General features: G+C 58.0%; 46 protein-coding genes, 1 tRNA gene and 2 pseudogenes (2 of these 49 only partly in view). 34 read left to right on the top strand and 15 right to left on the bottom strand.

Annotation, left to right across the window (positions count from 1 at the left end; translation table 11 throughout):
* From carB to glpK, 9 genes are all read left to right on the top strand, one after another.
* A protein-coding gene (gene carB / locus ADH66_RS13245) for a carbamoyl-phosphate synthase large subunit (RefSeq protein ID WP_084384475.1) crosses the window boundary here: on the top strand, nucleotides 1-729 show its final stretch. 3,354 nt of this gene lie to the left of the window's left edge; only the last 729 of its 4,083 coding nucleotides appear in the window; its start codon lies off the left edge, out of view; it ends in the stop codon at nucleotides 727-729.
* A 68-nt stretch (nucleotides 730-797) separates the two neighbouring features.
* The gene (locus tag ADH66_RS13240; RefSeq protein WP_066539762.1) at nucleotides 798-2,177 is read left to right on the top strand and encodes a hypothetical protein; all 1,380 of its coding nucleotides are present in this window, start codon (nucleotides 798-800) and stop codon (nucleotides 2,175-2,177) included.
* A 13-nt stretch (nucleotides 2,178-2,190) separates the two neighbouring features.
* Nucleotides 2,191-2,661 carry an LURP-one-related/scramblase family protein gene (locus tag ADH66_RS13235; RefSeq protein ID WP_066539765.1) on the top strand — a complete coding sequence of 157 codons (471 nt, stop codon included), beginning with the start codon at nucleotides 2,191-2,193 and terminating at the stop codon, nucleotides 2,659-2,661.
* Between the two features lie 52 nt (nucleotides 2,662-2,713).
* Nucleotides 2,714-3,556 (top strand): diaminopimelate epimerase, encoded by an 843-nt coding sequence (gene dapF / locus ADH66_RS13230; protein ID WP_066539767.1) that lies wholly within the window; start codon nucleotides 2,714-2,716, stop codon nucleotides 3,554-3,556.
* Nucleotides 3,557-3,666: 110 nt separating this feature from the next.
* Complete coding sequence (locus ADH66_RS13225; RefSeq protein ID WP_066539768.1) at nucleotides 3,667-5,280, top strand: CTP synthase; 1,614 nt, start codon at nucleotides 3,667-3,669, stop codon at nucleotides 5,278-5,280.
* A gap of 64 nt (nucleotides 5,281-5,344) precedes the next feature.
* On the top strand, nucleotides 5,345-5,881 hold the full coding sequence (locus tag ADH66_RS13220) for a GrpB family protein (RefSeq protein ID WP_066539770.1): 537 nt from the start codon (nucleotides 5,345-5,347) through the stop codon (nucleotides 5,879-5,881).
* 30 nt (nucleotides 5,882-5,911) lie between these two features.
* Nucleotides 5,912-7,087, top strand: a complete 1,176-nt coding sequence (locus ADH66_RS13215; protein WP_066539773.1) for an LL-diaminopimelate aminotransferase — start codon at nucleotides 5,912-5,914, stop codon at nucleotides 7,085-7,087.
* A 5-nt stretch (nucleotides 7,088-7,092) separates the two neighbouring features.
* Entirely contained in the window at nucleotides 7,093-7,482 is a 390-nt protein-coding gene (locus ADH66_RS13210) for a cytidine deaminase family protein (RefSeq protein ID WP_066539776.1), read from the top strand.
* A 137-nt stretch (nucleotides 7,483-7,619) separates the two neighbouring features.
* On the top strand, nucleotides 7,620-9,116 hold the full coding sequence (gene glpK / locus ADH66_RS13205) for a glycerol kinase GlpK (protein ID WP_066539779.1): 1,497 nt from the start codon (nucleotides 7,620-7,622) through the stop codon (nucleotides 9,114-9,116).
* A gap of 52 nt (nucleotides 9,117-9,168) precedes the next feature.
* Here the strand turns inward: glpK and ADH66_RS13200 are convergent, their stop codons facing one another.
* From ADH66_RS13200 to ADH66_RS13185, 4 genes are all read right to left on the bottom strand, one after another.
* A complete protein-coding gene (locus ADH66_RS13200; RefSeq protein ID WP_066539782.1) occupies nucleotides 9,169-10,449 on the bottom strand; it encodes a metallopeptidase TldD-related protein in 1,281 nt (426 codons plus the stop codon).
* A 14-nt stretch (nucleotides 10,450-10,463) separates the two neighbouring features.
* The gene (locus ADH66_RS13195) at nucleotides 10,464-11,876 is read right to left on the bottom strand and encodes a TldD/PmbA family protein (RefSeq protein WP_066539785.1); all 1,413 of its coding nucleotides are present in this window, start codon (nucleotides 11,874-11,876) and stop codon (nucleotides 10,464-10,466) included.
* Nucleotides 11,877-11,937: 61 nt separating this feature from the next.
* The gene (locus tag ADH66_RS13190) at nucleotides 11,938-13,041 is read right to left on the bottom strand and encodes a Gfo/Idh/MocA family protein (RefSeq protein ID WP_066539787.1); all 1,104 of its coding nucleotides are present in this window, start codon (nucleotides 13,039-13,041) and stop codon (nucleotides 11,938-11,940) included.
* A 44-nt stretch (nucleotides 13,042-13,085) separates the two neighbouring features.
* Entirely contained in the window at nucleotides 13,086-15,098 is a 2,013-nt protein-coding gene (locus ADH66_RS13185; RefSeq protein ID WP_066539793.1) for a methyl-accepting chemotaxis protein, read from the bottom strand.
* A gap of 417 nt (nucleotides 15,099-15,515) precedes the next feature.
* Between ADH66_RS13185 and ADH66_RS13180 the strand changes: the two genes are divergently transcribed.
* Both ADH66_RS13180 and ADH66_RS13175 read left to right on the top strand, forming a co-directional pair.
* On the top strand, nucleotides 15,516-17,159 hold the full coding sequence (locus ADH66_RS13180; protein ID WP_066539796.1) for a SpaA isopeptide-forming pilin-related protein: 1,644 nt from the start codon (nucleotides 15,516-15,518) through the stop codon (nucleotides 17,157-17,159).
* Nucleotides 17,160-17,285: 126 nt separating this feature from the next.
* Nucleotides 17,286-18,512 (top strand): helix-turn-helix transcriptional regulator, encoded by a 1,227-nt coding sequence (locus ADH66_RS13175; RefSeq protein ID WP_066539805.1) that lies wholly within the window; start codon nucleotides 17,286-17,288, stop codon nucleotides 18,510-18,512.
* Between the two features lie 57 nt (nucleotides 18,513-18,569).
* Here the strand turns inward: ADH66_RS13175 and ADH66_RS13170 are convergent, their stop codons facing one another.
* The 4 genes from ADH66_RS13170 to ADH66_RS13155 form a co-directional block, all read right to left on the bottom strand.
* The gene (locus tag ADH66_RS13170; protein WP_066539808.1) at nucleotides 18,570-20,720 is read right to left on the bottom strand and encodes a hypothetical protein; all 2,151 of its coding nucleotides are present in this window, start codon (nucleotides 20,718-20,720) and stop codon (nucleotides 18,570-18,572) included.
* The gene (locus ADH66_RS13165) at nucleotides 20,717-22,828 is read right to left on the bottom strand and encodes an efflux RND transporter permease subunit (RefSeq protein ID WP_066541951.1); all 2,112 of its coding nucleotides are present in this window, start codon (nucleotides 22,826-22,828) and stop codon (nucleotides 20,717-20,719) included. Before ADH66_RS13165 ends, ADH66_RS13170 begins: the two co-directional genes overlap by 4 nt.
* Before the next feature lie 40 nt (nucleotides 22,829-22,868).
* Entirely contained in the window at nucleotides 22,869-24,269 is a 1,401-nt protein-coding gene (locus ADH66_RS13160) for a radical SAM protein (protein ID WP_066539811.1), read from the bottom strand.
* 153 nt (nucleotides 24,270-24,422) lie between these two features.
* A complete protein-coding gene (locus ADH66_RS13155) occupies nucleotides 24,423-24,986 on the bottom strand; it encodes a TetR/AcrR family transcriptional regulator C-terminal domain-containing protein (protein WP_066539819.1) in 564 nt (187 codons plus the stop codon).
* Between the two features lie 457 nt (nucleotides 24,987-25,443).
* Here ADH66_RS13155 and ADH66_RS13150 point away from each other — a divergent pair, with 457 nt between their 5' ends.
* Entirely contained in the window at nucleotides 25,444-26,709 is a 1,266-nt protein-coding gene (locus ADH66_RS13150; RefSeq protein WP_236757041.1) for an L-cysteine desulfidase family protein, read from the top strand.
* Nucleotides 26,710-26,742: 33 nt separating this feature from the next.
* Here the strand turns inward: ADH66_RS13150 and ADH66_RS13145 are convergent, their stop codons facing one another.
* The 5 genes from ADH66_RS13145 to ADH66_RS13125 are packed head-to-tail and all read right to left on the bottom strand — an operon-like array spanning nucleotide 26,743 to nucleotide 31,882.
* Nucleotides 26,743-27,321 carry an ANTAR domain-containing response regulator gene (locus tag ADH66_RS13145; RefSeq protein WP_066539827.1) on the bottom strand — a complete coding sequence of 193 codons (579 nt, stop codon included), beginning with the start codon at nucleotides 27,319-27,321 and terminating at the stop codon, nucleotides 26,743-26,745.
* Between the two features lie 27 nt (nucleotides 27,322-27,348).
* On the bottom strand, nucleotides 27,349-28,554 hold the full coding sequence (locus tag ADH66_RS13140; protein ID WP_066539830.1) for a glutamine synthetase family protein: 1,206 nt from the start codon (nucleotides 28,552-28,554) through the stop codon (nucleotides 27,349-27,351).
* A 13-nt stretch (nucleotides 28,555-28,567) separates the two neighbouring features.
* Entirely contained in the window at nucleotides 28,568-29,281 is a 714-nt protein-coding gene (locus ADH66_RS13135) for a GltB/FmdC/FwdC-like GXGXG domain-containing protein (RefSeq protein ID WP_066539833.1), read from the bottom strand.
* A gap of 1 nt (nucleotide 29,282) precedes the next feature.
* Nucleotides 29,283-30,788: a glutamate synthase-related protein gene (locus tag ADH66_RS13130; RefSeq protein ID WP_066539837.1), complete on the bottom strand. Its 1,506-nt coding sequence runs from the start codon at nucleotides 30,786-30,788 to the stop codon at nucleotides 29,283-29,285.
* Nucleotides 30,788-31,882 carry a class II glutamine amidotransferase gene (locus tag ADH66_RS13125; RefSeq protein WP_066539844.1) on the bottom strand — a complete coding sequence of 365 codons (1,095 nt, stop codon included), beginning with the start codon at nucleotides 31,880-31,882 and terminating at the stop codon, nucleotides 30,788-30,790. Before ADH66_RS13125 ends, ADH66_RS13130 begins: the two co-directional genes overlap by 1 nt.
* Before the next feature lie 320 nt (nucleotides 31,883-32,202).
* Here ADH66_RS13125 and ADH66_RS13120 point away from each other — a divergent pair, with 320 nt between their 5' ends.
* The 4 genes from ADH66_RS13120 to purF all read left to right on the top strand — a co-directional run bounded on the left by ADH66_RS13120 (nucleotide 32,203) and on the right by purF (nucleotide 39,257).
* Complete coding sequence (locus ADH66_RS13120; protein ID WP_066539846.1) at nucleotides 32,203-34,293, top strand: glutamine synthetase III family protein; 2,091 nt, start codon at nucleotides 32,203-32,205, stop codon at nucleotides 34,291-34,293.
* 130 nt (nucleotides 34,294-34,423) lie between these two features.
* Nucleotides 34,424-36,178 (top strand): ammonium transporter, encoded by a 1,755-nt coding sequence (locus ADH66_RS13115; protein WP_066539849.1) that lies wholly within the window; start codon nucleotides 34,424-34,426, stop codon nucleotides 36,176-36,178.
* Nucleotides 36,179-36,241: 63 nt separating this feature from the next.
* Nucleotides 36,242-37,822, top strand: coding sequence for an asparagine synthase B (gene asnB, locus ADH66_RS13110; protein WP_066539851.1), 1,581 nt, complete (start codon nucleotides 36,242-36,244; stop codon nucleotides 37,820-37,822).
* A 10-nt stretch (nucleotides 37,823-37,832) separates the two neighbouring features.
* Entirely contained in the window at nucleotides 37,833-39,257 is a 1,425-nt protein-coding gene (purF, locus tag ADH66_RS13105; protein WP_066539853.1) for an amidophosphoribosyltransferase, read from the top strand.
* A gap of 99 nt (nucleotides 39,258-39,356) precedes the next feature.
* Here the strand turns inward: purF and ADH66_RS13100 are convergent, their stop codons facing one another.
* A complete protein-coding gene (locus ADH66_RS13100) occupies nucleotides 39,357-40,310 on the bottom strand; it encodes a CehA/McbA family metallohydrolase (protein ID WP_066539861.1) in 954 nt (317 codons plus the stop codon).
* A gap of 212 nt (nucleotides 40,311-40,522) precedes the next feature.
* Between ADH66_RS13100 and ADH66_RS13095 the strand changes: the two genes are divergently transcribed.
* The 3 genes from ADH66_RS13095 (at nucleotide 40,523) to ADH66_RS13085 (ending at nucleotide 44,213) form a co-directional block, all read left to right on the top strand.
* A complete protein-coding gene (locus ADH66_RS13095) occupies nucleotides 40,523-41,578 on the top strand; it encodes an ABC transporter substrate-binding protein (RefSeq protein WP_066539864.1) in 1,056 nt (351 codons plus the stop codon).
* 80 nt (nucleotides 41,579-41,658) lie between these two features.
* On the top strand, nucleotides 41,659-43,137 hold the full coding sequence (locus ADH66_RS13090) for a sugar ABC transporter ATP-binding protein (RefSeq protein ID WP_066539867.1): 1,479 nt from the start codon (nucleotides 41,659-41,661) through the stop codon (nucleotides 43,135-43,137).
* A 26-nt stretch (nucleotides 43,138-43,163) separates the two neighbouring features.
* Nucleotides 43,164-44,213 (top strand): ABC transporter permease, encoded by a 1,050-nt coding sequence (locus tag ADH66_RS13085; protein WP_066539870.1) that lies wholly within the window; start codon nucleotides 43,164-43,166, stop codon nucleotides 44,211-44,213.
* 50 nt (nucleotides 44,214-44,263) lie between these two features.
* Here ADH66_RS13085 and ADH66_RS22005 read toward each other — a convergent pair.
* Nucleotides 44,264-44,386, bottom strand: a pseudogene (locus tag ADH66_RS22005) (IS30 family transposase); the annotation flags it as partial.
* Nucleotides 44,387-44,412: 26 nt separating this feature from the next.
* Between ADH66_RS22005 and ADH66_RS21830 the strand changes: the two are divergent.
* The 15 genes and pseudogenes from ADH66_RS21830 to ADH66_RS13020 all read left to right on the top strand — a co-directional run.
* Nucleotides 44,413-44,712, top strand: a complete 300-nt coding sequence (locus ADH66_RS21830; RefSeq protein ID WP_456236492.1) for a DUF6544 family protein — start codon at nucleotides 44,413-44,415, stop codon at nucleotides 44,710-44,712.
* A gap of 65 nt (nucleotides 44,713-44,777) precedes the next feature.
* A tRNA-Pro gene (locus ADH66_RS13075) sits at nucleotides 44,778-44,853 on the top strand.
* A gap of 249 nt (nucleotides 44,854-45,102) precedes the next feature.
* A complete protein-coding gene (locus ADH66_RS20125; protein ID WP_157130681.1) occupies nucleotides 45,103-45,264 on the top strand; it encodes a hypothetical protein in 162 nt (53 codons plus the stop codon).
* Complete coding sequence (locus ADH66_RS13070; RefSeq protein WP_066539874.1) at nucleotides 45,248-45,940, top strand: DUF4240 domain-containing protein; 693 nt, start codon at nucleotides 45,248-45,250, stop codon at nucleotides 45,938-45,940. Before ADH66_RS20125 ends, ADH66_RS13070 begins: the two co-directional genes overlap by 17 nt.
* Before the next feature lie 97 nt (nucleotides 45,941-46,037).
* Complete coding sequence (locus tag ADH66_RS13065; RefSeq protein WP_207652994.1) at nucleotides 46,038-46,343, top strand: hypothetical protein; 306 nt, start codon at nucleotides 46,038-46,040, stop codon at nucleotides 46,341-46,343.
* On the top strand, nucleotides 46,324-46,587 hold the full coding sequence (locus ADH66_RS13060) for a DUF4314 domain-containing protein (RefSeq protein WP_066539882.1): 264 nt from the start codon (nucleotides 46,324-46,326) through the stop codon (nucleotides 46,585-46,587). Before ADH66_RS13065 ends, ADH66_RS13060 begins: the two co-directional genes overlap by 20 nt.
* 26 nt (nucleotides 46,588-46,613) lie before the next feature.
* Nucleotides 46,614-46,748, top strand: a pseudogene (gene nrdD / locus ADH66_RS20120) (anaerobic ribonucleoside-triphosphate reductase); the annotation flags it as partial.
* Between the two features lie 74 nt (nucleotides 46,749-46,822).
* Complete coding sequence (locus tag ADH66_RS13055; protein WP_236757039.1) at nucleotides 46,823-47,653, top strand: DNA adenine methylase; 831 nt, start codon at nucleotides 46,823-46,825, stop codon at nucleotides 47,651-47,653.
* On the top strand, nucleotides 47,644-47,985 hold the full coding sequence (locus ADH66_RS13050; protein ID WP_066539885.1) for an AbrB/MazE/SpoVT family DNA-binding domain-containing protein: 342 nt from the start codon (nucleotides 47,644-47,646) through the stop codon (nucleotides 47,983-47,985). Before ADH66_RS13055 ends, ADH66_RS13050 begins: the two co-directional genes overlap by 10 nt.
* Nucleotides 47,986-47,994: 9 nt before the next feature.
* Nucleotides 47,995-48,489 (top strand): septation protein SpoVG family protein, encoded by a 495-nt coding sequence (locus tag ADH66_RS13045; protein WP_066539887.1) that lies wholly within the window; start codon nucleotides 47,995-47,997, stop codon nucleotides 48,487-48,489.
* 101 nt (nucleotides 48,490-48,590) lie between these two features.
* Complete coding sequence (locus ADH66_RS13040; protein WP_066539890.1) at nucleotides 48,591-49,877, top strand: S-layer homology domain-containing protein; 1,287 nt, start codon at nucleotides 48,591-48,593, stop codon at nucleotides 49,875-49,877.
* A 101-nt stretch (nucleotides 49,878-49,978) separates the two neighbouring features.
* Complete coding sequence (locus ADH66_RS13035) at nucleotides 49,979-56,359, top strand: VaFE repeat-containing surface-anchored protein (RefSeq protein WP_066539897.1); 6,381 nt, start codon at nucleotides 49,979-49,981, stop codon at nucleotides 56,357-56,359.
* Between the two features lie 15 nt (nucleotides 56,360-56,374).
* Nucleotides 56,375-56,716 (top strand): DUF3852 domain-containing protein, encoded by a 342-nt coding sequence (locus tag ADH66_RS13030; protein ID WP_066539899.1) that lies wholly within the window; start codon nucleotides 56,375-56,377, stop codon nucleotides 56,714-56,716.
* A 65-nt stretch (nucleotides 56,717-56,781) separates the two neighbouring features.
* Nucleotides 56,782-57,198, top strand: a complete 417-nt coding sequence (locus ADH66_RS13025; protein WP_066539901.1) for a hypothetical protein — start codon at nucleotides 56,782-56,784, stop codon at nucleotides 57,196-57,198.
* Between the two features lie 11 nt (nucleotides 57,199-57,209).
* A protein-coding gene (locus ADH66_RS13020) for a conjugal transfer protein TrbL family protein (RefSeq protein ID WP_088364446.1) crosses the window boundary here: on the top strand, nucleotides 57,210-57,671 show its start. 483 nt of this gene lie beyond the right edge of the window; 462 of the gene's 945 nt are visible here — the first part of the coding sequence; its start codon is at nucleotides 57,210-57,212; its stop codon lies off the right edge, out of view.

Here is a 57,671-nt window from a genome sequence, read left to right as displayed (position 1 = left end):
GACGGCGTGATACTCATCGGCCCCTCGGACTGTGCCGACGCGAAGATGACCATGTTCAACCGGGACGGCAGCGAAGGCTGGATGTGCGGCAACGGCATAAGGTGCGTCGCCAAGTACCTGTTCGATAACGGCATAGTCAGGGGCACTCCCGCGGGCGTGGGCCGGGCGGTTATGCGTATCGAGGCCAAAAGCGGCGTTAAGGAGTGCACAGTCATTACAAAGAACGGCCTGTGCCATCAGGTGGCGGTGGACATGGGAAGGGTCAGCCTGGAGCCCGAAACAGTGCCTGTGAAGCTCCCGGGCGGGCCGGTGATAGGCCGCCGGGTGGAGCTTGCCGGGGAGCAGAGGGAGATAACCTGCTGTTCCTTGGGCAACCCCCATGTTACCCTGTTTGTGTCCTCGGTGGACAAGGTGGACGTGGAGAAGCTGGGCTCAGTGATTGAGCGCGACCCCCTGTTCCCCCAGCGGGTGAACGTGGGCTTTGTAGAGGTCATAGACAGCCGCACCCTAAAGGCACGAATCTGGGAGCGTGGCAGCGGGGAGACCATGGCCTGCGGCACGGGCACCTGCGCGGCGGTGGTGGCCGCTGCCCTGAACGGCTTCTGTCCCAAGGGACAGGATATCCGGGTGCTCTTAAAGGGCGGCGAGCTTAAAATAAACTACACCGACGAAAGGGTCATAATGACCGGCGAGGCCGTAAAAATTTTTGACGGCGAGGTGGAGGTTTAAAATACCCCGGGATTTTTTGCGACTTTAATAGTAGGAGCTGCAATACTATCTTAAAAGGAGCGATAAATATGAAGAAATTTACAGCTGTTGTACTGCTTATGGCGGCCCTGCTGCTGACGCTGCCGGGGTGCCTGCCGGTGGACGGCGAGCCGGAGACCGGCGGGGCCGGGAGGGCGGGAGAGGTCAGCCGGGCGGCGGAGCGGGACGTGGAGCCCTATGAGCCCGAAACGATAGAGGGTTGGGGGGATGGGGTCAACTCCTTTGCCGCCTACGCTGGGAACAAGGGCCTGCTGGAGAACCTGCAGTTCGAGCTGGACTTGGTGGAGAGCGGAGCTCATCTTGCCGGGAGCGAACTCTGGTGGATAAATGACGAGGCTGTGACCGGGCTCTACGGCGAGGACACCATCGCCGACGGCGTGTGTCATGAGGGGGTCTTCCGCTTCACGTTCCAAAGCCCCCAGGAGGACAGCGAGCTGGCAAGGCTGGCGGGGCTTTCTGAGGAGGAGCTGAGGCTCTGGGCCCGGGAGTGGAATTGGCTGAACTACGGCTACTTGGTGCGCGGCTGGGAGTTTGCCGCGACCTATAAGCCATTGCCCGAAGGCCAGTGGGTCACCCCAAGCTGGTGGCTTCCCCCTGAGGGGCTTACCGGTAAGGGCGAGGATATTGGTCCTGACGGCCCTTGGCCCGACATAGCCGGGCCCTTCGACGCTGACGGCAACCCCCTTCCCACTCCCGAGCCCACCCCCTTCCCCGAGGACCGTCAGGCTGTAGAGGACTTCAAATTCCCCGGCTGGGAGCCGGCAGAGGGGCACGAGGGCTATGAGATATCCACCGTCCATGCCACCGCTGACGGCAGGCCGCTACAGGTGCGCCTGCGCTGGAAGAACGAGGAGGGCTTCGGGTTCTGGGCACAGCTTCCCGCCCATGCTCTTGACACCTTCTGGGAGCGTGAGGGGGAGTGGTTCGTAAAGGTGACTGTGCCCGAGGGCGGTGAGGACAGCGAGCCGGAGAGCTCCACGTCAAGCACAATTTATTACCATACCGAGGCGGGCACCTTTGAGATGCCGGCGGACGGACCGCTGTTCCCCCGCTGGGAGGACGCGGAGGAGCCGGCAAGCGTTGAGGGCGTTTCGGCAGAGCTTGTGTCCATACAGGACTTTCACATGGACGATTTGGAGCTGAAGGTCTTGAGTGTGAAGGTCTCCGGCGACGGAGAGCTTCCGAACCCGGACCCCGACAATTTGAGGGTCGACTATCTGTACGACGGAGCCTGGCACACGGTGTACCGCCCGGCGGACTTGGAAAACCAAATCCTGGGCGCGGTGGGCATTGGCAGAGAGGACGAGGCAGAGCAGGGGTTTGTCGTGCCCGCGGACGCGCTGTGCAGAGCGGGGCAGTACCGTCTTTGCCATGAGGATTTCGGGGCGTTGGAATTTACAATAGAGTGAGTAAGGAGAAAAAATGAAGCTGCTATTTAAACAAAGAATGTTTTCGTGGCTGGACAGCTATGACATCTACTACGAGGACGGCAGCGTGGCCTATACCGTGAAGGGCCAGCTCAGCTGGGGGCACTGCCTGAAGATATTTGACCCTGAGGGTTATGAGATAGGCACGGTGAAGGAGAAGGTGCTCACATGGATGCCCAGGTTCGAGGTGTACCTGGGGGAGCAGTACATAGGCTCCATAAGCAAGGAATTCACCTTCTTTAAGCCCAAGTACAACATAGATTTCAACGGCTGGCAGATACAGGGCGACTGGACCGAGTGGGACTATACCCTCCTCGGGCCCATGGGCGACGTGCTGGCGGTAATAAGCAAGGAGCTCTGGAACTGGACGGACACGTACACCCTCGACGTCATGAGCCCGGACGACGCGCTCTACGCGCTGATGTTCGTGCTGGCTATTGACGCGGAGAAGTGCTCAAGAGATTGAGGTGCTTTGCACCTCAACTCTGTGTAACAGAGCATAGAATTGGAGGTAAATTATGGGGACCCTGAAATTCACGAAAATGCACGGCTGCGGCAACGACTATGTGTACTTTGACTGCTTCAGCCAGAATATAGAAGACCCCGAGACCCTCTCCATACGCCTTTCCGACAGGCATAAGGGGGTGGGCGGCGACGGCATCATAATGGTCTGCCCCTCGGACATTGCCGACGGAAGGATGCGCATTTTCAACGCCGACGGCAGTGAAGCCATGATGTGCGGCAACGGTATACGTTGCGTGGCGAAGTTCCTGTACGACACTGGACTTGCCCATAAGAAGCATTTGGAGATAGACACGTTGAGCGGCGTGAAATATTGTGATATAATAGAGAAGAACGGCGAAGCTGTGGCTGTGACTGTTGACATGGGCCGGGCGGAGCTTGTGCCGGGGAGGATACCTGTCAGCCTGCCCGGAGAGCGGATAGTCGGGGAGACGGTGTCCGTGGCCGGGGGCGAGTATGAGGTCACCTGTGTGTCCATGGGCAACCCCCACTGCGTACTGTTCGGCGGCGACCCCATGGAGCTGGACCTGGAAACTGTTGGCCCCAGGTTCGAGAAGGACCCCATATTCCCCCAGGGGGTGAACACGGAGTTTATAGAGGTCATAGACAGCCACACTCTTAAAATGCGGGTCTGGGAGCGGGGCAGCGGGGAGACCATGGCCTGCGGCACCGGGGCCTGCGCGGCGGCGGTGGCGGCGTGCCTTAACGGATACTGTAAAATGGGTGAGGATATCACCGTACATCTGCGGGGCGGGGACCTGGTGATAAACTATACCGACGAGCGGGTGCGCATGACCGGCGAGGCCGTGAAGGTGTTCGACGGCGAAATAGAAGTCTGAGCGAAGCGAAGGGAAAAATGTTTCGATGACTTCACTTTGTGAAGTCCGCCTTTTCAAAGGCGGCAGGGTTTGGGACAGAGTCCCAAGGTCTTAAAAAGGAGAGGATTAACATGGCAAAGTACATATTTGTAACCGGCGGCGTGGTCTCCGGCCTTGGCAAGGGCATAACGGCGGCGTCCTTGGGCCGCCTGTTGAAATCCCGGGGTCTGAAGGTGGCCGCCCAGAAGCTGGACCCATACATCAACGTGGACCCGGGCACCATGAGCCCCTATCAGCACGGCGAGGTGTATGTCACCGAGGACGGCCTTGAGACGGACCTGGACCTGGGCCACTATGAGCGGTTCATCGACGAGGACCTCAACAAGTTCTCCAACCTTACCACCGGCAAGGTGTACTGGAACGTGCTGAATAAGGAGCGCCGGGGGGAGTACCTGGGGGAGACCATCCAGGTGATACCTCATATCACCTCGGAGATAAAGAGCTTTATCTACAGCGTGGGCAGCAAGAACAACGCCGACATAGTGATAACGGAAATAGGCGGCACGGCGGGAGACATCGAGAGCCAGCCCTTTTTAGAGGCCATCCGGCAGGTCAGCCAGGAGGTGGGGCCGGAGAACTCCCTGTTCATACATGTGACCCTGGTGCCCTACCTGAAGGGCTCCGGGGAGCATAAGTCGAAGCCCACCCAGCACTCCGTCAAGGAGCTCCAGGGCATGGGCATAAAGCCGAACATAATAGTCCTGCGCACGGACGTGCCCATAGACGACCACAGTATATTCGAGAAGATAGCCATGTTCTGCAACGTGCGTTCGGACTGCGTTATCGAGAACCTGACCATACCCGTGCTCTATGAAGCGCCCATAATGCTGGAAAAGAGCAAATTCTCCGACATAGTCTGCCGTGAGCTGAACCTTACCACCCCAGAGCCCAACATGAGCGAGTGGCTGGGTATGGTGGAAAAGATACGCGGCCGCAAGCGCACCGTGCGCATAGCCCTTGTGGGCAAGTACGTGAAGCTCCACGACGCGTACCTCTCCGTCATGGAGGCCCTGGCCCACGCGGGCTATGACCACAGCGCCAGGGTGGACATCGACTGGGTGGACTCCGAGACCCTGGACGAGGAGAACGTGGCCACCCGCCTGGGGGACTGCCACGGTATAATTATCCCCGGGGGCTTTGGTAGCCGGGGCATTGAGGGCATGGTGCTGGCGGCAAAGTTTGCCCGGGAGCGGGACATACCATATCTCGGCATATGCCTGGGTATGCAGGTGGCGGTGATAGAGTTCTGCCGGAACGTCTGCGGCATAGCGGGCGCAAATTCCGGCGAGTTCGACGAGTACGGTCTTAACAAGGTCATAGACTTCATGCCCGACCAGAACGCCGACATAAATAAGGGCGGCACCCTGCGCCTGGGCAGCTACCCCTGTGAGATAAAGCCCGGCACAAAAATGGCACAGTGCTACGGCAAAGAGCTTATAGACGAGCGGCACCGCCACCGCTATGAGTTCAACAACGAGTTCCGGGAGACCGTCGAGCAGAACGGCATGAAGATAAGCGGCACCTCTCCTGACGGCCGCTTGGTGGAGTCTGTGGAGCTGCCGGACAAGCGCTTCTTCGTGGCGGGTCAGTTCCATCCGGAGTTCAAGAGCAGACCCAACCGGGCCCACCCGCTTTTCAAGGGCTTTATCGGCGCGGCAGTAGAATATTCTGAGGAAAAGGCTTGACAACAGAAGGGCTTTCTGCTATACTTTTGTGATTTATCAAGAAATATAGCAGGAGGTACATATTATGACAGGACTAAAGCGCGGCACAGTGAGCCTTAGCCACCACGATCCCGCATGGGCAGATTGGGCACAGGAGACCATCCGGGTGCTCTGGGAGGTCTTCGGGGACAGCGCCGAGGATATTCAGCACATCGGCAGCACGGCCATTAACGGCATTAAAGCAAAGCCGATTATTGACATTGCCGTGGGCGTTGAAAGCATGGAGGGTCTGCCGCTGGGGCGGCTTACAGAGCGGGGCTTTCAGGAGCGCCACAACCGTTTTTCAAGCAACCTGCTCTACGTGCTGGAGACCGAGGAGCTGGTGCGCACGCACCAGGTGCATATATTGGAGTATGACAGCCTACAGTGGCACAACTATGTGGACCTGCGGGACTATATGAACGCCTTTCCCGAAAAGGCCAGGGAGTATGAAGCGCTGAAAATCAGGCTTCAAAAAGAGTGTAATAACGTGCAGACGGCCTATACCGACGGCAAGCAGGGCTATATGGAGCACACGCTTGCCGAAGCGAGGGCATACGCGGCCGGGAAAGAGCAAGACTGAGGGCATTATAACAGAAAGGATCGATACAGAGTGAAGCTAAACGGCAATTTTCAGAATTTAGAGCAGAGCTACTTGTTCGTAACCATCGCAAAGAAGGTCAACGAGTTCACCGAAAAGCACCCGGATAACCAGCTTATCCGTATGGGCATCGGCGACGTGACCCTGCCCCTTGCCCCGGTGGTGATAGAGGCCATGCACAAAGCCACCGACGAGATGGCCAAGAAGGAGACCTTCCGGGGCTATTCCCCGGACAGCAACGGCTACCCCTTCCTGCGTGAAGCTATCGCGGGCTACTACCAGAGTCTCGGCGTGGACGTGGAGGCCGAGGAGATATTTGTGGGCGACGGGGCCAAGTCCGACGTGGGCAATATCGTGGATATTTTCGACGACGCCAACACCGTCCTGGTCCCGGACCCGGTGTACCCGGTGTATGTGGACACCAACATCATGTCCGGCAGGGAAATTGTCTACGCCGACGCCAACATGGAAAATGGCTTCCTGCCCATGCCCAAGGCGGACCACCCCGCCGACATCATATACATTTGCTCACCCAATAACCCCACCGGCGCTGTGTATAATAGAGAGCAGCTTCAGGCCTGGGTGGACTACGCCCTGGACCAGAAGGCCGTGATACTCTTTGACTCGGCCTATGAGAGCTTCGTGTCTCCCGGCCTGCCCAGGAGCATCTTCGAGATACCCGGCGCGGAGAAATGCGCCATAGAGTTCTGCTCCCTGTCAAAGACAGCGGGCTTTACAGGTATGCGCTGCGGCTACACGGTGATAAAGAAGGAGCTCTGCTTCGACGGCGTGTCCGTGGCCGCCCTCTGGCAGCGCCGCCAGGGCAGCAAGTTCAACGGCGTGAACTATATCACCCAGCGGGCAGCCGAAGCCGTGTTCACTCCCGAGGGCATTAAACAGACCCGGGACGCCGTGGCCTACTATAAGCGCAACGCCGGGGTGATGGTGGACGCTCTCAGGGAGCTGGGCTACTGGTTCACCGGCGGCGAGAACTCCCCCTACGTATGGTTCAAGTGCCCGGACAATATGGGCGGCTGGGAGTATTTTGACTATCTTCTCAACGAAAAGCAGATAGTGGGCACCCCCGGCGAGGGCTTCGGTAAGAACGGCGCGGGGTGTATGAGGCTGTCGGCCTTTGGGGACGCGGAGAAGACGAAGGAAGCCATGGAGCGCATAAAGAAGGGGTAAAGCTTATGGAGACATGGGAGAAAATGTACCAGGCGGCAAAAGCCGTGCAGAACGACAGGAGGATATCGGAATACATAGAGGCTGGCGGAGTCGCCGCCGCGGTGCTTTCGGGTTCCGGGAAGATATATACCGGGGTCTGCATAGACACCTGCTCGACCCTTGGCATCTGCGCCGAGCGCAACGCCATCTTCAACATGATAACCTGTGGTGAGCAGGAGATAAAGCGGGTCATTGCCATCATGCCCGACGGAAAGTCAGGCGCTCCCTGCGGCGCGTGTCGGGAGCTGATGGTGCAGCTTATGCCGGAGGGCTACAAGAATATAGAGATACTCATGGACTATGAGAGCAAGAGGGTCGTGACCTTGGGGGAGCTCACCCCGGAGTGGTGGATATGATATGCCGGGGATATAAAACGCCTTTGGCCGGGGCCCGGTTGATGGGAGAGATAGGCAAAACTGGCTATAAGGAAGTTTCTTGATTTTGCACATGAAAAAGCGGTAAGGCTAAAAAAACATAGAAAGTCGGTGATTTTATGACCCTAGGCAAGTACATACTGGCCATAGACCAGGGCACCACCAGTACCCGCGCCATACTTTTCGACGCGCTGGGCGGCATAGCCGCCGTGGCCCAGCAGGAGTTCCCCCAGATATACCCCCAGCCCGGCTACGTGGAGCACGACGCGGTGAAGATACTCCAGACGGTGATATATGTCTGCCGGGCGGCGGTGGCGAAGGCCGGAGTCTCCGCCGAAGACGTGGCGGCCATAAGCATCACGAACCAGAGGGAGACCACCGTGGCCTGGGACAGCCAAACCGGCATACCCGTCTGCAACGCCATCGTCTGGCAGTGCCGCCGCACCGCCCCGGAGTGCGAACGCCTTGCCGCCGACGGCATGGGGGAGTACATCAAGAGCACCACCGGCCTGCTTATCGACCCCTACTTCTCCGGCACAAAGATGAAGTGGATATTGGACAATGTCCCCGCCGCCCGGGAGCTGGCCGGCAAGGGCCGCCTGCGGCTGGGTACCATCGACAGCTGGCTGGTGTTCTCCCTCACCGAGGGCAGGTCCTTTGTGACGGACATCTCCAACGCCTCACGCACTATGCTCATGGACATAAACAAGCACTGCTGGGACGGGGCCTTGCTCAAGAAGCTGGGGATCCCCGAGAGCGCACTGCCCAGGATAGTGGAGTGCGGCGGGGACATCGGCATATGCAGCAAGACCCTTTTGGGCCGGGAGATACCCATCGCGGGCATGGCCGGGGATCAGCACGCGGCTCTCTTTGGCCAGTGCTGCTTTGAGAAGGGCATGGCGAAGAACACCTACGGCACAGGCTGCTTTGTGCTGATGAACACCGGGGAGGAGCCGGTGCAGTCGAAGGACCTGCTGACCACGGTGGCCTGGAAGCTGAACGGAAAGACGGTGTACGCCCTGGAGGGCAGCGCCTTTAACGCGGGCTCTGCCCTCCAGTGGCTTAGGGACGAGCTGAAAATAATAGAGACCCCCCAGGAGGCCGACCGGCTGGCGGAGTCCGTGGAGGACAGCGGCGGGGTCAGCTTTGTCCCGGCCTTTACAGGGCTGGGCGCCCCCTACTGGGATATGTACGCAAGAGGGGCCCTTCTGGGCATAACCCGGGGCACCCAGCGGGCTCATGTGTGCCGGGCGGTGCTGGAGAGCATAGCCCACGAGAGCTACGACCTGATACACGTCATGGAACAGGAGGCCGGGGTGAACCTTTTAGAGCTCCGTGTGGACGGCGGGGCTTCAAGGAGCCGTTTCCTTATGCAGTACCAGGCCGACGTGTCCGACCGGCACGTAAAGCGGCCGGTGTGCCTTGAGACCACGGCCCTGGGCTCGGCCATGCTGGCGGGGCTCTCCGTGGGGCTCTGGGACAGCCAGGAGGAGCTGACAGAGCTCTGGCGGGAGGAGCAGACCTTTACCCCAAGCTGCACCCCCGAGCTGCGGGAGCGGAACCTGGCCCGCTGGCACAGGGCCGTGGAGCGCAGCCGGGGCTGGGCGGAAATATAAAAAGTAAAGGTCCGGGAGAGCCCCGGGCCTTTACTTTTTCGTCTGGTTAAATTTAGTCGTCCGTACCGGCCACGTTCACGCCGTTAATGCGCAATCCGTAGGGCCCGGAGTAATCCGCCGCCTCATACCTGTCGCTGGAGAACTGCAGGTTACCCTGGGTCTCCAGCAGGCTGCCGTTAATAGAGCCGCCGGTAACCGGCGTAACGCTGTCCCCATCTATCAGGTACGCCAGCCGTATCTCCCCGCCGAAATGCCCGCTCATGGCGTCCATGTCAAAGTTGGAGAAGGTCACCGCCCAAAGGCAGGGTCCCTTTTTCAGCTCCTCAAAGCTCTTGCCGGTGTTTTCACAGCGCAGCTTTCTGTACATACCGGTGGGCTTTATGCCAAGATAGCGGCAGAAGCGGTTGTTGCCGTGGAGGGCCTGCAATTTCCCCTCCCGCAAAAGCGGCAGGTCCTCCATGGGTATGCCCTCCTCGCTGTAGGGCTCCGTGGCGCATAGGTCGATGTCCAGCTTCGCCCCGGGGATATCCTCTCCCTGGACGCTGTCGCCCACCTGCCAGGTGGAATATTTGGGGTAGATCATATGGGCTGAGGAGCGGCTGTCATAATAGGACAGCACACTGGCCACCGCGTCCCCGCTGAGCACCACGTCGTATTTGCCGCTCTTGAGTATCCGCTTGGCCCTGGCCCGGTCCCTCACGAAGGAGAGGGCCTCATGGACCTTTTTCATAAGAGCCTCTGCGTCAAGGCTGTTATAGGAGAAGGTGTTGTGTATCTCCACGTCCTCGGGCTCCCTGCACTGGACCACGAACTCGCCGCTCACCTTGGCGTCCGTATAGGACACGTCCGTGCCCTCAGAGGACAGTATACGCCTCCTCCGGCGCACGAGAAATATCTCCGCGGAGTTGATAAAAGCGTCGCTCTGGCCGTCGGCGGCGAACAGGGCCTTTGCCATCTTCCCGGCGCTCTCCATGAGAGGGGACTCGCAGAGCTCCCCGGTCTGCTCCTTTATGGGGGCCTTAAGGGGGTCCGGCAGCTCATAGGTGGGGTTGGCGGCGAACTGGGCGGCATAGTAGGCGTTTTTCAGCTCCTCCCGAAGCTGCCCGTCGCTCATGGACTCCAGCAGCGTGACGCTTGTGAAGCCCCTGAGAGACGCGCCGTCCCTTTTCACGTCCCTGAACACCGTCACCTGGAACTTGCGCACGTCCTTAAAGCGCCGGGTGTCCAGCTGTTTCTTCACAAAGAACAGCTCCGCTGTCTCCTCGGTATTGTCGTTGATGCGCCATAGATTTATCCCGCAGTCGGAAAGGGCGCTCTTTATTCTATCAATCATGCTTTTCTACCTCCTTAGCCCAGCCGTATGCGGGCCTTCATGCAGGGGCCGCCGTCGGAGACCTTGACCCATTCCTTATAGCCCTTGCCGCAGAAGCCGCCGCCTGCGAGCTTCATGTCCCCGCCCATCATGCTGACAGACTTCAGAAGGTCCGGCACATAGCCGGTGAGCACAATGGGGGAGAAGACCTTGCCGGTGAGCCTGCCGTCCTTTATTTCCCGGGCAATGCTTACCATGCACTGTATGCCCCAGTTTTTGGGGTCCTCCATGCCGGAGCTGGGCTGCTGTAAAAGAAAACCGTATTTGATAGAGGATATCATCTCCTCCATACTGTGCTCCCCGGCCTCGAAATAGGTGTTGGTCATGCGGGTATAGGCCTTGCGCTCGTAGCTCTCCCGGCGGCCGTTGCCGGTGGGCTTCACCCCAAGGCGGGCGGCACTGAGAGCGTCACACATACCGGTCTTGAGCACGCCCCTGTCAATCACCACCGTGTCCCCGGTAAGGGTGCCCTCATCGTCAAAGGCCATGGTGGCGGCTTCCTGGACGGTGCTGCCGTCGTGCATGGTAACAAGCCCGCTTGCCACGTACTTGTCTATGTACTCCCTTCCCAGGGCCCTGTCTTTAACGAACATATCCATCTCCACCCCGTGGCCGAAGGCTTCGTGGACGATCATGCCGGTGGTGTCCGGGTCGCAGACACAGTCGTATTCCCCGGGGGGTATAGGCTGTGAATCCAGCAGGTCGAGGGCGGTCCTTGCCACGCCCTCAAGGCCGCTCTCCACTTGGTCCAGCACCTCCGCGCCGCCCAGGTTTGAGAAGCCCTGATAGGAGTATTTCAGCTCCTGGCCCCTTGAGACCATCATGGCCAAAGAACAGGTGGTCCACATATAGGTCTGGTCCAGGTCCCTGTTCCCGCTGATAAAGACCTTGCGGTAGGCCCTGTGGGCCATGCCCAGCTGGGACTCCATTATGCGCTCGTCCAGCTTGAGGGCCTTCTCCCGGATAGAGCTGAGCTTCTGTATGATGGCCTCGTCCCCCAGCTCCCGGGGGTCCAGCTTATAATCGCACCGCTTTGAAAGTGCTGCGGGCTCGTCTGCGGGGAAGGGGGTGGGCAGTGGGTCTATGTCCCCCAGAGCCTTGTTCTGGGCGGCAAGCCGCTCTGAAATCAGCGCCTTTATCTTCGGTATGCGCTCCTCTGAAAACTGATTGAAGGAATATTCCGCGCAGCCCACGCCGTCGAATACCCGCACCACGAACCCCGTGCCGCCGCCAAAGCCGGAGGCGTCGATACTCACGCCCTGCCGGCTCACGGACCACCGCCGCCACGCGTCCTCCACCGCCAGCACGGACGCGTAGGGATAATCCTCCCTGAGCGCCGCTACCAGCGACTTCAGCGCGGGCCTGATATTGTCTAAGTTTGAAAACACAAAAGGGCCTCCTTTATTCTGATTTATGCAAAAGCGGGACGCGGACGCATCTCCGATATCCCTAAATTTCCTCTATATGTACCTCCACCTCGTGGCCGCACTTACAGGAGCGGATAATGCCGTCGATAATGGCCTGGTTATAAATTATCTCCGAGGTGGGTATGGGGGCCTTGCCGCCGGTCTTAACAGCGTCCACAAAGGACCGGCACTTGTGATAGAAGCAGTCCAGCTTATCACCCCGGGGAGCGGGCAGAGGTATGGGCGTGTGGGTGGGGGTGCCGAACTCGTCGTGGAAAAGGGTCACGTTGCCGCAGGAGCCGTCCCACGCCCCGCCCCAGAGGGATTCCGGGTTGGCGGGCTCCACCTTGAGCCCAGCGTCCGTGCCAAGGAAGATGGTGCTGCCGGTGGTGTCCATGTGCATGGCCCAGGACATACGGAAGTCAAGGACCGCCCCGGTCTCAAGGCGTATGAAGGCCCCGCAGAAGTCGTCCACCGAGAACCGGGCCGCGTCCTCGGGCGGGGTGTACTTTGGATTCCTCCCGAAGTGGTCGAAGCTCACCGCCGAGACGGTCAGGGGCTTCGGATAGCCCAGGGCGTTGAGCACCATGTCCAGGGAATAGCAGCCGATATCCGCAAGAGCCCCCACCCCCGCGTAGCGCTCCTCGATAAAGGTGCTGCCGGGTATGCCCCTGCGCCGGCCACCGCCGGTCTGGACGTAGTACACGTCCCCCAGACGCCCGCTCTGGACGACCTCCTTTATGCGCTTCATCCTGTCGTCATACCGTGGCTGGAAACCGATGGTGAGAATTTTCCCGGTCTCCTTTTCCACCCGGCGCAGCATCTGTGCGTCCTCCAGGGTGACGGTCATGGGCTTCTCCAAGAGCACATGGGCCCCGGCTTTCATAGCCGCCGCCGCGCAGACCGCGTGGGCGGTGTTGTAGGTGCAGACGCTTACGGCGTCGGGCTTCACCTCACTGAGCATCTTCTCTGTGTCCTCATAGGCCTTGGCCTCCGGGAACTCCCAGCGGTCCAGGGCCTCCCTTGCCTTGCCGGGGATAATATCCGCCCCCGCCACTATCTCCACGTCCTCCATCTGCTTATAGGCCCGCACGTGGGAGTTTGAAATACCGCCGGTGCCGATTATTGCCAGTCTGAGTTTTTCCATAATAGCACTTCCTTATAAGTTTATTATATTTACTATAGGGTCAACTAAAATTCCTGCCCCTTCAGCCGGAACCTGGCCACCAGCTCCCGCAGCATCGCGGCCTGGCTGGCCAGCTCCTCGCTGGCGGAGGCGCTGGTCTCTGAGGTGGCGGCGTTGCTCTGGACCACCTCTGAGATCTGCTGGAGGCCGTGGGTTATCTGGACTGTGTCCTCGTCCTGCTGTCTGGTGTAGTCCGCGATGCTGTCGATCAGCTTGCCCATCTCCTCTGCCCGGGCCACCACCTCCAGCACGGAATCGGCCGTATCATGGGCCGCCTGAACGCTGTTCTCCATGGATTCCACCGTCTGGTTCAAGAGGACGGTGGTCCTCTTGGCGGCCTCGGAGGACTTGCTGGCAAGGTTCCTCACCTCGTCGGCCACCACGGCGAAGCCCTTGCCGGCGGTGCCGGCCCTGGCAGCCTCCACGGCGGCGTTCAGCGCCAGAATATTGGTCTGGAAGGCGATGTCCTCAATGGTTTTCACTATCTGGTGTATCTCCGTTGATTTGTTGCTGACACGCTGTAGGACCTCGGTCATATTCTGCATCTTCCCGCTGCTCTCCAGCAGCCCTGACTTTACCTCCTGGGAGATGTCGTTGGCCTGCTGGGCGCCCTGGGCAACGTTGTGCACGCTGTCGGACATGGCGTTGATATGCTCCACCAGCGCGCCCACCTCCGCGGCCTGCTCGGTAGTGCCCTGGGACAGGTTTATGGCTCCGCTGGACACCTGGTCCGCGCCGGCGGCCACATCGCTTGAAGCGGAGCGCAGCTGCCCCATAGCGCTGTTAAGTGAACTGGAGATCTCGTCGAGGGCCAGTTTGATCTTTTCAAACTCCCCTGTATACTCGTTCTCAAGGGTAAAGGCCAGGTTGCCGGCGGCTATCTCCCCAAGCTTTTCAGATATCTCGTTGATATAGACCACATAGTCCTTCAGGCGCAGGGTGACCCGGTTGAAGTCGTCCGCCAGCACGCCCAGCTCATCTTTAGAATGATAGCTGATGGTCTGGTCCAGCTCTCCTTCGGCAATGCGAGTGGCCGCAAGGCTCAGCTCCCGGACCGGCCGGCCGATAATGCGCCGGACCTGGAGCACTACCAGCAGGGTGAGTAGCAGCACCGCCAGCACCGCCACAATAAGCATAGTGGCCGTCAGACTGTACAGCTCCTGGAGGACCTCTCCCCGGGAGACATAGGCCACCGCCGTCCAGTCGCTGTCCGGGACCTCTGCAACCTGTATATATGTATCCTCATAAACTGAAAGGCCGGTCTTCCCGGCACGTATCTGCCCGGCGGCATAGGAGTACATCCCGCCGTCCAGTTTACTTAAAGTCTGGCCGGTGATGGAGCTGTCCTGATGGCCTATGATGGTGTCTGTGCGTGTGTCTACCAGGAAGATGCCGCCGGTGTCCTCAAGCTTTACGCCGCTGACTATCTTTGAGATGGAGTCAAGATACACGTCCGCCGCGGCCACGCCCCGTACCTGTCCTTTGCTGTCCTTCAGCACGCCGGAGGCGCCCACCACATAGGACTGGCTGTCCTCGTCAAAGTAGACGTCGCCCAGGATAAAGTCCTCGGAACGGAGACCGTCCTGATACCAGCTCTTGGAAGTAGCGTCAAAATCCGACCCCGGCACAAACGAGGCGTGGTACAGCGAACCGTCCGTCAAGGCAACATACAGTCCTGCGGGGTACGCCTCGTTCTGGCCCACCGTGTGCTTGATATAGTCCTCCAGGGCGGGTATGTCCATGTCCTCATACTGTATAGTGTCCCGCTGAGTCTCCAGCATGGCAAGGGTGCGGTTCATCCAGGCCCTGGTCTCCTGAAGAGTCTTGCCGGTGGTGGACTGGAGCAGCTCCTCGCTTCTCTCCAGCAGTGTGCCCGACATCTGGAGGTATACAACCCCCAGCAGGACGCCCACGCCGATGAGGACGCTGCCCACAAGGGCCACGACCAGCTTCCATGTGATACCCCAGCCCCGCCGGACTGCTCCGGCGGCCGGGGTATTGCTGCTTTTTGAACTCATGTTCCTATCCCTCCAAAAAATGCTATATATAAACAGCAAAATTATACCATATACCGCCCGGATATGCAACCGGTTTTTCCCGGTGTGCGGCGGGGGGTTCTATGAGAACTTACGGAAACAGACTGCCGGAAAGTAATGGGATTTGGCATTTTTAATGTTCTGAAAGAATTATTCATGCGTTGAGAAAAAATGAAAAAATTTTTCGTTCAATTCTTGTACGGCATTGCTTTATGCCGGATTTAGTGTTAACCCATATTTAGATAAATTGCATAAAGGCAAATCTGTCATACGATATTTTCAAAGATTTCATATGTTTATTTTTACTTGTGAGTGAAAAATAGGTTGACGCTTTTTTGCAAAATGTCTTGCAGGCATTGGGAATTTATTAACAGGCTCTATGCGAAAGGGAGAAGACCTATGAAAAACTTACGGAAATTATTTGCCATGCTGCTTGCCCTGGGACTGATACTGGCCCTATGTGTGCCCGCTTTTGCCGGCGAAACAGCGAAGACAGGTTCAGTGACAGTAAACAACGGGGAAAACGGGAATACATATGAACTCTATCAGATACTTATACCCGAGGGCGAGGGGTACAAAGCGGCCGAGGGCTGGGCGGGCAAGGTAAAGGTCGAAAACGGCGTGACGTCCGTCAACTTCGGTGGAGAGGGTTCCGAATGGACCATTCTCAGCGAGCCTGTTTCCAGCGACACCGTCACGGCCTTTCTGAATCATGCCAAACCCCTCTCTCCAACAGGAATAGCCGAAGTGACAGAGGGAAAAGCCGTATTCAGCAAAATGCCCTATGGCTACTACCTGATAGACTATGCCGACGGTACCGGGGGCCTGTTTGAGCTTAAAGACAGCGTTTACAGTATTGAGAAGAAGGGGAGCGGGGGGCCCGGCATTGTAAAGAAGATCAAGCTTGAAAACGGCGAGCTGGTGGACTGGACCACCGTCAACGACGGCGACGTGGTCAGCTTTGAGGTGGAGGTTACGCTGCCGTCTGAGGAGGAGTGGAGAGACAATCAATGGTCTTATGGGTGCTCAATAGAGGACAACGTCTCAGCCGGCCTGCGGCAAAATGAGGATGTGGAGGTCTCGCTTGATGGGAAAAATGTCATCCAGAAAGGAGAGACGGAGTGTACGCTCAGTGACAAACCCGGCGACATGATCCGCATTGAGTATGATACCGGTAAAAATGAAGATGAGAAAAAGCACTTCGCTATCCGATTTGGCGAGCTTGGCGGTGATGGCGGAAACCAAGACGGCGCCGAAAACGGCACCCTTGCCTTTTTAAAGCTTCATCCGGGGGCAAAGCTGACCCTCTCCTATTCCGCTACGGTTATAAACAAGGCGATACAAACGCCGGAGGAGTATAATGAAGTGACCTACTACTTCGGCGGGGAGAGTCTGACGGACAAGGTCTATGTCTATGATTTTACCATCATCATAGACAAGCGCGACAGCGGAGACAATAATATCGGGCTGGACGGCGCGGAGTTCGTGCTGCAAAACGAGGAGGGGAAGTTCTACTGGTCCGACCAGAAATCAGACGAGACCCACCACGCCGGGGATAAGGTCCAGTGGCTGGAGGCGAAGCTCGATAAGGACACGGGCGAGTTCACCTTGCCGCAGGGTATAACCGAACGCCTTTCCATGGTGAGAGTGACGGATAAGTGGAATTTGAACGGAGTGACTCATTTCGAGGGGATACCTACGGGCACCTACTATCTGTACGAAATAAAGGCCCCCGAGGGCTATGCCAGGCGGAGGGAGCCCATTGAAATAAAGATTTTCCATACCGAAACAGGAACGGACGGCAAGGAGAAATTCCAGTATACAATAGACGGAGGCGCGCCCTCCGACATTATCAGCAAAGATGTGCCCTGGGGCGGCCAATGGGACCAGCTTCAGCTTACCACCCAGGTGGGAAATACCAAAGAGGGCGCGCTTTTGCCCACCACAGGCGGCATAGGCACCACGCTGTTCTATATGGGCGGCTCTGAAACCGGCGGGAGCCGTGCAAAACACGGCTCCCGCCGGTTTTGCTGTGCCGAATAAACCACAGGTTGATTTTTTGCTTCAATATTCAACCTCTCAGGTATTGTTAAATGCCCTGGGTTCTCCTATAATATCATGGAAGGGCGAGCCTGCCCTATCCCAGCCATCGGATAAGGAGAAGAAGATATGCTTGACAGCGTAAAGACAGGCCGGAAAATTACGGATTTAAGGAAAAGCAGAGGGCTGACCCAGGAGGAGCTTGCCGGCCGGCTGAACATCAGCCCCCAGGCGGTCAGCAAATGGGAGAACGGCCGCGCCATGCCGGAGCTGTCCCTGCTGGTGGAGCTGGCGGAGGCCCTTGGCAGCACCATAGACGCCATTATTTTCCCGGAGGCCGCTTGTCCCGCGGCAAACGCGAACTTTGAGCAAATCCTGTTACCTTACGCACCCATCGCGGACTTTTCAGGCAGGACATGGCCTCGAAGTATGGCGTACCCGGCCCTGCTCCAGGCGGTCAAGCTGTTCATGGGGCTTGAGGAGCACAGGGACTCTATGGGGCGGCAGATAAATGACGACACGGAATATGTCCTTCAGTCCGCGTTCACCTCTATCTGCTTTGGGTACTCCTGGGGGGCGGAGGACGCGCTGGAATCAGGCCTTTCCACCTTGGGTCTTCGCGGGGAGGTCCACAGAGGTGGAGACTATGGAGAGGAGGACTTTATCCGCCTTGCGGTGGAGAATATCTTGAGCGGGTACCCTGTGCTTATCCTGCCGCGGGAATACTCGGATATGATACTGGCCACCGGATTCTCCCATCGGGGGAAGGTGATGAAGGGCCTAAGTTTCCTGGATGGCGACGATGAGAAAAATTCCGTCATGTCCTTCGGGCAGCTAAAAAGCTTTTCGGAGTGGTACGTGAAAAAGCCGGACCTGCTGCTGATAAAGCCGGGCACAAAGCCGGTTTCCCTTTCGGAAAAGTGCCGGGAAGCGCTGAAAAACGGGCTTGCGCTCCTGCAAAACGAGAGGAGCGTGTCCGGCGAGCCGCTGGTGGGGTACGGCTTGGTCATATACGATAACTGGCGCCGGGAGCTTCAAAAAGAGAGCAATCAGGATATGGCGGCCATAGAGTGCCTTTCCCCGCATATTTTTATCCATTATGAGGGAAAGCTCCGCATAAAGCAGTTTTTGGAGCTCTGTATGCGCCTGATAGACGGCCTGGACAGCCGCCCTATAACGGCGGCAGTTTCTAAATACGAGGAGATCGCCGGTATGTGCGAAAAGTTTCTGGGAGACTTGAAGGCCCCCGAGACTGCCGGGGAGGCCAAGGAAAAGAGAAAAGTGTTGATGGCAATACTGCAAAGGAGCAAGGAACTGGAAATAGACGCTCTCAGGGAGATATCCTCAGTTATTTGACCCTGGAATAACAGAAAAAGCGGGAGGCCTGCCCCAAGGGCAGATCTCCCGCTAAAGTTATTTAAAAAGCCCCACAATTCTCTCCCACAGGTTTTCGTGCTCCTGCTTCTCCCCCTGGGGGGCAGGCTCTTGAGTGATTTCTGTTTGGGGCGCGGAGACGGTTTTCATAACGAACTTCGTGGTTGTCTCGCTCCCTTCGGGCGCGCCGGCGAAGCTGTCGTAGTCCTCGGCGCGCTCCCGCATGGACTTTGTGACCGCCCGCAGCGCGGGCAGCTTCTCTGTGGCCCCGGTCAGCTTGCTTATGCCCTCGGAGTCAAACCGGCCCAGGCCCTCTTGCAGCTGCTCCGCGCCGTCGCGGAGCTCAACGGTGCCGTCGTGGAGGGAGCCCGCGCCGCCTGCCAGGGCCTGTATCCCCTCCAGCAGTCCGGCCGCTCCCGCCGCCAGGTCGTCCGTGCCCTTTGCGAGCTGTGCCGCGCCGTCGGCCAGCTCCGCGCTGCCCTGGGACAGGGAGCCCGCCCCGGCGGAAAGCTGGTTGGACCCGGCAATAAGCTGGTCGACCCCGCCGGTCAGAGCGGGCAGACTGGCCCCCAGCTGGCCTATGCCCCCCTGAAGCTGTGCCGCGCCGGCTGCCGCGTCCGCCACGCCCTGGGTGTAGGCGGTTATCCCGGCGGCAAGCCCCTGGGCTCCGTTGGCCCCGGCCTGTAGAGACTCAACGCCAGCGCTCACCTGCTGAAGACCGCCCAGCACCTGGGCATAGCCGCCGTCCAATTCCGCCAGTCCCCCGGCCATGGTCCCGGCCGCGCTGTACGCGCCGGTATACGCCGCCAGCAGCTGTTGATATGCCGGGTCGGCGGCGTGGGCCTCGTCCGGGGCAAAGACGCTGGGGTCGGGCAGGCTTGCCACGGCCCCGGCCCCGGCGGAGGCCGCGCCGGTAAGGGAGCTTCCAAAGGCCTGCGCACCGGCCATCACCGCGCTGTCCGGCCCGGCGGCTTCATACAGTTTGCCCACCGCCCCGGTGATTTGGCCAACGCCGTCTACCAGAGCTGGCCCCTTGCTTTGCAGAGTGCCGAGCCCCGCCGCAAGGCTGTCGGCCCCGCCCTTTAGCTGGCTGTAGCCGTTGTATAAGGACCCCGCTCCGTTTTGCAGGTCATACAGGCCCGCCGCCAAGCCGTCGGCCCCCGCTTGAAGAGCCGCCGCGCCGTCCCTGGCCCTGGCCGCGCCGCTGCTTAAGTCGTGAGCGCCCTGTTGCAGTCTGGCCGCGCCGCTTTGCAGCTGTACGCCGCCGTCATACAGTGCGCTGACCCCGGCCAGCAGCTCGGCCGCTCCGCTTTCCAGCGCCGCCGCGCCCTCTGCCAGCCGGTCCGCGCCGTCCAGAAGCTCCTCCATGCCCTGGCGCAGGCCCTCCATGCCGCCGTCCAGGTCCTCCAGTTTCTCCAGCCCAGAGAAACCGTTTTCTCTTAGAGTCTCTCCGTCCGTGGCGCAGGCAATCATAATATCCGGCAGGACAAAATCTGTCACGGTGCCCTCTATGCTCACCTCGTCCAGCAGATGGTCCTCCAGCTCCGCAAGATTATCGGACCCGATCTCCTCCAGGCACTCCCGCACCCCCGGCAGGCACACAAAGCCCACGGCCTGGGTATTGCCCGCGCCGGTGACCTTGCCGTGGTCGGCGGAAACCTCTGTCCACCCCTCGCCCAGCACCGCCGCCACCAGGGTGACAAAGGGCGTGCACACCGGCTGGGTTTTGCCGTCAACCTGTATTGTGCCGGTTTCGTTGTTCACAAGCTTTATGGTAAGCTTTACGCGGCCGCTTTTTCCCGTCATCTCCTCCGGGGCGGTCTTTGCTCCGTCCAGCTCATAGGCTATTTCGGCGCTGATGGGGGCGTTCTGGCTGGACTCCCCTTTATAGTAAACGTCGGTCCCCTCCGTGTCCCAGTGGAGCTCCTCGCCCTCTTGGGTGAAGGCCGTGGCGTCGCGGGTGTTCTCAATGCCTGTCAGGGTGGAGCGGTCGGCAACGCCCGAGAGGCCGTCCTCCTTGTGCAGGTGGGCACTCACCGTCTGACTGCGCACAGAGCCGTCCGGCTCCAGCACCACGTACACTGTTTCCTCCTTTTTTATAATGTCCTCCGCGGCCAGGGCCGGCAGAGCGCAGCCCATTACCATCAGGGCCGAGATACCAATACTTACAACACGTTTCCAAGCTTTCATACAAGTTCCTTCCTTTCTATGGCTGACTGTCCTCCCGAGTTCTCCCTTTTACCAAGCCAGTGAAGGGTGGTATGGCGGATAAGCGGGTCCAAAAGCTGCAGCAGGCAGGGCAGGAGGACGATGATGACGAACATACTGATGAGAGCGCCCCTGGAGATCAGCAGGCAGATGCTTTTCAGCAGCTCCATGCGGCTGATGGCGGCCACGCCGATGGTGGCGGCAAAGAAGGTCAGGCCGCTGGAGAGGATGCTCTGGCTGCAATACCGGCAGGCCACCTGCGCGGCCTCTTTGGGGGACAGCCCCTTCTGCCGTTCCTCCCTAAAGCGCGTGGCCATAAGTATGGCGTAGTCTACCGTGGCCCCCAGCTGCACCGTGCCGATAACGATGCTGGCGATAAAGGGCAGCTGCGTGCCGGTAAAGTAGGGGAGGCCCATGTTTATAAAGATGGCGCTTTCTATGGAGACCACCAGCAGCACCGGTATGGAGGCGCTACGGAAGGTCAGCAGTATGATAAGAAATACCGCCGCGATGGAGGCCACGTTCACATGGGCGAAGTCTATATCGGCAATCTCAATAAGGTCCTTGGTCATGGCCCCCTCGCCGGTGATGACCCCGGAGGGATCGGCGGCCTTTATCAGGCCGTCCATCTCCTTTAACTGGGCGGTCAGTTCGCCGGTGCCGCTCTTATAGGCGGAGTTGGCCAGGATAAGCTTTCTCCCGCCGGATTGGGCCAGCTGGGCTACGTCCTCCGGCAGCATATCCGTGGAGAAGCCGGCGGGCAGCAGCTCGCTGACAGAGGCCACCTGGGTGACTCCCTCCACTCCCTCTAAATCCTTGCACAGGGTCTTCAGGTCCTCGTCGCTCATATCCTTATCCACCAGGATAAAGTGGGAGGTGGTCATGCCGAAATCCTCCTTCAATTTGTTTGTTCCCACAATGCCGGTAAGGTCCTGGGGCAGGCTGTCAAACAGGGTGTAATATACATCGGTCTTGCTCTGGGCCAGGGTGAAGGGGATCGTTATTACCAGGAAGACCGCCAGGATAGGCCCTGGGTGCCGGGTGACGAATTGGCTCACCCTTTTAAGCTGGGGTATGACCGCCCGGTGCCGGTGCTTTTCCACGGCCCTGTCGAAGGTCAGGATAAGCGACGGAAGAATGGTGACGGTGCAGACGACCCCCAGCGCCACGCCCTTTGCCATGACTATGCCGATATCCCGGCCAAGGGTCAGGCGCATGGTGCACAGCGCCAGAAAGCCCGCGATGGTGGTAAGGCTGGAGGCCGTGATAGACGAAAAGGTGTTTACGATGGCAGTGGCCATGGCTTGCTCCTTATCTGTGCTGCGCAGCTTTTCCTCCTCGTAGCGGTGCAAAAGGAAGATGGAGAAGTCCATAGTCACGCCCAGCTGCAAGACGGTGGACAGCGCCTGGGTGATATAGCTTATCTGTCCCAAAAAGTAGTTGGTGCCGAAGTTGTAGAGTATTGGGAACAGCAGCCCTATCATAAACAGCACCGGCACCAGCGTGCTCTCCATGGCCAAAAACAGCACTAAAAGGCTGGCGCCCACGGCGCAGAGAATATACAGGGGCATCTCCTGGTCCACCAGGGCCTTTGTGTCCTGAAGTATGACGCTCATTCCCCCCATAAAGCTGTGCTCCCTCAAGAGGCCTTTGAGCTCCGCCACTGCGTCCATGGTGCTTTTGCTGGCAGAGGGCTCGGAGAACCGCACCAGCATCAGGGTGGCGTTCTCGCCGTACATAGCCTTCTGTATACCTTCGGGGAGCATTTCCCGGGGAAGGGCCGGGTCAATTATGTCGCTGAGCCAGAAAACCTGTTCCACTCCGGGCACCTGTTCCATCTGTGCCTTCATGTCCAGCAGCTCCCCAAGGGGCATACCCTCCACCGTTATCATGCCGGTAGAGGCCAGGTTGAAGTCGTTTTCCAGCGCCTGCTCCCCCAGCATGGAGTCCAGCTCCGGGGGCAGGTAGGTGAGTATGTCGTAGTTTATGCGGGTGGCCGCCGCGCCCAGCAGGGCCGGTATCAGCAGAAGAACCGCCAGAACCAGCACCAGCCTCCGGCGGCGGACAATACCGCGTGCAAGCTTTTCCAAAATCACATCTGACCTTTCTCTATAGGATTACCATCTATGCTTAAACCGCCAGCTTATGGCCTTCGGCGCCGGCTTCCGTCTGGCGCTCCCGCTTCCTTTGGCAGGAGCACTCCCACAGCCTTTCCGCCGCGGGCTCCCAATTATGGGCGTACTCCCGGCACTTCTCACATAGGTGCTCCACACTCTCCGGCGACTGTAGGTCTGTGGAGTGGGCCCCGGTCCTCTCCACCATCTCCCGCAGCTTATCCGGGTTTTCCAGCATGGGGCAGGGCATAAGGTGGTTATCGTTAAAGGGCTGGCCGTCGTGATAGGCCATGAAGATGGGGGAGCGCAGCACGTCCAGAAGGCTCATGTCCCGGATATTGGCGTTGGAGTAGTGTATGAACACGCAGGGGTCGCAGTCGCCGCCCGCGTTGATATGGAGATACCTGCGCCCGCCGGCGATACAGCCCCCCACGAATTCTCCGTCATTCTGGAAGTCCATGGCGAAGATGGCCTTTGTGGTGCGGGCCTCCCGGATCTTGCGGTACATATACTCCCGCTGCTCCGGGGTGGGGAGCAGGCCGGGGACGGCGTCGTTGCCCACGGGCATATAGTGGAAGTACCAAACAAAGCTCGCGCCCCATTCCACCATCTGGTCAAAGTATTCGTCGCTGCTGATGGATTCAAAGTTCTGGCTGGTATAGCAGCAGCTTATGCCGAAGGGCAGCTTCTTGCTCTTTAACAGCGCCATGGCCTTTACCACCTTTTGATAGGTGCCAGGGCCCCGGCGGCCGTCGGTGGCGCTCTCGAAGCCCTCCACGCTGATGGCGGGGATAAAGTTCTTCACGTCCAGCAGGGCGTTCGCAAATTCCTCGTCAATAAGGGTGGCGTTGGTAAAGCATAGGAACTGGCAGTCGCTGTGCTTGCGGCAGAGAGCTATAAGGTCGTCCTTGCGCACCAGGGGCTCGCCGCCGGTGTATATGTAGATGTACACCCCCAGCTCCTTGCCCTGGGTGATTATAGAGTCGATCTCGTCGAAGCTCAGGTTCAGCTTGTTGCCGTACTCCGCCGCCCAGCAGCCGGTGCAGTGCAGGTTGCAGGCCGAGGTGGGGTCCAGCAGGAGGGCCCAGGGGATATTGCAGCCGTATTCCTCCCGCAGCTCCTCCTGCCGGGGCCAGCCCACCAGATTTCCGTTGATGATGAAGTTCTCAAAGGTGGCCTTGAGCACGTCCTTGTCCGTCTCTGTAAAGACGCGGTACACGAGCCTGTGCAGAGCGCAGTCCGGGTCCTCGATGACTTTCCGAAATGCCGCCCGCTGGACAGGGAAACCCCGGTCGCCCTCGGGGACGAAGCGGTCCACCCAATCCATTAGCTTTGGCAGGTTCTCCTCCGGGTCCCGCTCAAGGTAGCCGAAAGCCTTTTTAAGTCCATAACGCACTATTTTGTTTGACGTATCCATATTATAACCTCCTGATGTTGTGGGGAGTTTTATGAATATAATTATAGCGGTACAGATAGGCGGGAACAACCGACAAAGCAGCGCCCCTGTCGTAAAAATAGACAGAGACGCTGCTTTGTAAAAAAATATTACAAATAAGGAAATTTGTATAGACTATGATGACTGCCTGAACTTATCCAGCACATGGCCGATGCTGCCGTCTATCATTATAAAATAGTCGTCAAGCCGGACATGGCGCTCGTCGGGCATACCCTCCTCTACCCACTCCAGGAGGAACCCCGCGCAGCCCCGGGCATAGACCATGGAGATAAACTCCTTTTTCTCCTCCGGCACCTGGGCCGCCTGGGGATAGGTATCTATCCGCCCGCGCATCATTTGGGTCACCCACTTGATAACTACCCGTTCATACTGCATCCTGTTGGTGGCGTCGTAGCCATGCAGGAGGACCGTGCGGTGAAGATAGAAAAGATGAAACAGCTGCTTTATCTGTTCCTGCCAATCCTTATCTACGGAAAAATTGGGGCCGGCATATGTTTCAATGACCTTCACCAGCGCCCATTCCATCAGGTCATAGATATCCCGGAAATGATAGTAAAAGGTCTGACGGTTCACGCCGCACTCGGTCACAATATCCTTGACGGTTATCTTGTCGATGCTCCGTTTTTCCAGCAGGCCCTCAAAAGCCTCGGCAAGGGCTTCTTTCGTGGTATGGCGCATTCTGTTCTCCTTCTTGGTTTATGATATGAGGTATTGCGGCCCCATACCTTTATTGGCTCCAGTATAGCATATCCGCCTGAAAATCGCAAGGGTACGGGGGAACTTTTAAGTGGGCGCAAGAAGAGTCCCCCGACTTTGCCGGGGGACTCTTCTTTTAAAGAGGAAGTAAGGAGTTAAAAATGAGGATATGATGAAAAAGAGTCTTTCTGTGGCTCTGCCTGCCACGATGTTATAGTACCCTATAATTATTAAGATTTTCTGAACTGTCAATGAATTTTATGTGCTTTTTATTTTAACAACCTTTCGGCCTTTTGAGCAAAGTCCAATTTATTATGTTGTCAAAGGCGGGCGGATATGGTATAATTATAACCATAAACGGCGAAATATCCCGGATATATTTTAGAAGTGCGGAGCCATTACAGCACAAAAAAGGAGAAAAGCCATGCTCACCGAAAATATGAAAAACGCGTACATATCCATTCTCAGAGAGGAGCTCGTCCCTGCCACCGGCTGTACGGAGCCCATCGCCCTTGCCTACTGCGCGGCAAGGCTCAGACAGGTGCTGGGGGCCGTGCCTGAGCGTATAGAGGCGAGAGTTTCGGGGAACATCATCAAGAACGTGAAAAGCGTGGTGGTGCCCAATACCGGCGGAAAAAAGGGCATAAAGGCCGCCATAGCCGCGGGCGTAGTGGCCGGGGACGCTGAACTTAGGTTACAGGTGATAGCCTGTGTGCCGGAGAAAAAGCACCCGGAGATAGAGAGGTATATGGAGCGTGTGCCTATAGACATAGCCTGCGCCGAGACCTCGCGGCTTTTGGACATATGCCTTACAGGCCGGGCCGGGGGGCATAGGGCCCTTGTGCAGATAGCCAACAGCCACAGCAACATCGTCCGTGAGGAGTTGGACGGCAGGGTGCTCCTTGAAAAGCCCGCCAGCGACTCCCCGGACGACAGCATGACCGACAGGGGCTTTATGCGGGTGGAGGATATAATAGAGTTTGCGGATACGGTGGACCTCTCCGAGGTGGAGTGCCTTTTGGAGCAGCAGGTGAGCTGCAACACAGCCATAGCCCGGGAGGGTATAGAAGGGGAGTGGGGGGCCAATATCGGCTCGGTGCTCCTTGAGAACTACCCCGAGGATATCAAGACCGAAGCCAAGGCCTGGGCCGCCGCCGGGAGCGACGCCAGGATGAGCGGCTGCGAGCTGCCGGTGGTGATACTTTCAGGCTCGGGCAACCAGGGCATTACCGCCTCCGTGCCGGTGGCAAAGTACGCGGAGCATTACGGCTTTGACCGGGAGAAATTGTACCGCTCCCTGCTGGTCAGCGACCTTGTGACCATACAGCAGAAGAGCGGCATAGGAAGGCTCTCGGCCTACTGCGGAGCGGTGAGCGCGGGCGTGGGGGCCGGGGCGGGCATAGCCTATATGCTGGACGGCAGCTTTACCGCCGTGGCCCACACCATTGTAAACGCCGTTGCCATAATCAGCGGCACCATCTGTGACGGGGCCAAGCCCTCCTGCGCCGCGAAGATAGCCGCCAGCGTGGACGCGGGGATACTTGGCTATCATATGTACAAGGCCAGCCAGGAATTTAAGAGCGGCGACGGCATAGTGACCCACGGGGTGGACGACACTATCGCCAATATAGGAATGCTGGCGAAAGAGGGTATGTGCGAGACCGACAAGACCATTCTTCGGATAATGACGGAGCGGTGTGACTAAAAAGGTCCGGGTAAAGAAATTTACCCGGACCTTTTAATCCCCCAGGATATTCCTGGCCACCTGGCCCCGGGTGACGCACATATCCATAGAGAGCTTTTCAATATACCTGTGGGCCTGCGGCTCGTCCATGCCGCGCTCATTTATAAGGGCCCACTTTGCCCGGTTCACCAGGCGTATCTCCGCCATTTTCTCCTCCAGGGACAGGCTCTTTTTCTCCACCCTTCTGAGCTTTTCCCGGGCGCTGACCATCCACCTGAGGGCCTGGTCCATGCCGGGCCGGGACAGGGGCTTTTGAAGGGTGAACACACCGTGGGGCGCGGCCTTCTGGTATACGCCGCCGTGGAGCTCGGCCTTCACCATCAGCACCACCACCCTCTCCGGGGCCGCCGAGACGTCAATGGCAAAGCCCACCCCAGTGCCGTCGGGCAGAGGGGAGTTCACCAGCACAAAGTCAAAGGCGCGCTCGTTTAAAACCCGGCGGCCCTCGCTTATGCTCCCGGCAAACTGGATATGAGGGAGAAGGGCGCTGGGCACGAAGCCTTCAAGCGCCCGGTTGAATTTATCGCCGCCGGATATCACCAGCATACTGTATGCCCTTTCCTCCAGGCCCATATCTTACCCCCCTTTTCGTCAAAGCCGTCACCGCAGGCTGTTCAGTATGCACCCGGGCAGGTGTGCCTGTATAAAGGCGCTTTCCAGGGCAAGCTTTCTGGCTTCCTGTAAGCTGCCGGGCAGTTGGCCGTATAGGGCCAGGACCTCCGGCGGGGCCTTGTACAGATTCAGGTTTGCCACCATGGGCAGGTCCAGCCGCTCCCTGATGCCGTAGAGCCCCGCGTGGATTATGAGCGCGAAGGCAAGGTAGGGGTTCGCCTCCGGGTCGGGGGAGCGCAGCTCGGCGCGCCGGTACTGCCCGGAGCCCGAGGGTATGCGCACCAGCTGGGAGCGGTTCTCGCCGGACCAGGAGATATAGCGGGGGGCCTTGAACTGCCCGAAGCGGGCGTAGGAGGACTCCACAGGGTTTAAAAAGGCCGTCATCTCCCGCACCTTATCAAGGACCCCGGCTATCATATAGCAGATATCGTCCCCGCTCTGCTCCGAGCGCACGGACATATTTATATGAAAGCCGTTCCCGGGCTTATCGGGCAGGGGCTTTGGGGAGAAGTCGGCATAGAGCCCGTTGCGCCTTGCCACGGTCTTCACCACCGTGCGGAAGGTCATGGCGTTGTCCGCGGCGGTGATGGGGTCGGAGTAGCGGAAGTCTATCTCGTTCTGCCCCGGCCCCTCCTTATGGTAGGAGCTCTCCGGGACGATGCCCATCTGCTCTAAGGTCAGGCATATCTCTCTGCGTATATTCTCGCCCCTGTCCTCTGGGGCGATGTCCATGTACCCGGCCCAGTCATAGGGCTCAAGGGTGGGCTCGCCCCTATCGTCCAGGTTGAAAAGGTAGAATTCCTGCTCGGCCCCGAAGTAAAAGCTGCGGCCCAGCTTTTCACTCTCCGCCACAGCCTCTTGAAGCAGACTCCTGGCGTCGCCGGGAAAATCCCTCCCGTCCGGCAGACTGACCCGGCTGAACATACGCACCACCTTGCCGTGCTCGGGCCGCCAGGGCAGGACCATCAGGGTATCGGGGTCCGGGTACAGCAGCAGGTCCGAGCAGGCCTCGTCACCAAAGCCGGGGAGGGCCGAGCCGTCGAAGGGTATGCCCCTCTGGAAGGCCCTTTGAAGCTCTCCCGGCAGTATGGAGATGTTCTTCTGCCGGCCCGACACGTCGCAGAAAGTCAGCCTTATAAACTTCACGTCGTCCTCCTGCACAAACTGCATTACCTCGTCCTGGGTGTATTTCATGGGAGCGCTCCTTTCAGTTCATCACATACATCTGCTTATAGGGGTTTTTGCTGTCGGGGGTAATGAGGGTGAAGGGACCCTCTATAATCTCGTCCATATCATACCCAAAGGTTTCGCAGAAGGCCCTGATATGCTCAGAAACTTCAGCAATATCCTCCTGCCCTGCGGGCCTTGCGGTCACCTGGTCCGGGAGGGCGATATCCCCGCAGTCCCCGCGCAGCAGCATTTTACCGCCGTGCATACCGGTGCAGGGGAAGTTGCCCACCGGCCTGCCGCCCTTCAGGGCCAGCACAATTATTATGCCCCCCGCCTGATACTCCCCCAGGAAGCTGCCGGCACTGCCGCCGATGACCATCACGGGGACCTTGTCCTCATAGGCCTTCATGTGTATACCGGCCCTATACCCGGCCTCTCCCTTGATTAGAATTCTGCCGCCACGCATAGCGTAGCCGGCCGCGTCGCCTATGCTGCCGTGGACAATAATCTCCCCGGCGTTCATGGTGTCACCCACCGCGTCCTGGGCGTTGCCAAGAACAGTTATGTTCCCGCCATTGAGGTAAGCCCCCAGGGCGTTCCCGGGAATACCCTCTATTATGAGCTCCCCAAAGCCCATGCCCGCGCCGAGGAACCTCTGGCCCCGGCAGCCGGTAAGCTTACAGGCGGGCGTATGGCGGATACCCTCGTTTATCTCTCGGTAGCCCAGGCCCTCTATATTTATCGTCTGCATATTATTCCCCCGCGTGTTTAATGCCTAAGATGTCCAGCTCCTTCTGGGTAAGCCCCACCCCCCGGAGCATTAGCCTGTTGCCCTTTAGCGCCTCGATGGAGTTTATCCCCATGCCGCCCATGAGCTCCTTTATCTCATGCCGCCAGGCGGTCATGAGATTTACAAGCCGTTTTGCCGCCATATCCGGGTCCAGACGTTTTACCAGCTCCGGGTCCTGGGTGGCTATGCCCCAGGCGCACCGCCCGGTCTGGCAGGTGTGGCAGAGGTGACAGCCCATAGCGAGCATTGCCGCCGTGGCGATATAGCACGCGTCCGCCCCCAGGGCCACGGCCTTTACCACGTCGGCGGCCGAGCGTATGCTGCCCCCCGCCACAAGGCTGACGCTGCCGCGTATGCCCTCGTCCCGGAGCCGCTGGTCCACAGCGGCCAAAGCCAGCTCGAGGGGTATGCCCACGTTATCCCTTATCCGTGTGGGAGCCGCGCCGGTGCCGCCCCTAAAGCCGTCGATAGCGATGATGTCCGCGCCGCTTCTTGCTATGCCGCTGGCTATGGCGGCTATATTGTGCACCGCCGCCACCTTCACTATCACCGGCTTTTTGTACTCCGTGACCTCTTTTAAGGAGAAGACCAGCTGTCTAAGGTCCTCTATGGAGTATATGTCATGATGCGGGGCGGGGGAGATGGCGTCCGAGCCCTCGGGTATCATCCTGGTGCGGGACACGTCCCCAACTATCTTCGTCCCCGGCAGGTGCCCGCCGATGCCGGGCTTGGCCCCCTGGCCCATCTTTATCTCTATAGCCGCCCCGGCGTTCAGGTACCTCTCATGGACCCCGAACCGCCCGGAGGCCACCTGCACGACGGTGTTCCCGCCATACTTATAGAAATCCTCGTGGAGCCCGCCCTCGCCGGTGTTGTACACAAGGCCCAGCTCCTCTGCGGCCCTTGCCAGCGCCGCGTGGGCGTTATAGCTTATGGAGCCGTAGCTCATGGCCGAGAACATCACCGGCATGGAGAGCTCCACCATGGGCGGCAGGGCGGTATCAAGAGAGCCGTCGGGGTTTCTGCGCACCCGGCCGGGGCGCCGGCCCAGGAATACCCTGGTCTCCATGGGCTCTCTAAGGGGGTCTATGGGCGGGTTCGTCACCTGGGAGGCGTTCAGCAGCAGCCTGTCCCAGTAGACCGGCATTTCCTTCGGACTCCCCATGGAGGACAGCAGCACCCCGCCGGTCCCGGCCTGCTTATATATCTCGTGGACAGTGCGCTCCCGCCAGTTTATATTGCCCATGGGCGCGCAGTCAGAGCGTACTATTTTTAACGCCCTTTTGGGGCAGAAGCTTACGCAGCGCAGGCAGTTGACACATTTCGCGTCCTCCGCCATAAGCCCGCCGCTTTTTTCATCTATAGCGTGCACCCCGTGGGAGCACTGCTTTATACAGGCCTTGCAGCCAATGCATCTTACGGTGTCCCTCAATACCTCATATTCCGGGTAGATAAAGTCTATGCCCATCAGTACGCCCCCTCCTTTACGCGGACTATCACTGGCTCTCCCCCGGAGGGGGCCCAGAGGTTTTCCGCCTCCGGCTCCATGACCCGGACAGCGGCCTCCTCGCTGGCGACGAACACCCTGTCGTCCTTTTCGCCCACCACCATGGAGCGCAGCTTCAGCCGGTCGTTCAACGCCATCAGCCCGCCGGTGAAGCCCAGCACAATGGAGAAGGGCCCGGTGACCAAAAGGCTTGGGAACATCTTTCTCAGGCAGAGGTGCTTCTCCCTGTCCGCCGCGTCCGCCTTGCGCCCTATGGTGCTCCAGAAGGGGGCGGCGATTACCCCGGCGGCCTCCTCCAAGGTGAGCCCCTGGACCCTTAGAAGGTAATCCATCATATATGTAATGACCTCGGTGTCTGTCTGAAGTGTGCACTTATAGCCGAACATCTCAATATACCGCCGGTTCGCGTCATAGGAGGATATCTCCCCGTTATGGACCACCGACCAGTCCAGCAGCGTGAAGGGGTGGGCCCCGCCCCACCAGCCCGGGGTGTTGGTGGGGTACCGTCCGTGGGCCGTCCAGGCGTAGCCGGAGTATTCCTCAAGGCGGTAGAACTCCCCCACGTCCTCGGGGTAGCCCACGGCCTTGAAGGCCCCCATATTCTTCCCGGAGGAGAACACGAAGGCCCCCGGTATTTCGGCGTTTATCCTCATTACCGTCCGGGCTACGAACTCCTTTTCGTCCAACTGCAAGCTTTTAAGCACAGAGGGGAGGGGGGCCACGAAGTACCGCCAGATAATTGGCTCGCCGGTTATGGAGGGTATCCTCCGGGTCGGTATCAGCTCCGACTGCACCAGCTCGAAGCTCTCCTTTAAAAAGGCCTCGCAGGATTTGCGGGTGTCCCGGCAGTCAAAGAACATGTGCAAGGCGTAGAAGTCCCGGTAGGCGGGATAGATGCCGTACCCGGCAAAGCCGCCGCCCAAGCCGTTGGAGCGCTCGTGCATGGGGCGCATGGCCTCGGAGACTATGCTGCCGGGCATACCGCGCCCCGCCTTTGATATGACCGCCGCTATGGCGCACCCCGAGGGTATGCGCACCTGACCTTCTGTTTCCATAGCTTACTCGTCCCTTCCAAAATAATTGGCGTCCATTTTAGGGCGGAATACTCCCGCCCCGAAATGAACGCCCTTGCTCATCTGCAATTATTATATGCCGCTTGTTGCAAAATGTCAAGGGCTAATTTGAAAATATCCGTATATTTTATGTCAAAATGAAATTTACTGAAAAAATATTGCAAAACGGGGTTGACAAACGGGCGGGCCCGGCGTATAATGGGTCACGGTAAAGGCAAGGGCGTCTTTCCGAGGGTGCTCCGTATCTGGAGCGCCGCCGGAGACGCCCTTGCCTTATTCTTTAATTCGGGAGGATTTGTGTTATGCAGAAGGTACAGGAATATTTCGGCAGCAGGGTGTTCGACGACCGGGTGATGAAGGCCAGTTTGCCTGCGGGTGTATATAAGTCCCTGCACAGGACCATTGAGAGGGGCACAAGGCTGGACCCGGGCGTGGCCGACGCGGTGGCCTCGGCCATGAAGGACTGGGCGGTATCAAAGGGGGCCACACACTATACACACTGGTTCCAGCCTCTTACCGGCGTCACCGCCGAGAAGCACGACAGCTTTATATCGCCCTCCCCGGACGGCGGCGTAATAATGGAGTTCTCCGGCAAGGAACTGATAAAAGGTGAGCCGGACGCGTCCTCCTTCCCCTCGGGCGGACTTAGAGCCACCTTCGAGGCCAGGGGCTATACCGCCTGGGACCCCACCTCCTACGCCTTTATAAAGGGTAAGACCCTCTGCATACCCACGGCCTTCTGCTCCTACGGCGGCGAAGCCCTGGACAAAAAGACCCCGCTGCTGCGCTCCATGGAGGCCTTGAACCGCCAGGCCCTGCGCATTTTGAAGCTCTTCGGCAATAAGGACGTAAGGTGCGTGCGCACCTGTGTGGGCCCGGAGCAGGAGTATTTCCTTATAACCCGGGAGATGTACGACAAACGCCCGGACCTGCGCTTTACGGGCCGAACCCTCTTTGGCAAGAAGCCGCCCAAGGGCCAGGAGATGGACGACCACTATTTCGGCGTGATAAAGCCCCGGGTGGCGGCCTATATGGAGGAGCTGAACGACGAGCTCTGGAGGCTGGGGATCTTAGCCAAGACCGAGCACAACGAGGTGGCCCCCGCCCAGCATGAGCTGGCCCCCATCTATTCTACCACCAACATAGCCACAGACCACAACCAGCTGACCATGGAGATAATGCAGAAGGTGGCGGCAAAGCACGGCCTTGTGTGCCTTTTGCACGAGAAACCCTTTGACGGGGTAAACGGCAGCGGCAAGCACAATAACTGGTCCATCTCCACGGACGCCGGCGTGAACCTGCTGTCCCCCGGTGAGACCCCCTATGAGAACGCCCAGTTCCTCTTGTTCCTGTGTGCGGTGATAAAGGCCGTGGACGACTATCAGGACCTTTTGCGCATCACCGTGGCGACCGCCGGCAACGACCACAGGCTCGGGGCCAACGAAGCGCCCCCCGCCGTGGTGAGCATATTCCTGGGCGACGAGCTGAACGCGGTGCTGGAGGCCATAGAAACCGGCGAGCCCTATATGGGGGCGGAAAAGACCCAGATGAAGCTGGGGGTGGATGTGCTGCCCAAGTTTAACCGGGACACCACCGACCGCAACCGCACCTCGCCCTTCGCCTTCACCGGCAATAAATTCGAGTTCCGTATGCTGGGCTCCGCCAACAGCATCGCCTGCTGCAACATCATGCTGAACTCCGCCGTGGCCGAGAGCCTGAAAATCTACGCCGACCGGCTGGAGGGGGCAGAGGACTTTGAGACTGCCCTGCACGAGATGATACGCAAGACCATAAAGGACCACAAGAACATAATCTTCAACGGCAACGGCTATGACGACGCGTGGATAAAGGAGGCCACCGAGAAGCGGGGTCTTCTCAACTACCGCACCACCGCCGACTGTATGCCACACCTGCTGGACGAGAAGAACGTAACCATGCTTACTGCCCACGGGGTCTACAGCCGGGCGGAGCTGGAGTCCCGCTGTGAGATAATGCTGGAGAACTATGTCAAGACCGTCACCATCGAGGCCAACACCATGGTGAGCATGGCCCGGCGGCAGATAGCCCCGGCGGTGGAGAGCTATACCATGAAGCTCATGGAGGGTATCGCCCAGAAGAAGGCCCTGGATATGGGCCTTGACAGCGGTTATGAGACCGGCCTTGTGAAGGAGCTCTCCACCCTTACCGGGGAGATCGCCCGCCGCGCGGACCTTCTGGAGGAGGCCGTAAGCGCCCTGTCCGGCACGGTGGAGGAGCAGAGCTGCGCGGTCCGTGATGCGATACTGGGGCGCATGGAGGAGCTGCGGAAGGTCTGCGACCGGGCGGAGACCATTACAGCAAAGGAGTTCTGGCCCTATCCCAGTTACGGAGACATACTGTTCAGCGTGCGCTGAACAGTATGTCCGGAGTTTCCCTCGTCCGCGAAGCGGCCGTCTTTTGCTCCGCAAAAGCACCGGGAAACTCCTACGTGCTGCAAAACAAGTTAAGCGTATAGCATTCAATTAAATAAGGAGAGTGGATATCATGGGAACACAGGAGATTGTATCCCTGGTGACAGAGACAGTCAGCACGCAGGTTTTCGGAGTGTGGTTCTTAATCGGCGCGGCCCTGGTCTTCTTCATGCAGGCGGGCTTCGCCATGGTGGAGACCGGCTTTACAAGGGCCAAGAACGCGGGCAACATCATCATGAAGAACCTGATGGACTTCTGCATAGGCACGGTGGTGTTTGTACTTCTGGGCTTCAGTCTGATGATGGCCGAGGACTATGTGATGGGCTTTATCGGTATACCGAACCTGGACATTTTCAGCGACTTCACCGGCTTTATCGAGACGAACGCCTCCAGCTTTGTCTTTAACCTGGTGTTCTGCGCCACGGCGGCCACGATAGTCTCAGGCTCCATGGCCGAGCGCACAAAGTTCGTGTCCTACTGCATATATTCCGGGGTGATATCCCTGTTTGTCTACCCCGTCGAGGCCGGGTGGGTCTGGAACAGCCAGGGCTGGCTGGTAAACATGGGCTTCCACGATTTCGCGGGCTCCGCGGCCATACACTCCGTGGGCGGGGTGACGGCCCTTATCGGGGCAATCATGGTGGGTCCCCGGCTTGGCAAGTACATCAAGAGCAAAGAGGGCAAGGTCAAGAAGGTCAACGCCATACCCGGCCACTCCATCACCCTGGGGGCTCTCGGCTGCTTTATCCTCTGGTTCGGCTGGTACGGCTTTAACGGCGCGGCGGCCTGGGACAACACCTCTCTTGCGTCCATCTTTCTGACCACCACCATAGCCCCCGCCGTGGCCACCGTAACCACCATGCTGTACACCTGGATAAAGAACGGCAAGCCCGACGTGTCCATGTGCCTGAACGCCTCCCTTGCGGGTCTTGTGGGCATAACCGCCGGCTGTGATGCCCTGGACGCCCTGGGCTCTGCCATAGTGGGCATAGTCTCCGGTGTCCTGGTAGTAGTGGTGGTTGAGCTCCTGGATTTGAAGCTGCACATCGACGACCCGGTGGGCGCGGTGGGCGTGCACCTGGCAAACGGTGTATGGGGCACCATAGCCGTGGGGCTTCTTGCTAACCCCGGCGCACCGGCGGGACTCCGGGGCCTGTTCTACACCGGCGACCCCACCCTTTTGGGGGTGCAGACTCTGGGCATAATAGCGATACTGGCCTGGACCTCCCTGCTCATGACCGTCACCTTCGTTATCCTAAAAAAGACCGTGGGCCTTCGGGTGGAGCCCGAGGAGGAGATAAAGGGCCTTGACAGCACCGAGCACGGCCTTATGAGCGCCTATGCGGACTTCGCCCCGGCGGTGGAGAGCCTTGACTACGGCTATGAGGGCGCGCTGGCGGTGACCGGCGATATTCCGGCGGCGGAGGCCATACCCATAAAGAAGGAGCCCACCGTAATTCCAGAGGGCGTACCGAAGCTCACCAAGATAGAGATAATCTGCCGGGAGAGCCGCTTCGAGTCTCTGAAGTCCGCCATGATGTCCCTGGGGATAACCGGCATGACCGTCTCCCACGTGCTGGGCTGCGGCGTGCAGAAGGGCAAGCCCGAGTATTACAGGGGCGTGCAGGTGGAGGCCAACCTGCTGCCCAAGATACAGGTGGATATCGTTGTGAGCAAGGTGCCGGTAACCTCGGTGATAGAGACCGCCAAGAGGGCTCTCTATACCGGCCATATCGGCGACGGCAAGATATTCGTGTATGACGTTGAGGAGGTAGTAAAGGTGCGCACCGGCGAGACCGGCTATGACGCCTTGCAGGACGTGGAATAAAATACCATGCGGGAAGCGGGGCCGTTCTGACCCCGCCCGTCCCGCTTTACGGAGGGATATCATATGTGCTCGATAATCACCTGCTGCGGCCCCTGCGCCAGTCCCGAAAGGGTCAGGGAGTGCTTTGACCGCAGCCTGTCCCGGGGCCCGGACGACACCCGCTTTATCGATACCGGCGGCGGGCTTATGGGCTTTCACCGGCTGGCCATAATGGGGCTCAGCCCCGAGGGTATGCAGCCCTTTGAGCTTGAGGGCAGCTATGCGGTCTGCAACGGCGAGATATACGGCTTCGAGAAGTTCAAAGAGCAGCTCTCGGGGAAATATTTTTTCAAGAGCGGCTCCGACTGTGAGGTGCTGCTGCCCCTCTACCGGGAGTACGGCACGGAGATGTTCAGGCTGCTGGACGCGGAATTCGCCTGCGTAATATACGACGGCTCCACAGGGGAGTATATAGCCGCCCGGGACCCTATCGGCATCCGGCCCCTATACTACGGCGTGGGGGACAACGGCGCTGTGTTTTTCGCCAGTGAGCCCAAGGATTTGGTGGGCCTCTGCCGTGAGATACGCCCGTTCCCGCCGGGGCACTACTATAAAGGCGGCGAGTTTGTCTGCTATAGGGACGTGTCCATCACCACCCGGACCTGCCATGACGATATAGATATAGTCTGCAAAAATATACACGACAAGCTCATTACCGGGGTGAAAAAGCGGCTGGTGTCCGACGCGAAGGTGGGCTTTCTTCTCTCCGGCGGCCTGGATTCGTCTCTGGTCTGCGCCATAGCCCAACACTATAGCGAAACTCCCATACGCACCTTCGCTATCGGCATGAGCGGGGACGCTATAGATTTGAAATACGCCAGAGAAGCTGCGGACTACATCGGCAGCGACCACACCGAGGTCATCATCACAAAAGAGGACGTTTTGGACGCTCTGGAGACGGTTATTGCGCTTCTCGGCACCTTCGACATCACCACCGTCCGGGCCAGCGTGGGTATGTACCTTGTGTGCAAATATATACACGAGCATACGGATATCCGGGTGCTCCTCACCGGGGAGATAAGCGACGAGCTTTTCGGGTATAAATACACCGACTTCGCCCCCGGCGCCGAAGCCTTTCAGCTTGAGTCCCAGAAGCGCATACGCGAGCTGCATATGTACGACGTACTCCGGGCCGACCGCTGTATCTCCGTCAACTCTTTGGAAGCCCGGGTACCCTTCGGCGACCTGGACTTTGTGGAGTACGTCATGTCCGTCGACCCGGAGAAGAAGCTGAACAAATACAATAAGGGCAAGTATCTTTTAAGAAAGGCCTTTGCAGAGGAAAATTTACTGCCCCAAGAGATACTGTGGCGGGAAAAGGCCGCCTTCTCCGACGCGGTGGGCCACTCAATGGTGGACTATCTTAAGGAGTACGCGGAGGGCCTCTATACCGAAGCCCAGCTTGAGGATAGGAGCCGGGCGTATGCCCACGCCCGGCCCTTTACAAAAGAATCGCTGCTGTACCGGGAGCTGTTTGAAAAGTATTACCCCGGCCAGGGGCAGCTCATAGAGGGGTTCTGGATGCCCAACCCCCAGTGGGAGGGCTGCAGGGTGGACGACCCCTCGGCCCGGGTGCTGTCAAACTACGGGGCCAGCGGGGAATAGGGGGGAGCATATGAGTATACACGAGGAATGCGGGGTCTTCGGGGTCTGGACGCCGGAGCCCGCAGGGGCGGCGGAGCTCTGCTATTACGGGCTCTTCGCTCTACAGCACAGGGGCCAGGAGAGCTGTGGGATAGTGGTAAACGACGACGGGGTGTTCGCCTCCCATAAGGACGCGGGGCTTCTGGGAGAGGTCTTTACCCCGGAGCTTCTGGGCCGTATGCCAAGGGGGAACATGGCCGTGGGCCACGTGCGCTACGGCACCACCGGCGGCAGCGGCCGCAGAAACTGCCAGCCCATAGAGGTGAACCACCAGAAGGGCAAGATGGCCCTCTGCCACAACGGCAACCTTTCAAACGCCGCAAGGCTCCGGGACAGGCTGGAGCTCTCCGGGGCCATCTTCCACACCACCAGCGACACGGAGATTATCGCCTATATCGTCACCCAGAAGCGGCTGAAGGCCCCCTCCATAGAAGCGGCCCTCTGTGCCGCCATGGAGGAGCTGGAGGGGGCGTACTCCCTGGCGCTCATGTCCGCCCAGAAGCTCATAGCCGCCCGGGACCCCTACGGTTTCCGGCCCCTATGCTATGGAGAGCTGCCCGGCGGCGGGTATGCGGTGGCCTCGGAGAGCTGCGCACTTTCGGCCATAGGCGCAAAGTTTCTGCGGGACCTGGACCCAGGCGAGATACTGGTCTTCGGCCCGGAGGGTGTGGCCTCCCACAGGGAGCACTGCGGCAAAAAGCCCCGGAGGCTCTGTGTTTTCGAGTACATCTACTTCGCCCGGCCGGACTCCGTGGTGGACGGAGTATCTGTCCATGGGGCAAGGCTAAGAGCCGGAGAGCTGCTGGCAGAGCGCCACCCTGCGGACGCGGACCTGGTGATAGGCGTGCCGGACTCCGGCCTGGACGCGGCCCTGGGGTTCAGCCGGGCCTCCGGCATACCCTATGGCATTGGACTCATAAAGAACAAATATATTGGCCGCACGTTTATCTCCCCGACGCAGAGCCAGCGGCTGGACCAGGTGCGCATTAAGCTCAGCGCCATAGAGGCCGCCGTAAGGGGAAAGCGGCTGGTGCTGGTGGACGACTCTATCGTCAGGGGCACCACCAGCGGGCGCATAGTGGGGCTCCTGCGGGAGGCGGGAGCCAGGGAGATACACCTGCGGATCTCCGCGCCGCCCTTTATGAACCCCTGCTACTACGGCACGGACATCGACTCCCGGGAGCACCTTATCGCCTGCAAGCACACGGCGGAGGAGACCGCGAGGATAATCGGGGCGGACAGCTTGGGCTATCTGCCCGTGGAGGTTCTCCCGGAGCTTGCGGGCACAGACGGCATCTGCACCGCCTGCTTTGACGGACGGTACCCCACCCCCATACCGGCAGACACCCGCAAGGACAGGTTCGAGCGCCGGCTTTCCGAAGTCATAAGCAGATAATGAAGGGCCTGCTTTAAGCAGGCCCTTGCTGTATTTCCCTTCTAAAATGCGCGTGTGTCGGAAAGAGCCGCTGCAAGCATGAGCGAAAGCCCTCGTTCCTTATTGCAGTTCCTCCATAAAGTAAGCTCTGCTCCCCGCAGCCTGCCCCCGGCCGTCCCTTATCTCCACCCGGAACCAGCCCTCCTGGCCGCTGAGCTTGAACTCGGCCTCTGTGAAGCTCTCCCCGGGGTGTACCGTCTTGCGGTAATAATTCCTGCCGTTTTGCACCACATACAGCTTCTCAACAGGCGAGCACTTTATCTTTAGCATATCGTCCTTTATCTCCATCCCTAAAAGCTTCGGTCCCGTGGACCAGTAGAAACGACCCTTTTTAAGCGCGTCTATAACGCTCTCATGGGTCAGGCTCTCCGCCGCGATATAGGTGCACCCGCCAAGGGCGTCGAACTGTACGTCCCCCTTGGGGAAAACATTGTGGTTATCGTCGGAGGCCACGGCGTATATCCGCTGGCCGGACCTTAACATCTCGTCATAGGCCTCCGGCGCAAAGCCATACAGCCCCTCCAGCTGGGAGCCGTGGTTATATATCTCCATGGCGAAAAGCCCCCTAAGGTCGCGGTAGTCGGTCACGTCCTGCAAAGACCAGTAGGGGTGGTTATAGCACACCAGAAAGCCCTCCCGCACCATGCGGGCTATGTATTCGTTCACTCCGGCCTTGTCGTGATAGTCGCAGTGGGGCATATAGTCCCGGCCCTCCCGTTCCTTAGAGGGACGTGTGTCATACAGGTTGAAGTGGAACGTGCGCTCCGTGGGCCAGTAGTCCCCCTTCTCGGTGAGGTCGGCCTCCATGGAGGGCAGGGCCAGAAAGTTTTCGTCGTCCAGGTCGTTGTGCCAGACGTATTTCCTGTGGTCGGTATAGGCCACTATGGAATAGCCCTCGGATATGTACAGCTCCTTTATCTCCTCGGGCGTAAGCCTGCCGTCGGACACGGTGGTGTGGCAGTGGAGATTTGCCTTATAAAGGCCGGCCCCCGGCAGAAGTATCTGATCTTTCATACGGTATTGTCCTCCTCATTATCCCGAATATTATTATGCTTTCGCTCTGTTTCCATTATAGGTCCTGGGCCGTGTCAATGTCAAGCGCAGGAAAATATTTAAAATTAACCTCTTGCTTTTTTCTTTTGGCGGTGTTATAATGTGCCCGGACGCACGGAAGAAGCCGTGCGCAAATCAATTCGAGTAAATATGTACCAAGGAGGAAAACAAGCATGAAGAAAATCATTTCCCTGCTGCTGGTCCTTATGCTGATCGTTGGCTGCTTCGCGGCCTGCGGCAACGACACCAGCAGCTCCAGCGAGAGCGGCGCCGGCTCCAGCAGCCAGGCCTCCGATGCGGGCAGCAGCTCCGATGAGAGCAGCTCCGAGGACTCCAGCGAGTCCAGCGTCTCTGAGACCGCCTCTGGCGAGAAGTTCAAGGTGGGCATCCTGGCCCCCGCCGTTACCCACGGCTGGGTGGCGGGCGTTGCCTATTACGCCGAGGAGCGCTGCAAGGAGCTCTCCGACACCGTCGAGTACAAGCTGCTTACCAGCGACAACGCCGAGGAGATGACCAACCAGATCGACGAGCTGAAGACCTGGGGTGTCCAGGCGGTCGTGGCCTTCCCCCAGTGGGAGGGCATGGAGGACCCCATCAAGGGCCTTGTAGACGAGGGCATACAGGTGGTCAACTTCGACATCGTTATCGACGTTGACGGCGTGTACCATGTGGCCGGCGACAACGTGGACATGGGCACCCAGAGCGCCCAGTACATCGTTGACAAGATCGGCACCACCGGCAAGGTGGTAGTGCTGGAGGTTCCCTCCTCCGGCTCCGTCTCCGAGCTTCGCAAGAAGGGCTTTGACGAGAAGATCAAGGAGATCGCCCCCGACATGGAGATCGAGTATTACTCCACCCAGTTCACCCGGGAGGCCGGCCTGAAGGACTTTGCCGACATCCTCAACGCCAACTCCCAGATCGACGCCGTGTTCTCCATGGACGACGAGACCTCTATCGGCGTGCTCCAGGCCATTGATGAGGCCAAGCGCACCGACATCAAGGTGGTCACCGGCGGCGGCGGGTGCCAGGAGTATTTCAACATGATGCCCGAGAACGAGAACATCTGGATCCAGTCCGCCCTCTACAGCCCGGACATGGTGAAGGACGCTGTTGACATGGCCGTGTCCCTCTTAAAGGGCGAGACCGTGGACCAGGAGAAGATAATCCCCACCACAGTGGTGGACCGCGAGAACTGCGCGGACTATCTGGATGAGAACTCTCCCTACTAAGATCATTCTTGTGACTTGAACAGAAAAGGCTATGGCGCACACGTCATAGCCTTTCTGTGGATTATAGAGGAGGTCTGGGTATGACCCTGGAAATGCGCGGCATATATAAGTCCTTTGGCGCCAACGATGTGCTGCGGAACATTGACTTTAACATTTCCCCGGGCGAGGTATGCGCCCTCCTGGGGGAGAACGGCGCGGGCAAGTCCACCCTTATGAACATACTTGGCGGCGTGCTCCCCGCGGACCGGGGCACACTGGCGCTGGACGGAGGGGAGGTGCGTTTCCGCAGCCCGGCGGAGTCCCTTTCGGCGGGCATCGCCTTCATCCACCAGGAGCTGAACCTGGTGAACGACCTGAGCATATATGAGAATATGTTTATCGGCCGGGAGCTGAAGGGCCGGGCCGGGCTGCTGGACGCCAAAACCATGTGCCAAAGATGCCGGGAGGTTTTCCGGCGCATGGACGTGGAGCTTGACCCGCGCACAGTGGTGCGGGAGCTGGACGCGTCCTATAAGCAGATAGTTGAGATAGCCCGGGCGCTTTTAATGGAGGCCTCCATAATCATCATGGACGAGCCCACCACCTCTCTGACGGACCCGGAGATAGACCGGGTATTCGATATGATGCGCACCCTGAAGGGGCAGGGGGTGGCAATGGTGTTCATCTCCCATAAGCTCCGGGAGGTAATGGCCGTGTGCGACCGCTACACCGTTTTGCGTGACGGCTCCATGGTGGCGGCGGGCAAGGTAGAGGATACCAGCGTGGAGGAGCTTGCCCGGCATATGGTGGGGCATGAGGTCCGCACCGAGTCCCTGCGCCGGGAGAGGGAGCTGGGGCCCGAGGTGCTGCGTGCCGAGAAACTTTCACAGGAGCGGCACTTTGAGAACGTGAGCTTCTCTGTCCGGGCGGGTGAGGTGCTGGGCTTTACGGGGCTTTTGGGGGACGGCCGCAGCGAGCTGTTCCAGGCCGTCTTTGGCAGCGGCGGCAGATATCAGGGCCAGGTATACCTTGAGGACAGGCCCATAACCGTGCGCGGCACCCGCCAGGCAGTGGAGCTGGGAATAGGCTATGTGCCCAGGGACCGCAAGGAGAACGGCATAATAAAGGATATGAACATTCTGGAAAACGGCTCCATAGTCACCTGGCCCAGGCAGTCAAGGGGCGGGTTCATCAACTGGGAGCGGGTGCGCGGGAGTTTCCGGGAGCTCTCAAAGGAACTGAAGATAAAGATGGCCGGAGAGGAGGAACTGATAGGCAGCCTTTCGGGCGGCAACCAGCAGAAGGTGGTGCTGGCCAAATGGCTGAACTCCGAGCCCAAAGTGATTATCTTTGACAACCCTACCCAGGGCGTGGACGTAGGGGCCAAGGAGGATATCTACGACACCATACTGAAGCTTGCCGAGAATAAGGTGGCGGTCATAGTGCTCTCCAGCGAGGCCCAGGAGATAATACGCCTTTGCGACCGGGCGCTGGTGATGTACCACGGCCGGGTCCAGGGGGAGCTTATGGCCGGGGACATCACAGAACAGGAAATTATGCGGCTGGCAACCGGCGCGTGAACCAAATCAAGAGGAGGGCAGTACATATGGAAAACGCACAAAAAAATAAGGGCAGGCAGCTTTTAAGCAGGCTGCAGCACCAGTGGAGCAATAACCCCCTTTTCAGCACGGGCATAGCGCTGGCCGTAATGGTGATAGTCCAGACCATAGCCCTGAGTATGAACACCAGCTTTGACTCCTTCGGAGCCTGGGCCCAGAACTGGCTCCAGAACTGGATATCGCTTCTTCGGGGCAACGCCGGCATTGGCATAATCGCCCTGGGGATGACCTTCGTTATAATCTCCGGCGGCATAGACCTGTCGGTGGGCTCTGTATACGTGACGGTGGGCGCGTTCATAATGGTGATGCTGAACACCGGCGAGGGCGGGCTGCTGGCGGGAATGGGCATAACCGGGCTCCCGGCGATACTTATCGGGCTTATAGCCGCCATGCTCTTAGGCAGCCTTTTGGGCGAGAGCAACGGCCTGCTGATATCCAACGGCAGGATGCCGCCTTTTATCGCCACACTGGGCTCCATGCAGATACTGCGAAGCGTGACCCAATACTTTATGAAGGCCCAGCGCACTGAGCTGCCCGAGGGGTATAAGGGCATTGCAAGGTTCGCTATAGGCGGCCAGCAGCTGATGCCCATAATTTACTGGGCAATTCTCGCGGCGGCCATGTACGTTATCTCGAAGAAGACCACCTTCGGCCGGTATGTGTTCGCTATTGGCTCCAACGAGCGCACTACCCGGCTTTCGGGCGTGAATGTCCGGGCGGTAAAGCGCAAGGTCTATGCCCTGACCGGCTTTCTGGTGTCCATAGCGGCGGTGATACAGACCTCCCGCATCGGCTCTATGGACTATGCCAGCGCGGGCAGCGGCTTCGAGATGGACGCCATCGCCTCTGTCATAGTAGGGGGCACCAGTATGTCCGGGGGCAGGGGGTCCATAATAGGCACGGTATTCGGAACGCTCATAGTGGCGGTGATGAACAACCTTCTGAACCTTATCGGAGTGGACCCGTACCTGAGCGCGGCCTTTAAGGGCGCGATAATCATCGGTGCGGTGCTGCTACAGAGGAAGGATAAGGCGTAAAGCAGGAGGAAAATTAAAAAAGTCGGAAATGTCAAGAGTGAAGGCGAACTTTCCGCGCGCTTGACTTCTGCGGCGGTCACTTTCCCGAAGTCCGTTCCTTTCGGGAAGTGCCGCCGTATCATTTTGTTTTCGTTCTCATTGCTTCCCCGCTCGCAACTTCTGTACGGGCGACAACTGTCGCGCCAAGCCGCTTGATCCCATTGCGGCGGCAAATGCTCCTTGTGAACGCCCTTGTTCCTCTGTTAATGAACTATTTACAGAAAAAGATTTTTCACATTTGCCAACTGCTATTCAAAGGTATATTGAAAACTGCGGTTATATAGGAACAAAGAAAATGTTTTATCTGAAAATGGAATACCACAAGGTTGATTTCTCACAGGGTAAAGGCGGCCCTACTCTAAAAATTGACTACACACAATATAACTTCATCGACGAACCTTGCCGAAGGGCACTCCTTGACAGCAGTATGTTCGGTATCCCTTTTGAGGACAATCTGTGAAAATTAAAAAAAGTAAAAAAAACTCTTGCATTTTGGCACGAAATGAGATATAATATAAAAGTCATCCGGGTGTGGCGCAGTTGGTAGCGCGCTTGACTGGGGGTCAAGAGGCCGTGAGTTCAAGTCTCGCCACTCGGACCATGTTTACACATCTTAACAGATGCCACCACCGAAAAACCGCGCAACAGCGCGGTTTTTCGGCGTTCAAAGGGCAAAAAAACGACCGTCACGGCGTGACGTGTTTTTGGGGATGCCACCCCCTATTGGCGAGATTCGAACCGGCGTGGTTAAGAAAGAGAGCCGTGGCAAAGAAAAGTTAATAAAAAAGATTTGAGAGGGCCAGGAAGAAATTCCTGGCCTTTTTCTATTTCAGGAAAAGAGGTGTGTAAAGTGCCAAACTTTACAAGCAACAAGGTCGACAGGGCCTATGAGAGCTTCATGAAGCAGGTACCTGGCTTCCAGCGTGACCCGCCGGAGGCCGAAACCATCCGCAAGGACATGGAGCGGAACAATAAGAAGAAGGGAGGCAGCAAGAATGGCAAACCCAGATGAGCAAATAATCCCTGGCTGCAAGGTCATGAGCAAGGACGGTTTCTGGAACCTCATTGCAGAGGTCAAGGCCGCCTGCGGTCAAGACCAGGAAAAGTACATGGATATGCTCAAAGCCCGCCTCAAAGAGCTCGGCTCTGAGTACGCCCAGGACTTCCATGACATCGTCCACGCCTACGAGGACTTGGCCTACAAATACGGCCTTTGGAGTGCCTCCGAGCTCATGGGCCTTGCTACGGACGACAGTTTCATCGACTTCCGGGCCTGGCTCATTTCACAGGGCAAAGAGGCGTACTTCTCAGATCTCAAGGATCCGGATTCTCTTGCTGACTTAGACCCAGGCGACGGTTACTGGTTCGAGTCATTCACATACGCCGGGGACAGTGCGCTGGAGGAACTGACCGGCAAGAGCGCCTATGACCATACGGACAGGGCCGCATACGAAAAGATGATCGAGGCGCTGAAAGCTGACATTGACTACGGTGAGGGCATCAATTACCCCTATGAGGGCGAGGAGATAACTGACTACTTTCCACGGCTGTACGAGCGCTATATGCACAGCAGCGGGGAGTTTATCTATGAAGGCAACTGGAACTACAATGACCCGGAGATCATCGAGGCTAGACAAGCCGGGCCGCCGCCAAAGCCGGAAAAAAATATGGATATGGGTGGGATGTAAATTGATCTTCCGCAACGATAATCACGGAGTGCTGTTTGAGAAAGAAATAAGATATCACAAGGGCTGCAGCAGAAAATTTGCCGCGGCCCTTTTTTTGTTGACAGCCGATACCCGGCTGTGGCACCAGGCCGAGAATCACATCGGCGCCAATGAGATCGACATCGCCGCCATGAAACCCCGGAGGTTAGACGCTATGGCATACGTCTGCTACGCGCTGGCCAGGGACATCGTGACCGGTAGCAGGACGGTGGCCCTCGCGGAGTTGGCCGACCCCAGCCTGCTGTCACCCCGGTACTTTCTGGTGATACAGACGGCCATGCTGATACGCGGTTACGGCCTGAGTGCGGCGAACCGGCTGCTTTTTACAGAAGGGAGAAATCAAGATGAACTTCGACAGGAATAAGGTTGAGATGGTCAAAAGGCGGTATCCTGTGGGTACGCGAATCCGGCTGAACAGCCTGTGCAACGTTGAGCGCGATATGCCTGCTGGGCTTTGCGGAACCGTTATCGGCGTAGACGACCAGCCGAGCCTGCTCATGAAGTGGGACAACGGCAGGTCGCTGAGCCTTATGCCATTTGAGGACGATTTCGCCGTCATCGGGCAAGAGATGGACGTGGAAACCGGCCAGCAGGAGCAATCGCTATGAAACGTAAACCTAAGAAAACCATTGGTGAGGGCCGGGATTTTGAGCGAATCCGGCGCATCACCGGTTACCTTACCGGCACGATAGACGGCTGGAACAACGCCAAGCGCGCCGAGGAAAAAGACAGGGTCAAGCACCCTATAATTCCCCACAAGAAGGAGTGAACAGGAAAATGGTCAGAGGCCCGCCCAATTATAATTCATATCATCATTTGAAGGGGGATGGTAAAATCCAATCTTTGATTCCGTGGGTAGGCGGGAAACAGGCCCTGTGCAGGTCAATCATCAGCCGGTTCCCGGCAGACTTCCGCGAGCGCACCTATGTGGAGGTGTTCGGCGGCGGGGCCTCCGTCCTGCTGAACAAGGAGCGCTCGGTCAAGGAAGTCTACAACGACTTCAACTCCAATCTCGTCAACCTCTTCCGCATGGTGCGTGAGCACCCCAAGGAGCTGCAGGCCGCTCTGCGTTACATCCTCAACTCTCGGGAGGATTTCGATACCGTCAAAGCAAGGCTCGCGCAGGGCCATAACAAGGACCCTGTCCTGTGGGCGCGGGACTTTTTTCAGCTTATCAAGCAGAGCTACGGTGGCGGCGGCACATCTTTTGGAGGGAGTCCCCGGTCAACATGGGCCGCTTTTCCCTTGATAGACGCAGTCGCGGAGCGGTTCCAGTATGTCGTTGTGGAACACATGAGCTACGAGCGGCTCATCAAGACCCATGACAGCGATGAAACGATTTTCTACCTCGACCCGCCCTATGTTCTCACCGAGGACTACTACGGCAACCTGTTTGGGTTCAAAGACCATATGCTGCTGGCGGATATCCTGCTGGGGACGAAAGCTCTGTGGCTCTTGTCCTACAACGACTGTGACACCATCCGGGCACTTTACAGTGTGCCGGGCATCTACATCGAGAAAATCGAGCGCATCAACAACATGGCCCAACGGTACGACCCGGGGAATATGTATCAGGAGCTGCTCATCTCCAACTATGACACCTCGCTGGTGGTACCGGATCAGATATCATTAACCGGGTTCGCCCCGGTAGAAAGGAATTATATATGGAAGTAGAAGAAAAGACTTTGAGAATACTCGGCAAAAGAGGCCGGGTGACCATTCCGCAGGAGGTGCGTGACGCCATCGGCATGGCCCGCGGCGATGTGGTCAGTTTCGCCGTGGTGGGTGATGACTGTGCGCAGGTCAAGCGGGAGCGCATATGTGATAACTGCTCCACCGAACCGCCCCAGATGATCAAGCTGCTGGTACAGGCCATGCACCTGGCTGAGAACAGCCCTCAGAGCCAGCGGGCGTTCGAGGTCTTGACCGGCCTCTCCCCCGCCCAGCAGTATGAGTATGTGGCCAAGATTATCGCGGATTGGGCGGAGCGCGTACATGAAGATTAGGAGGATAAAATGGCGATCAGAAAACAGGAAAAGACCGCCCAGGAAGCTGGGCAGGCCGCACGGAGCAATAACACGGCCCCGGCGCAGGCCGAGGGAGCGGGAAGGCCGCTCCCGGAACTTACGGTAAGGATCTTCCCTGTGCATAATACCAACAGTAAGCTCAAGGCCACGGCTAACGTCAATATCGCCGGCGCCTTTGCCGTGCAGGGATTCCGCATCTTCGACTCCAAGAACGGTTTATTCGTCAAGGAACCGGAGCAGTCCTATGTCAAGGAAGGGACTGAACTGAGCCGCCCGGTATTCTTCCCGGTTACCAAGGAGGCGCGGGAGGCTCTGCATGGGCAGATCCTCCACTCTTATGAGTTGGTCATGGAGAGGGAGATGGGCCAGAGAGAGGACGATCCGGGGTATCTGGTAGGCGACGAGGACGCTCCCCCGGAGCGGGGCTATGCGCCATCTCTGGAGGATGAAGACCTCCCCTTTGACATGGGGCAGTCCATGTAGAAAAGTGCCGTTTTCTGAAAAAAGGTCTGGACATAGGAACACCATATGAGGTATGGTGTAGGTAGGCAGAGATGCCAAAACCACAAAGGATGGTGTAACCTATGTCAAAGCTATTTCGGAGATTTCTGGCGGCGGGAACAGCGGCGGTCATGCTGACGATGGCAACTGTACCTGCCCATGCAGCAGCGGAGCGGTTCACGGATGTCAAGCCGAGCGCATGGTACTACACAGCGATAGACTACGCCGTAAGCGAGGGGCTGTTCAGCGGAACTTCGGCCAATACATTCAGCCCCGGAAGCCCCATGACCCGCGCTATGTTTGTCCGGGTGCTAGGAAACAAGGCCGGGGTAGACCCGGAGGACTACCCCGGCAGCTATTTTCTGGACGTACCCAAAGGAACATGGTACACACCCTACGTCCAGTGGGCGGCAGGACATGAGATCGTCAACGGCACGGGCGGGTATAAATTCAGCCCCAACCAAAGCGTGACCAGGGAACAGATGGCACTCATTCTCTATAACTACGCCAAGACCACAGACTGCGACCTGACAGCACGGACAGGACTGCTGGATAAGTACCCGGATGGCGGCAAGGTTGCAAGCTATGCCGAAAAAGCCATGGAATGGGCCGTGACCCACAACATTCTTAGCGGCAGCGGAGGCCGGCTGGACCCCAAGGGGACTGCGACCAGGGCGCAGGTGGCGCAGATTTTTTACAACAGCCGGGAACTGCTGGCAAACGGCAGCGAGGAACCCCAGCCGCCTACTCCCTCGCCTAGCCCGGAACCATCGCCTTCGCCAGACCCGGACACCCCCAGGATTCCCATATCAGATGAGGTCAGAGCCAAACTCAGGCCAAATCAGGACCCGGATAAGATCCTGGACTATGTCCTTCATGGAAAGAAGGATGACCCCACCTTTTCATATGACGGAACGACAGCCAAGTGGGACCCAGCCCTAATCGGTCAGCCTGGGGTTGCAAAAACTCCTATGGGGAGCTGGGAGAACGTAGAGGATGAAACGCGCAGCAGTTCCGCCATCGGTAACGGATGTGTTAAAATGCTGACACGAACCGCCAGCGACCGGTTTTATATCACGGCAGAGGAAGAAGATGGGTACTTCGCCCTCTACTATCACCCGGCAGACAAGCCCGACAGCCAGCAGATGCGGCAAATCAAGGCGGCGCTGAACCTGACCCGCCCAATTAAATACGACCGCGGCCTCGCCTACCAAGGCTCCGGCTGGGCCGGGCCAATGGTGTGGGAGCAGTATGGCGGCGCACAGGGGATTGCGGACAAAATCGAGTTCTATCTCCTGGAAATGCACCCCTACGCCACTGGATACTACCTGACGGAACCCCAGCCGGGTGTGTTCTACCTCCTATATTAAATAGAATCAGCGTCAAGCGAAGCAGGCCCTCCATAACAAGGAGGGCTTTTTTTGTACTCTTTTTTAACAGTTATAATAAATATCAGAAAGGACTCACTACTATGCAGAAAACAATGAAACGAACCTTGGCTCTTATTCTGGCCGTGGTGCTGTGCTTCAGCGCCATGCCGTTCTCGGCCTTCGCGGTCGAGATGACGCCCGATGAAACCCTGTCCTCCCATGCCCCGTCCAGCGAGGCTCCTGCGGAGAGCAGTCAGCCCGAACCCAGCGCGGCCCCGGAAACCGGCCCGGAGAGCAGCGCAGCGCCGGAGGAAAGCGCTGTTACAAGCACAGGGTCCAGCCCTGCTCCCTCCACGGAGCCGACAGCAGAGCCTGCGGCAGACCCCACTCCCGAGCCTGCCACTGGCTCGGACGATTCCGGGCTTACCCCTGGTACAGAGCTTGACATGAACCGGGTCTGGCCTGCCCTGCGCCGCGCCCAGGCCCGTGCAGCAGGAAAATTCGGTACCGACGGCACCCTCTATGTGGGTGATTACTGTTTCCCCGGCGGCGTCGGTACTCCCCCGACCCTAGGTGAGTACATCGGCCCCATGCCCATTGAAACCATGCGGTACGGCTCCAACAACGTGGCCGCGTTCTGCATCGAGCATGAGAAGGAATCCGGCAGCGGTATGGGCTACACCTGGATGGATCTGTCCACCAACAACCAGGAAACCCTCGGCACCATTCTGGCCCTGGGCTTCCAGTGGAACGCCGCCAGCCCCTGGGCAGTCCCCAGTGACAACAGCGATAAATGGGTAGTAACGCAGGTACTCATTTGGGAAACCATCGCGGGCCATGCCTTTTTGCAGGGGAATGGCCTGATTGGCATCGAATCCGGCGTGGACGCGGATATGCAGATGATTTCCGCTCATGCCTATAACCCCACAAAATTCATGGAGTATTACCGGGACCTCAAAAAGCGCCTGAACGACTACTTTAAGGTTCCCAGCTTTGCCAATAAAGAGGCAAGTAAGGCAGACACCATCACCCTGCGGTGGGATGGCAGTAAGTACAGCGCCACGGTCACGGATTCTAACGGCGTACTCAACAATTACAAATTTGAAAATTGTCTGAAGAATGTTAAGGTCACGGCAAACGGCAACTCCCTTACATTGTCCACTACAAGTCCGATTTTATCCCCGGTCACTTCTTCACAGGTGCAGAGTGATAACAATCTGGCCGGTGGCAAGGGAGCCGTGGCGGTCTGGCGCACGGCTGACCGGAACTTCCAGGATTTTGCCACTTACTACAAGGAGGGCGGCGACCCGGTGAGCTGCTACATCAAGGTGAAAACCGATGCCGTTGGCAGTGCCGGGCTGGTCAAGACCTCCGAGGACGGCAAGGTGGAGGGCATCCAGTTCCAGATCACCGGCAGCGACGGCAGCAGTACCACCAAAACTACCGACGCCAGCGGCAATATCGACATTGAGGGCCTACCCATTTATTCCGCGGATGGCAGTAAAATTACTTACACTGCCACGGAGATAAACGTCCCCAACAAGTATGTGAAACCTGAATCTCAGACGTTCCAGCTTACCGAGGGTCAGACCGCCTCCATCCATTTTGAGAATAAGCTCAAGCGCTGGAGGGTGACAGTCACCAAATCGGACGAGCAGACCGGCTCCACGCCCCAGGGCAACGGCTCCCTGGCTGGCGCAAAGTACGGCGTATACCGTGGGAACGAGCTGGTCAAGGAGTACACTACGGACGAAAATGGGCAGTTTACCACGGATTACTACCCATACGGCGAGGACTGGACCCTCCGTGAAATCTCGGCCAGCCCCGGCTATCTGGTCAGCGAGGAGTCCACCAAACTGTGCGAGATTCCCGCAGGCTCCAACGAGGAAAACAACGATAACACTGCCAGCGTGACGGAAACCATCATTTGCGGCGGTGTTTCCGTCGAGAAGCGGGACAGCAAGACCGGGGAGCGGCCCCAGGGTGATGCTGACTTCTCCGGCATCCAGTTTGAGATTGTCAACAAGTCCAAGAATCCCGTGGAGGTAGGCGGAAAAAAGGCTGCTCCCGATGAGGTGGCTATGACCATCACCACCAACGCCCAGGGCGTAGCCACCACCGGCCCCAATGTCCTGCCTTACGGTGATTATCTCATTCGGGAAAGCAAGACAAACGCATCCATGCTCAAGACGTTCACCGAGGAAATCCCTGTGACTGTTTCCGAGAACGGCAAGGTATACACGTTCACGGCTGAGAACGACGTAGTCCGGGGTGGCATTGCTGTGGAAAAGCGTGACAGCCAGACCGGTGAGAGGCCCCAGGGCAACGCCGATTTCAGCGGTATCACCTTTGAGATCGTCAACAGCAGCCGGAACCCGGTGGAGGTAGACGGCACTACTTACGCCACTGGTCAGGTGGTAGCTACCCTCATTACGGACGAGAGCGGCTATGCCAGTACAGAGGATGAAATCCTTCCCTACGGCACCTACACGCTGAGAGAGGTTTCCACCAATGATTCCATGCTCCATACCTTTAAGGAGCAGACAGTGCCGGTCACAGAGCATAAGAAAACCTATGTGGTCACCGCCGAAAACGATGTGGTGCGTGGCGGTCTTTCCGTGGAGAAGCGGGACAGCATTACCGGCAGCACTCCCCAGGGCAACGCGGATTTCTTCGGCATCACCTTTGAAATCATCAACGACAGCCGGAACCCGGTTATCGTGGGTGACAAGAGCATCGGCCACGGCGAGGTTGCCCTGACCCTTACCACCGACAGCGAGGGTAAGGCCAGCACTGCGGCGGACGCTCTGCCCTATGGCTCCTACGTCCTCCACGAGAGCGCCACAAACGAATCCATGCTCAACACCGCCCCGGACCAGCCGGTAGAAGTTACGGAAAACGGCAAGGTCTATCCGTTCTTCATGGACAACGAGGTAGTTCGCGGCGGCGTTCTCATTGAGAAACGCGACCTGGAATCCCTGCTCCTGACCCCGCTGGGCGGGGCCAGCCTGGACGGTACGCTGTTTGAAATCACCAATAAGAGCCGTAACCCGGTCTATGTGAACGGCGCTCTGTATCAGCCGGACGAGGTGTGCCTGACCATTGAGGTCAAAGACGGTGTGGCGCAGTCTGACGTGCGCGCTCTGCCTTACGGGTCGTATACGCTGGCAGAATCCAAGCCCGGTACCGGCTATCTCTGGACGGACAAGACCATCCGACCCTTTGATGTGCTGGAAGATGGCTCTGTCAAGGAGTACCGGGAGGGCGACGCCGCCTATAACCAGGTCAAGCGCGGCGACCTGAAGTTCGTAAAAGTTGGCGAGAAAAATATGCACCGCTTTGCGAATGTGGCCTTTAAGCTGACTTCGCAGACCACAGGCGAGAGCCATATCCTCTTGACAGACGCAAACGGCGAGGTCAGGACAGAAACCAAGTGGAACGCCCACAGCCTCAACACCAACGGCAACGATGAGAAACCCGAGGCCGAGTGGAACGATGAAACCGGCACCTGGTTTGGCTTGACCACCGAGGAATGGATGGTGGAAACCCAAGATGGCCTCTGCGCTCTGCCGTATGACTACTACACATTGCAGGAACTGCGCTGTGAGGGCAATAAAGGTTACGCCCTGGTGACTGTTCCCAACATCTTCATCAGCCGGGACAGCACCGTGATCGAGCTGGGGACCATCGACGACCATGAGGAAGGGATCCCGGAAATCGGCACTACTGCCACGGTTGACGGTGAAAAGACCGCCGAACCACTGAGCGAAATTACCCTGGTTGATACTGTGCGTTATTCCGGCCTGACGGTTGGCAAGACCTACAAGCTGTCCGGCGTTCTCATGGACAAGGCCACCGGCGAACCTCTGACTGTGGACGGTAAGCAGATCACGGCAGAAAAAGAGTTTACCCCTAAGGCTGAGAGCGGCACCGAGGAACTGAGCTACACCTTTAACGCCAGCGCCCTGGCTGGGAAATCCGTGGTGATATTTGAGGATTTGTTTGAGGGCGAGAATAAGGTTGCCAGCCATGCGGACATTGAGGACGAGGGCCAGACCGTTAGCTTTACCGAGCCAAAAATCGGCACCACTGCCACCGCCAATGGGGAACATACCGCCGAGCCGGTCGGGGATATCACTATCATCGACACGGTGAAATATTCCGGCCTGATTCCCGGCAAAGAGTACACGGTCAAGGGTGTGCTTATGGACAAGGCCACCGGCAAGCCGCTGACAGTAAATGATAAAGGAATCACCGCCGAGGCCACGTTCCGGGCTAGTAAGGCCGAGGGAACTATCGACATTCCCTTTACCTTTGATGCGTCCGCTCTGGCGGGAAAGACCGTGGTTGCCTTTGAAACGCTGTACCGGGACAAGCTGGAGGTCTGCGCCCATACCGATATTGAGGACAAGGACCAGACCGTAACTTTCAGCGAGAAACCGGAAATCAAGACAACCGCTACGGTTGATGGAGAGAAGAAGGCTGAACCTAAAGGCGAGATTACTATTACCGATACCGTCAGCTACACCGGCCTGACCCCCGGCAAGGCTTACAAGCTGTCCGGCGTTCTCATGGACAAGGCCAGCGGTGCGCCCCTCCTGGTGGACGGGCAGCAGGTTACTGCCGAGAAAGAGTTCATCCCGGAGAACGCCAGCGGCGCTGTTAAAATGGCATTTACCTTTGACGCATCCTCGCTGGCTGGTAAGACGGTAGTTGTTTTTGAAAGCCTGTACCATGAGGACAAAGAGATTGCCGTTCATGCTGACATCAACGACCTGGGCCAGACTGTGGAGTTCACAACTCCTGATAAGCCCGAGATCAAGACCACCGCTGCCGTGAATGGTGAGAAGAAGGCCGAGCCTGTGGGTGAGGTAACTATTACCGATACTGTCAGCTATTCCGGGCTGACCCCTGGTAAGACTTATAAGCTGTCCGGCGTTCTTATGGACAAGACCACAGATGAAAAGCTGTTAGTAAATGACAAGGAAATTACGGCAGAGAAAGAGTTCACTCCTGAGAGCGCCAGCGGGAGTGTCGATATGACATTTACCTTTGATGCTTCTGCTCTGGCCGGAAAGTCCGTGGTCGTGTTTGAAATCCTCTACCATGAAGGTGTTGAAATTGCTGCCCACGCTGACATCACCGACGAGGGCCAGACCGTAGAATTCACCACTCCCGGCAAACCCGAAATCAAGACCACCGCTATAGTCAATGGAGAAAAGGAAACCGACCCCCTGGACGAGGTCACCATCACCGACAAAATCACGTACAGCGGCCTGACCCCCGGCAAACCTTACACCGTCAGCGGCGTACTCATGGACAAGGGTACCGGTGAGAAGCTGCTAGTGGACGGCAAAGAGGTCACCGCGACAGCAGACTTTACACCCGAAACCGCCGAGGGGAGCCTGGAGCTGGCGTTCACCTTCAACGCCTCCACTCTTGCCGGGAAGTCTATCGTTGTATTTGAAACCCTATATCAGGAGGGCGTGGAAGTGTTCGTCCACGCGGACATTAACGACAAGAACCAAACCATCAGCATCCGCGGCCGGGGCGGTCTGCTCATCAGGAAAACCGCCGAGGATAACTTTGTGGAAGGGATCTCCTTCCTCGTCACCGGCAAGGACTATGCCAAGAAGTTCAAGACCGACAAAAATGGCGAGATCCGCATCGAAAATCTCACTCCAGGTGAGTACACCGTAACTGAGATTTCTGACAAAATGACAGCCCGCTATGAGATCCAGGAGGGCAAGACTGTTGCCGTTACCGCTGGAGATACTGCCGAAGTGAAGTTCCACAACAAGCTGCTCCGGGGGCAGATCGTGGGCCGCAAGACCGATACCGAGGGCAACCCCTTGGAGGGCGTGACCTTTGGCCTATTTGCCAAGGATGCCCAGGAGTTTACAGCTGAAAAGGCTATCGCCACTGCCAAGACCGACAAGGCCGGTAAGTTCCAGTTTGATAAAGTTCCTTATGGCGACTATCAAATCAAAGAACTGGAGGCCCTGCCCGGCTACGTCATGCTGGCGGGTACTGTGCCGGTCAAGGTTGACAGCAGCACTGTTACTCTGGAGGACATCCAGAACTCTAAGACTCAAATCGTCATTTCAAAGATCGACTCTGCTACCGGCAAGGAACTGCCTGGCGCCAAGTTGGAGCTCAAGGACAAGGACGGCAAGGTCGTTGAAAGCTGGACTTCTACCGATAAACCCCATACCATCGAGAAACTGCCTGCCGGGGAGTATGTTCTCCATGAGGTTAGCGCCCCCAAGGGATACGAGCTGGCAGAGGACATCAAGTTTACCGTCAAGGATGACGGCGAGGCTATCACTGTCGTCATGAAGGACAAGCCCAGCAATTCCGTAGATACTCCGCAGACCGGTGACCGCGGCTGGCTGCTGGCACTGGCTGTGTTCGGTGTGAGCTTGGGCGGTGTGGTGATCTCGCTGGTTCTGAGCAGAAAGAAGAAAAATGAGAACGAGTAGGATTGGAGGAATTCTATGAGGAAAACAAAAATATGCAGAGTGCTGTGCGCGCTCATGCTGGCAGCAATTCTGAGCGCCTGCCTGACCGTGACCGCGTCGGCCAGCGGTGATGTGGCCGGGGCTGTGCAGTCCACCTGGACAAAGGCCCAGGGACAGATCAAATCCGTGGTGGACAATGTGGTGTTCCCAGTTATCGACGTAATTTTGGCGGTTTTATTCTTTGTCAAGGTCGGGACCTCATATTTTGAATACAAAAAGCATGGCCAGTTCGAGTTCGCCGCGCCAGCCATCCTGTTCGCCTGTCTGGTGTTCACCCTGACCGCTCCCCTCTATATATGGGGCGTTGTGGGGATATAGCCTATGACAAGGGAAATAATGGAAAGGGTCAGAGGGCCCCCCAAACCATTCGAATCCTGCAAAGAATGGAGGTGACAAATACGAACTTTTATGAAAATGAACTGAAAAAGATGATCCGTGGCATCCCGTTTATTCAAAGCTACACCTTCGTGGGCCGCACCATTCTGGGTAGGCTGGATGAGGATCTGCGTGTCAAGATCAGCCTGGTGACTACCGGCATAGCAGATCATTATAACGCCCTGCAGATTCATATCATCAATCGGACAGGCGGAAATGTGGATACCCAGATTGTGAAGTTCAGGGAACTGCTGGGAAAGGGCTTCGCCATAGACGATGACAGCGACGGCCCAGGCTGGGGCCTGTGGCAGCCCACCCAGAGCGATTACATAAAGGTGAATCAGTTCCTTTACAACTACATCTCCTACTATGCCCCAGAGCAAGAGCCGGAGGAAAAGCAGGATATGGGCGGGCAGAATATGTAAAATATTGGGAGGTGGTTACAATTTTAGACTGGCTTGGAGGGCTTATCAGCAGCTTTGGCGGGGCGCTGGGGAACGTGTTCTCCTCCTTCGGCAGCGGCCTTGTGGACTCTATATGGGACGGCATGGTCACTTGGCTGCTGAAGTCCTTTTACGATACAGTTTCCGATGTGTTTACGCAGATCGGCGGCATGGGCGCAGAGATATTCGACCTAACCTGGGTGAGCTCGTCTGTCCAGCTCTTTACCATGCTGGGCTGGACGCTGTTCGGTGTGGGAATGATCGTGGCGGCATTTGATTTAGCCATCGAGTACCAGAACGGCAGGGCGAGTATCAAGTCCACGGCACTGAACGTCCTAAAGGGGTTCTTTGCCGCAAATTTGGTGACGCTGGTGCCGGTGGAGCTGTACAAGTTCTGCATCAATTTACAGAATGTCTTTCTGAAAGACCTGGCTGGCGGCTTTATCGGAACGGTT

This window comes from Acutalibacter muris, assembly GCF_002201475.1.
GTDB lineage: Bacteria > Bacillota > Clostridia > Oscillospirales > Acutalibacteraceae > Acutalibacter > Acutalibacter muris.
Note: the sequence above shows the minus strand (reverse complement) of the source record. Positions and strands in the feature narration are given on the sequence as shown.

Bases quoted from the DNA above. Each gene is read 5' to 3' on its own strand.
- ADH66_RS13050 (WP_066539885.1), top strand. From the start codon at position 47,644: ATGGAAGTAGAAGAAAAGACTTTGAGAATACTCGGCAAAAGAGGCCGG.
- ADH66_RS13210 (WP_066539776.1), top strand. From the start codon at position 7,093: ATGGAGACATGGGAGAAAATGTACCAGGCGGCAAAAGCCGTGCAGAAC.
- ADH66_RS13040 (WP_066539890.1), top strand. From the start codon at position 48,591: ATGTCAAAGCTATTTCGGAGATTTCTGGCGGCGGGAACAGCGGCGGTC.
- glpK (WP_066539779.1), top strand. From the start codon at position 7,620: ATGACCCTAGGCAAGTACATACTGGCCATAGACCAGGGCACCACCAGT.
- ADH66_RS13190 (WP_066539787.1), bottom strand. From the start codon at position 13,041: ATGGAAAAACTCAGACTGGCAATAATCGGCACCGGCGGTATTTCAAAC.
- ADH66_RS13180 (WP_066539796.1), top strand. From the start codon at position 15,516: ATGAAAAACTTACGGAAATTATTTGCCATGCTGCTTGCCCTGGGACTG.
- purF (WP_066539853.1), top strand. From the start codon at position 37,833: ATGAGTATACACGAGGAATGCGGGGTCTTCGGGGTCTGGACGCCGGAG.
- ADH66_RS13060 (WP_066539882.1), top strand. From the start codon at position 46,324: ATGAACTTCGACAGGAATAAGGTTGAGATGGTCAAAAGGCGGTATCCT.
- ADH66_RS13095 (WP_066539864.1), top strand. From the start codon at position 40,523: ATGAAGAAAATCATTTCCCTGCTGCTGGTCCTTATGCTGATCGTTGGC.
- ADH66_RS13235 (WP_066539765.1), top strand. From the start codon at position 2,191: ATGAAGCTGCTATTTAAACAAAGAATGTTTTCGTGGCTGGACAGCTAT.
- ADH66_RS13070 (WP_066539874.1), top strand. From the start codon at position 45,248: ATGGCAAACCCAGATGAGCAAATAATCCCTGGCTGCAAGGTCATGAGC.
- ADH66_RS13115 (WP_066539849.1), top strand. From the start codon at position 34,424: ATGGGAACACAGGAGATTGTATCCCTGGTGACAGAGACAGTCAGCACG.
- ADH66_RS13100 (WP_066539861.1), bottom strand. From the start codon at position 40,310: ATGAAAGATCAGATACTTCTGCCGGGGGCCGGCCTTTATAAGGCAAAT.
- ADH66_RS13150 (WP_236757041.1), top strand. From the start codon at position 25,444: ATGAAAAACGCGTACATATCCATTCTCAGAGAGGAGCTCGTCCCTGCC.
- ADH66_RS13090 (WP_066539867.1), top strand. From the start codon at position 41,659: ATGACCCTGGAAATGCGCGGCATATATAAGTCCTTTGGCGCCAACGAT.
- dapF (WP_066539767.1), top strand. From the start codon at position 2,714: ATGGGGACCCTGAAATTCACGAAAATGCACGGCTGCGGCAACGACTAT.
- ADH66_RS13160 (WP_066539811.1), bottom strand. From the start codon at position 24,269: ATGGATACGTCAAACAAAATAGTGCGTTATGGACTTAAAAAGGCTTTC.
- ADH66_RS13145 (WP_066539827.1), bottom strand. From the start codon at position 27,321: ATGGGCCTGGAGGAAAGGGCATACAGTATGCTGGTGATATCCGGCGGC.
- ADH66_RS13125 (WP_066539844.1), bottom strand. From the start codon at position 31,882: ATGGAAACAGAAGGTCAGGTGCGCATACCCTCGGGGTGCGCCATAGCG.
- ADH66_RS13175 (WP_066539805.1), top strand. From the start codon at position 17,286: ATGCTTGACAGCGTAAAGACAGGCCGGAAAATTACGGATTTAAGGAAA.
- ADH66_RS13155 (WP_066539819.1), bottom strand. From the start codon at position 24,986: ATGCGCCATACCACGAAAGAAGCCCTTGCCGAGGCTTTTGAGGGCCTG.
- ADH66_RS13225 (WP_066539768.1), top strand. From the start codon at position 3,667: ATGGCAAAGTACATATTTGTAACCGGCGGCGTGGTCTCCGGCCTTGGC.
- ADH66_RS13030 (WP_066539899.1), top strand. From the start codon at position 56,375: ATGAGGAAAACAAAAATATGCAGAGTGCTGTGCGCGCTCATGCTGGCA.
- ADH66_RS13085 (WP_066539870.1), top strand. From the start codon at position 43,164: ATGGAAAACGCACAAAAAAATAAGGGCAGGCAGCTTTTAAGCAGGCTG.
- ADH66_RS13185 (WP_066539793.1), bottom strand. From the start codon at position 15,098: ATGAGTTCAAAAAGCAGCAATACCCCGGCCGCCGGAGCAGTCCGGCGG.
- ADH66_RS13140 (WP_066539830.1), bottom strand. From the start codon at position 28,554: ATGAAATACACCCAGGACGAGGTAATGCAGTTTGTGCAGGAGGACGAC.
- ADH66_RS13135 (WP_066539833.1), bottom strand. From the start codon at position 29,281: ATGCAGACGATAAATATAGAGGGCCTGGGCTACCGAGAGATAAACGAG.
- ADH66_RS13120 (WP_066539846.1), top strand. From the start codon at position 32,203: ATGCAGAAGGTACAGGAATATTTCGGCAGCAGGGTGTTCGACGACCGG.
- ADH66_RS13130 (WP_066539837.1), bottom strand. From the start codon at position 30,788: ATGGGCATAGACTTTATCTACCCGGAATATGAGGTATTGAGGGACACC.
- ADH66_RS13025 (WP_066539901.1), top strand. From the start codon at position 56,782: ATGGAGGTGACAAATACGAACTTTTATGAAAATGAACTGAAAAAGATG.
- asnB (WP_066539851.1), top strand. From the start codon at position 36,242: ATGTGCTCGATAATCACCTGCTGCGGCCCCTGCGCCAGTCCCGAAAGG.
- ADH66_RS13045 (WP_066539887.1), top strand. From the start codon at position 47,995: ATGGCGATCAGAAAACAGGAAAAGACCGCCCAGGAAGCTGGGCAGGCC.
- ADH66_RS13170 (WP_066539808.1), bottom strand. From the start codon at position 20,720: ATGAAAGCTTGGAAACGTGTTGTAAGTATTGGTATCTCGGCCCTGATG.
- ADH66_RS13220 (WP_066539770.1), top strand. From the start codon at position 5,345: ATGACAGGACTAAAGCGCGGCACAGTGAGCCTTAGCCACCACGATCCC.
- ADH66_RS13240 (WP_066539762.1), top strand. From the start codon at position 798: ATGAAGAAATTTACAGCTGTTGTACTGCTTATGGCGGCCCTGCTGCTG.
- ADH66_RS13035 (WP_066539897.1), top strand. From the start codon at position 49,979: ATGCAGAAAACAATGAAACGAACCTTGGCTCTTATTCTGGCCGTGGTG.
- ADH66_RS13200 (WP_066539782.1), bottom strand. From the start codon at position 10,449: ATGATTGATAGAATAAAGAGCGCCCTTTCCGACTGCGGGATAAATCTA.